This is a genomic window from Sinomonas gamaensis, from assembly GCF_005876955.1.
GTDB lineage: Bacteria > Actinomycetota > Actinomycetes > Actinomycetales > Micrococcaceae > Sinomonas > Sinomonas gamaensis.
The window spans coordinates 1-56,779 of the sequence record NZ_SSCL01000001.1 but is presented as its reverse complement, the minus strand read 5'-3'; the positions used below and the strand labels follow the sequence as shown (position 1 = coordinate 56,779).

At 66.9% G+C, this 56,779-nt stretch carries 54 protein-coding genes, 1 other RNA gene, 3 pseudogenes and 1 riboswitch (1 of these 59 cut by a window edge); of the genes and pseudogenes, 21 read left to right on the top strand and 37 right to left on the bottom strand.

Annotation, left to right across the window (positions count from 1 at the left end):
* The 5 genes from E5679_RS00280 to E5679_RS21525 all read left to right on the top strand — a co-directional run.
* Positions 1-2,666, top strand: the 3' portion of a protein-coding gene (locus E5679_RS00280) for a multifunctional oxoglutarate decarboxylase/oxoglutarate dehydrogenase thiamine pyrophosphate-binding subunit/dihydrolipoyllysine-residue succinyltransferase subunit (RefSeq protein WP_138413110.1). 1,195 nt of this gene lie to the left of the window's left edge; 2,666 of the gene's 3,861 nt are visible here — the last part of the coding sequence; its start codon lies beyond the left edge, outside the window; it ends in the stop codon at positions 2,664-2,666.
* Between the two features lie 190 nt (positions 2,667-2,856).
* On the top strand, positions 2,857-3,459 hold the full coding sequence (locus E5679_RS00275) for a GDSL-type esterase/lipase family protein (protein WP_171042216.1): 603 nt from the start codon (positions 2,857-2,859) through the stop codon (positions 3,457-3,459).
* 119 nt (positions 3,460-3,578) lie between these two features.
* Positions 3,579-4,427 carry a DUF4097 family beta strand repeat-containing protein gene (locus E5679_RS00270; RefSeq protein ID WP_138413108.1) on the top strand — a complete coding sequence of 283 codons (849 nt, stop codon included), beginning with the start codon at positions 3,579-3,581 and terminating at the stop codon, positions 4,425-4,427.
* On the top strand, positions 4,424-5,071 hold the full coding sequence (locus E5679_RS00265; protein WP_138413107.1) for a PadR family transcriptional regulator: 648 nt from the start codon (positions 4,424-4,426) through the stop codon (positions 5,069-5,071). Before E5679_RS00270 ends, E5679_RS00265 begins: the two co-directional genes overlap by 4 nt.
* Before the next feature lie 86 nt (positions 5,072-5,157).
* Positions 5,158-5,232 carry a 50S ribosomal protein bL37 gene (locus E5679_RS21525; RefSeq protein WP_420821030.1) on the top strand — a complete coding sequence of 25 codons (75 nt, stop codon included), beginning with the start codon at positions 5,158-5,160 and terminating at the stop codon, positions 5,230-5,232.
* A 125-nt stretch (positions 5,233-5,357) separates the two neighbouring features.
* Here the strand turns inward: E5679_RS21525 and rsrA are convergent, their stop codons facing one another.
* Positions 5,358-5,630, bottom strand: coding sequence for a mycothiol system anti-sigma-R factor (gene rsrA, locus E5679_RS00260; protein ID WP_138413106.1), 273 nt, complete (start codon positions 5,628-5,630; stop codon positions 5,358-5,360).
* On the bottom strand, positions 5,627-6,322 hold the full coding sequence (locus E5679_RS00255; RefSeq protein WP_249335861.1) for a sigma-70 family RNA polymerase sigma factor: 696 nt from the start codon (positions 6,320-6,322) through the stop codon (positions 5,627-5,629). The genes rsrA and E5679_RS00255 overlap by 4 nt, the downstream gene beginning before the upstream one ends.
* A 231-nt stretch (positions 6,323-6,553) precedes the next feature.
* On the opposite strand from E5679_RS00255, the pseudogene E5679_RS21120 reads away from it, so the two are divergent.
* The 8 genes and pseudogenes from E5679_RS21120 to E5679_RS00215 form a co-directional block, all read left to right on the top strand.
* Positions 6,554-7,123, top strand: a pseudogene (locus E5679_RS21120) (DoxX family protein); the annotation flags it as partial.
* Positions 7,124-7,260: 137 nt separating this feature from the next.
* Complete coding sequence (gene aroA, locus E5679_RS00245; RefSeq protein ID WP_138413103.1) at positions 7,261-8,619, top strand: 3-phosphoshikimate 1-carboxyvinyltransferase; 1,359 nt, start codon at positions 7,261-7,263, stop codon at positions 8,617-8,619.
* Positions 8,620-8,623: 4 nt separating this feature from the next.
* Positions 8,624-9,718 carry a ribosome small subunit-dependent GTPase A gene (rsgA, locus tag E5679_RS00240; RefSeq protein WP_138413102.1) on the top strand — a complete coding sequence of 365 codons (1,095 nt, stop codon included), beginning with the start codon at positions 8,624-8,626 and terminating at the stop codon, positions 9,716-9,718.
* A gap of 46 nt (positions 9,719-9,764) precedes the next feature.
* Positions 9,765-10,583 carry a histidinol-phosphatase gene (gene hisN / locus E5679_RS00235; RefSeq protein WP_138413101.1) on the top strand — a complete coding sequence of 273 codons (819 nt, stop codon included), beginning with the start codon at positions 9,765-9,767 and terminating at the stop codon, positions 10,581-10,583.
* 103 nt (positions 10,584-10,686) lie between these two features.
* Positions 10,687-10,800: riboswitch (SAM riboswitch) on the top strand.
* Positions 10,801-10,890: 90 nt separating this feature from the next.
* Complete coding sequence (locus E5679_RS00230) at positions 10,891-12,255, top strand: aminotransferase class V-fold PLP-dependent enzyme (protein ID WP_249335860.1); 1,365 nt, start codon at positions 10,891-10,893, stop codon at positions 12,253-12,255.
* A 29-nt stretch (positions 12,256-12,284) separates the two neighbouring features.
* Entirely contained in the window at positions 12,285-13,046 is a 762-nt protein-coding gene (locus tag E5679_RS00225) for a class I SAM-dependent methyltransferase (RefSeq protein WP_138413099.1), read from the top strand.
* A gap of 39 nt (positions 13,047-13,085) precedes the next feature.
* Positions 13,086-14,396: pseudogene (locus E5679_RS00220) on the top strand (Nramp family divalent metal transporter); the annotation flags it as partial.
* A gap of 15 nt (positions 14,397-14,411) precedes the next feature.
* Positions 14,412-15,122, top strand: a complete 711-nt coding sequence (locus E5679_RS00215; protein WP_138413097.1) for a metal-dependent transcriptional regulator — start codon at positions 14,412-14,414, stop codon at positions 15,120-15,122.
* 6 nt (positions 15,123-15,128) lie between these two features.
* On the opposite strand, the gene E5679_RS00210 is transcribed toward E5679_RS00215, so the two are convergent.
* Positions 15,129-16,532: an MFS transporter gene (locus E5679_RS00210; protein WP_212746889.1), complete on the bottom strand. Its 1,404-nt coding sequence runs from the start codon at positions 16,530-16,532 to the stop codon at positions 15,129-15,131.
* A 133-nt stretch (positions 16,533-16,665) separates the two neighbouring features.
* Between E5679_RS00210 and E5679_RS00205 the strand changes: the two genes are divergently transcribed.
* Positions 16,666-16,884, top strand: coding sequence for a hypothetical protein (locus tag E5679_RS00205; RefSeq protein WP_138413096.1), 219 nt, complete (start codon positions 16,666-16,668; stop codon positions 16,882-16,884).
* Positions 16,885-16,939: 55 nt separating this feature from the next.
* Here the strand turns inward: E5679_RS00205 and ssrA are convergent.
* The 14 genes and pseudogenes from ssrA to E5679_RS00135 all read right to left on the bottom strand — a co-directional run.
* Positions 16,940-17,308, bottom strand: a transfer-messenger RNA (tmRNA) gene (gene ssrA, locus E5679_RS00200).
* A 133-nt stretch (positions 17,309-17,441) separates the two neighbouring features.
* A complete protein-coding gene (locus E5679_RS00195; RefSeq protein WP_249335859.1) occupies positions 17,442-18,734 on the bottom strand; it encodes a glycoside hydrolase family 3 N-terminal domain-containing protein in 1,293 nt (430 codons plus the stop codon).
* Between the two features lie 16 nt (positions 18,735-18,750).
* The gene (smpB, locus tag E5679_RS00190) at positions 18,751-19,221 is read right to left on the bottom strand and encodes an SsrA-binding protein SmpB (protein ID WP_138413095.1); all 471 of its coding nucleotides are present in this window, start codon (positions 19,219-19,221) and stop codon (positions 18,751-18,753) included.
* Positions 19,222-19,309: 88 nt separating this feature from the next.
* Positions 19,310-20,743 carry a peptidoglycan DD-metalloendopeptidase family protein gene (locus E5679_RS00185; protein ID WP_138413094.1) on the bottom strand — a complete coding sequence of 478 codons (1,434 nt, stop codon included), beginning with the start codon at positions 20,741-20,743 and terminating at the stop codon, positions 19,310-19,312.
* A 1-nt stretch (position 20,744) separates the two neighbouring features.
* The gene (gene ftsX / locus E5679_RS00180) at positions 20,745-21,659 is read right to left on the bottom strand and encodes a permease-like cell division protein FtsX (RefSeq protein ID WP_138413093.1); all 915 of its coding nucleotides are present in this window, start codon (positions 21,657-21,659) and stop codon (positions 20,745-20,747) included.
* A complete protein-coding gene (gene ftsE, locus E5679_RS00175) occupies positions 21,659-22,435 on the bottom strand; it encodes a cell division ATP-binding protein FtsE (RefSeq protein ID WP_138413092.1) in 777 nt (258 codons plus the stop codon). The genes ftsX and ftsE overlap by 1 nt, the downstream gene beginning before the upstream one ends.
* Before the next feature lie 150 nt (positions 22,436-22,585).
* On the bottom strand, positions 22,586-23,704 hold the full coding sequence (gene prfB / locus E5679_RS00170; protein WP_138413091.1) for a peptide chain release factor 2: 1,119 nt from the start codon (positions 23,702-23,704) through the stop codon (positions 22,586-22,588).
* 24 nt (positions 23,705-23,728) lie between these two features.
* A complete protein-coding gene (locus tag E5679_RS00165; RefSeq protein WP_249335858.1) occupies positions 23,729-24,136 on the bottom strand; it encodes a pilus assembly protein TadG-related protein in 408 nt (135 codons plus the stop codon).
* Between the two features lie 55 nt (positions 24,137-24,191).
* On the bottom strand, positions 24,192-24,659 hold the full coding sequence (locus E5679_RS00160; RefSeq protein WP_138413089.1) for a hypothetical protein: 468 nt from the start codon (positions 24,657-24,659) through the stop codon (positions 24,192-24,194).
* Complete coding sequence (locus E5679_RS00155; protein WP_420821020.1) at positions 24,643-24,972, bottom strand: TadE/TadG family type IV pilus assembly protein; 330 nt, start codon at positions 24,970-24,972, stop codon at positions 24,643-24,645. The genes E5679_RS00160 and E5679_RS00155 overlap by 17 nt, the downstream gene beginning before the upstream one ends.
* 73 nt (positions 24,973-25,045) lie before the next feature.
* A complete protein-coding gene (locus E5679_RS00150) occupies positions 25,046-25,225 on the bottom strand; it encodes a hypothetical protein (RefSeq protein ID WP_338055879.1) in 180 nt (59 codons plus the stop codon).
* Positions 25,226-25,342: 117 nt separating this feature from the next.
* On the bottom strand, positions 25,343-25,852 hold the full coding sequence (locus tag E5679_RS21500) for a type II secretion system F family protein (protein ID WP_338055874.1): 510 nt from the start codon (positions 25,850-25,852) through the stop codon (positions 25,343-25,345).
* Between the two features lie 422 nt (positions 25,853-26,274).
* A complete protein-coding gene (locus E5679_RS00140) occupies positions 26,275-27,129 on the bottom strand; it encodes a type II secretion system F family protein (protein ID WP_138413086.1) in 855 nt (284 codons plus the stop codon).
* A pseudogene (locus E5679_RS00135) lies at positions 27,129-27,482 on the bottom strand (CpaF family protein); the annotation flags it as partial. The gene E5679_RS00140 and the pseudogene E5679_RS00135, both read right to left, overlap by 1 nt.
* A gap of 53 nt (positions 27,483-27,535) precedes the next feature.
* Between E5679_RS00135 and E5679_RS20695 the strand changes: the two are divergent.
* The 3 genes from E5679_RS20695 to E5679_RS00125 all read left to right on the top strand — a co-directional run bounded on the left by E5679_RS20695 (position 27,536) and on the right by E5679_RS00125 (position 30,436).
* Entirely contained in the window at positions 27,536-27,691 is a 156-nt protein-coding gene (locus E5679_RS20695; RefSeq protein WP_171042188.1) for a hypothetical protein, read from the top strand.
* Positions 27,688-29,091 (top strand): recombinase family protein, encoded by a 1,404-nt coding sequence (locus E5679_RS00130; protein ID WP_171042187.1) that lies wholly within the window; start codon positions 27,688-27,690, stop codon positions 29,089-29,091. Before E5679_RS20695 ends, E5679_RS00130 begins: the two co-directional genes overlap by 4 nt.
* A gap of 559 nt (positions 29,092-29,650) precedes the next feature.
* The gene (locus E5679_RS00125; RefSeq protein WP_138413084.1) at positions 29,651-30,436 is read left to right on the top strand and encodes a hypothetical protein; all 786 of its coding nucleotides are present in this window, start codon (positions 29,651-29,653) and stop codon (positions 30,434-30,436) included.
* Between the two features lie 177 nt (positions 30,437-30,613).
* On the opposite strand, the gene E5679_RS00120 is transcribed toward E5679_RS00125, so the two are convergent.
* The 5 genes from E5679_RS00120 to E5679_RS00100 form a co-directional block, all read right to left on the bottom strand.
* Positions 30,614-31,093, bottom strand: a complete 480-nt coding sequence (locus E5679_RS00120) for a hypothetical protein (RefSeq protein WP_138413083.1) — start codon at positions 31,091-31,093, stop codon at positions 30,614-30,616.
* Complete coding sequence (locus E5679_RS00115; protein WP_138413082.1) at positions 31,080-31,472, bottom strand: helix-turn-helix domain-containing protein; 393 nt, start codon at positions 31,470-31,472, stop codon at positions 31,080-31,082. The genes E5679_RS00120 and E5679_RS00115 overlap by 14 nt, the downstream gene beginning before the upstream one ends.
* Before the next feature lie 16 nt (positions 31,473-31,488).
* Positions 31,489-31,851, bottom strand: coding sequence for a hypothetical protein (locus E5679_RS00110; protein WP_138413081.1), 363 nt, complete (start codon positions 31,849-31,851; stop codon positions 31,489-31,491).
* 560 nt (positions 31,852-32,411) lie between these two features.
* Entirely contained in the window at positions 32,412-33,020 is a 609-nt protein-coding gene (locus tag E5679_RS00105; RefSeq protein ID WP_138413080.1) for a recombinase family protein, read from the bottom strand.
* Positions 33,021-33,165: 145 nt separating this feature from the next.
* On the bottom strand, positions 33,166-34,626 hold the full coding sequence (locus E5679_RS00100; RefSeq protein ID WP_138413079.1) for a pentapeptide repeat-containing protein: 1,461 nt from the start codon (positions 34,624-34,626) through the stop codon (positions 33,166-33,168).
* Positions 34,627-35,450: 824 nt separating this feature from the next.
* Between E5679_RS00100 and proS the strand changes: the two genes are divergently transcribed.
* Entirely contained in the window at positions 35,451-36,872 is a 1,422-nt protein-coding gene (gene proS / locus E5679_RS00095; RefSeq protein ID WP_138413078.1) for a proline--tRNA ligase, read from the top strand.
* A 91-nt stretch (positions 36,873-36,963) separates the two neighbouring features.
* Here proS and E5679_RS00090 read toward each other — a convergent pair whose 3' ends face one another.
* From E5679_RS00090 to E5679_RS00080, 3 genes are all read right to left on the bottom strand, one after another.
* Positions 36,964-38,067: a hypothetical protein gene (locus E5679_RS00090; RefSeq protein ID WP_138413077.1), complete on the bottom strand. Its 1,104-nt coding sequence runs from the start codon at positions 38,065-38,067 to the stop codon at positions 36,964-36,966.
* Between the two features lie 97 nt (positions 38,068-38,164).
* A complete protein-coding gene (locus tag E5679_RS00085; RefSeq protein WP_138413076.1) occupies positions 38,165-39,442 on the bottom strand; it encodes a Y-family DNA polymerase in 1,278 nt (425 codons plus the stop codon).
* Between the two features lie 509 nt (positions 39,443-39,951).
* Positions 39,952-41,370 carry an aldehyde dehydrogenase family protein gene (locus E5679_RS00080; RefSeq protein ID WP_171042186.1) on the bottom strand — a complete coding sequence of 473 codons (1,419 nt, stop codon included), beginning with the start codon at positions 41,368-41,370 and terminating at the stop codon, positions 39,952-39,954.
* Positions 41,371-41,438: 68 nt separating this feature from the next.
* On the opposite strand from E5679_RS00080, the gene hisC reads away from it, so the two are divergent.
* Together hisC and E5679_RS00070 are read left to right on the top strand one after the other, a co-directional pair.
* Entirely contained in the window at positions 41,439-42,575 is a 1,137-nt protein-coding gene (gene hisC / locus E5679_RS00075) for a histidinol-phosphate transaminase (protein WP_138413074.1), read from the top strand.
* Positions 42,576-42,746: 171 nt separating this feature from the next.
* Complete coding sequence (locus E5679_RS00070) at positions 42,747-43,445, top strand: GntR family transcriptional regulator (protein ID WP_138413073.1); 699 nt, start codon at positions 42,747-42,749, stop codon at positions 43,443-43,445.
* Between the two features lie 125 nt (positions 43,446-43,570).
* Here E5679_RS00070 and E5679_RS00065 read toward each other — a convergent pair whose 3' ends face one another.
* From E5679_RS00065 to E5679_RS00035, 7 genes are all read right to left on the bottom strand, one after another.
* Positions 43,571-44,419, bottom strand: coding sequence for a hypothetical protein (locus tag E5679_RS00065; RefSeq protein ID WP_138413072.1), 849 nt, complete (start codon positions 44,417-44,419; stop codon positions 43,571-43,573).
* A 5-nt stretch (positions 44,420-44,424) separates the two neighbouring features.
* The gene (locus tag E5679_RS00060) at positions 44,425-46,029 is read right to left on the bottom strand and encodes a thiamine pyrophosphate-dependent enzyme (protein ID WP_138413071.1); all 1,605 of its coding nucleotides are present in this window, start codon (positions 46,027-46,029) and stop codon (positions 44,425-44,427) included.
* Positions 46,030-46,033: 4 nt separating this feature from the next.
* Positions 46,034-46,939, bottom strand: coding sequence for an MBL fold metallo-hydrolase (locus E5679_RS00055; protein WP_138413070.1), 906 nt, complete (start codon positions 46,937-46,939; stop codon positions 46,034-46,036).
* Positions 46,932-47,714 carry an SDR family NAD(P)-dependent oxidoreductase gene (locus E5679_RS00050; RefSeq protein WP_138413069.1) on the bottom strand — a complete coding sequence of 261 codons (783 nt, stop codon included), beginning with the start codon at positions 47,712-47,714 and terminating at the stop codon, positions 46,932-46,934. Before E5679_RS00050 ends, E5679_RS00055 begins: the two co-directional genes overlap by 8 nt.
* A gap of 78 nt (positions 47,715-47,792) precedes the next feature.
* The gene (locus E5679_RS00045; RefSeq protein WP_171042185.1) at positions 47,793-49,136 is read right to left on the bottom strand and encodes an MFS transporter; all 1,344 of its coding nucleotides are present in this window, start codon (positions 49,134-49,136) and stop codon (positions 47,793-47,795) included.
* Between the two features lie 35 nt (positions 49,137-49,171).
* Positions 49,172-50,833: an FAD-dependent oxidoreductase gene (locus E5679_RS00040; RefSeq protein ID WP_171042184.1), complete on the bottom strand. Its 1,662-nt coding sequence runs from the start codon at positions 50,831-50,833 to the stop codon at positions 49,172-49,174.
* A 284-nt stretch (positions 50,834-51,117) separates the two neighbouring features.
* A complete protein-coding gene (locus E5679_RS00035; protein ID WP_138413066.1) occupies positions 51,118-52,035 on the bottom strand; it encodes a hypothetical protein in 918 nt (305 codons plus the stop codon).
* A 344-nt stretch (positions 52,036-52,379) separates the two neighbouring features.
* On the opposite strand from E5679_RS00035, the gene E5679_RS20690 reads away from it, so the two are divergent.
* Positions 52,380-52,520, top strand: coding sequence for a hypothetical protein (locus E5679_RS20690; protein ID WP_171042183.1), 141 nt, complete (start codon positions 52,380-52,382; stop codon positions 52,518-52,520).
* A 575-nt stretch (positions 52,521-53,095) separates the two neighbouring features.
* On the opposite strand, the gene E5679_RS00030 is transcribed toward E5679_RS20690, so the two are convergent.
* The 5 genes from E5679_RS00030 to E5679_RS00005 form a co-directional block, all read right to left on the bottom strand.
* Complete coding sequence (locus tag E5679_RS00030) at positions 53,096-53,596, bottom strand: hypothetical protein (protein ID WP_138413065.1); 501 nt, start codon at positions 53,594-53,596, stop codon at positions 53,096-53,098.
* Entirely contained in the window at positions 53,589-53,942 is a 354-nt protein-coding gene (locus E5679_RS00025; protein WP_138413064.1) for a helix-turn-helix domain-containing protein, read from the bottom strand. Before E5679_RS00025 ends, E5679_RS00030 begins: the two co-directional genes overlap by 8 nt.
* Positions 53,939-55,054 carry a tyrosine-type recombinase/integrase gene (locus E5679_RS00020; RefSeq protein ID WP_249335857.1) on the bottom strand — a complete coding sequence of 372 codons (1,116 nt, stop codon included), beginning with the start codon at positions 55,052-55,054 and terminating at the stop codon, positions 53,939-53,941. Before E5679_RS00020 ends, E5679_RS00025 begins: the two co-directional genes overlap by 4 nt.
* Positions 55,055-55,197: 143 nt before the next feature.
* Positions 55,198-55,656, bottom strand: a complete 459-nt coding sequence (locus E5679_RS00015; protein WP_138413062.1) for a LexA family protein — start codon at positions 55,654-55,656, stop codon at positions 55,198-55,200.
* Between the two features lie 530 nt (positions 55,657-56,186).
* Positions 56,187-56,444, bottom strand: a complete 258-nt coding sequence (locus E5679_RS00005; protein ID WP_138413060.1) for a hypothetical protein — start codon at positions 56,442-56,444, stop codon at positions 56,187-56,189.
* Positions 56,445-56,779: the final 335 nt, after the last annotated feature.

Sequence of the window (56,779 nt, the reverse complement as noted above, 5' to 3'; positions counted from 1 at the left end):
TCTTCGAGGCGCTGCGCATTCCGTACGAGCCGGTGCGCTGGAGCCCCGACCTGCAGATCAACCCCGAGGACACCATCAACAAGGTGGCCCGGATCCAGCAGCTCATCCACGCCTTCCGCGTGCGCGGACACCTCATGGCGGACACGAATCCGCTCGAGTATGTCCAGCGCAAGCACCCCGACCTCGATGTCCTGACCTACGGGCTGACCCTGTGGGACCTCGACCGCGAGTGGCCCACGGGCGGCTTCGGCGGCAAGCCGAAGATGAAGTTCCGCGACATCCTCGGGGTGCTGCGCGACGCGTACTGCCGCACCACGGGCACGGAGTACATGCATCTCCAGGAGCCGGCCGAGCGCAAGTGGTTCCAGGACGAGATCGAGCACCCGTACAAGAAGCCGAGCCGCGAGGAGCAGCTGCGCATCGTCTCACGCCTCAACGCGGCCGAGGCGTTCGAGACGTTCCTGCAGACCAAGTTCGTGGGCCAGAAGCGCTTCTCCCTCGAAGGCGGCGAGTCGCTCATCCCGATGCTCGACGCGATCCTCTCCGGCGCGGCCGAGGACGGGCTGGACGAGGTGGGCATCGGCATGGCCCACCGCGGGCGCCTCAATGTCCTCACGAACATCGCGGGCAAGACCTACGCCCAGGTGTTCCGCGAGTTCGAGGGCACCCAGGACCCCCGGAGCGTCCAGGGCTCGGGCGACGTGAAGTACCACCTCGGCACAGAGGGCACGTTCACGGCGGAGAACGGCAAGACGACCAAGGTCTACCTTGCCGCGAACCCCTCGCACCTCGAGGCGGTCGACCCGGTCCTCGAGGGCATCGTCCGCGCCAAGCAGGACCAGCTCGACGCCGGCGAGGCCTTCCCGGTCCTGCCGATCCTCGTCCACGGAGACGCCGCGTTCGCCGGCCAGGGCGTGGTCGCGGAGACGCTCAACCTCTCCCAGCTGCGCGGCTACCGCACGGGCGGCACGATCCACATCATCGTGAACAACCAGGTCGGCTTCACCACGTCGCCGTCCGCGTCGCGCTCGTCCGTGTACTCCACCGACGTGGCGAAGATGGTCCAAGCCCCGGTCTTCCACGTGAATGGCGATGACCCCGAGGCAGTTGTGCGCGTCGCGCAGCTCGCCTACCGGTTCCGTCAGCGGTTCCACAAGGACGTCATCATCGACCTCGTCTGCTACCGCCGCCGCGGGCACAACGAGGGCGACGACCCGTCGATGACCCAGCCGCTCATGTACAACCTCATCGAGGCGAAGCGCTCTGTCCGCAAGCTCTACACCGAGAGCCTGATCGGACGCGGCGACATCACGCAGGACGAGGCTGAGCAGCTGCTCCGCGACTACCAGGAGCGCCTCGAGCGCGTCTTCGCCGAAACCCATGCTGCGCAGACCTCTCCGATCCCGATCGTGACGAGCGACCTGAAGGCCGTCTCGGACCTCGAGCGCCCGATCTCGCAGCAGCAGGAGGACTCCTCCGGCGAGCGCCACCCCGAGTCCACGGCGATCAGCCGCGAGACACTCGCCCGCCTCGGCCAGGTGCACCTCGAGATCCCGGAGCCCTTCACGGTTCACCCCAAGCTCAAGCAGCTCCTCGAGCGCCGCGAGCAGATGTCCCGCGAAGGCGGAATCGACTGGGGCTTCGGCGAGCTTGCCGCGTTCGGCTCGCTCGTGATGGAGGGCGTTCCGGTCCGGCTCGCGGGCCAGGATTCGCGGCGCGGCACGTTCGTGCAGCGCCATGCGGTGTTCCACGACCGCGTCACGGGCGCCGAGTGGACTCCGCTGGCGAACCTGACGGACGGTCAGGCCAAGCTCTCGATCTACGACTCGTCGCTTTCGGAGTACGCTGCCCTCGGCTTCGAGTACGGCTACTCGGTCGAGCGCCCCGAGGCGCTCGTCCTGTGGGAGGCCCAGTTCGGCGACTTCGTCAACGGAGCCCAGACCGTCATCGACGAGTTCATCTCCTCGGCGGAACAGAAGTGGGGGCAGCGCTCCTCCGTCGTGATGCTCCTCCCGCACGGCTACGAAGGCCAGGGTCCGGATCACTCCTCGGCCCGTATCGAGCGCTTCCTCCAGCTCTGCGCGGAGGACAACATGATCGTCGCGCACCCGAGCACGCCGGCCTCGCACTTCCACCTCCTGCGCCGCCAGGCCTACAGCCGGCCGCGGAAGCCGCTCATCGTCTTCACGCCGAAGCAGCTCCTGCGCCTCAAGGCCGCCTCGTCCCAGGTCGAGGACTTCACGACGGGCAGCTTCCGACCGGTGATCGGCGAGCACGAGAACCTGGACCCGAACGGCGTGCAGCGTGTTCTGCTCGTGTCCGGCCGCCTGTACTACGACTTGCTCGCGGCGCGCACGAAGTCCAAGGACACCACGACCGCCATCGTGCGCATCGAGCAGCTCTACCCGCTCCCCCAGGCGGAGATCGCGGCCGAGCTCGCGAAGTACCCGAACGCCGAGGTCGTGTGGACCCAGGACGAGCCGAACAACCAGGGCGCGTGGACCTATCTCGCGCTCAACCTGGCACCGACGCTCGACCGCCCGCTCAATGTGGTCTCCCGCCCGGCCTCCGCGGCCACATCGGCTGGCTCCATGAAGCGGCACGCTGCCGAGGAGTCCACCCTCATCGAGGAGGCCTTCCGCTCGGGCGTCCCGGCTCACGCCTGATCCGGGGGACCCGGCTCCGGGACCACGGATTCGAAGTACGACGGCGGCCCCGCACCTTCCGCTGGGAGGTGCGGGGCCGCCGTCGTCGTCCTCCCGCACGCCTCCCCGGCGGGCCCCCGCCCGTTCGCTAGACTCGGGAGCCGAAGGAGTCGTGCGCGCACGGCGGAGGCGGCAGTTGGAGGAGCGCATGGTGCAGGAGAGGAAGATTCGCCTCGCGGCGATCGGGGACGAGCTGCTCGCGGGGAACGGGGACCCCCGCGCCCTGGGCTGGCTGGGACGGGTCCTCGCTCGCACGCCCCGCGAGGAGGTCACCCTCGAAAGCTATGTGCTGGCTGCTCCCCAGGAGGGCACCGAAACCCTCTCCGTCCGGTGGCTCGACGAGGCGCAGCGGCGCTTCGGGGATGGCTACGAGAATCGCCTCGTCATCGGGCTCTCCGGCCGGGACATCGAATTTGGCATCTCGCCTGCCAGGAGCCGGCTGAACGTTGCCAACATCCTCGACAGCGCGGCACAGAACAGCGCCGAAGTCTTCGTCGTCGGGCCCCCTCCGACCCTTGACCCGGTCCAGAACCGCCGGCTCGCCGAGCTGAACACCGCCTTCGCGGACGTCACCACGAGGCGCAAGCACTACTATGTGGACACCTTCTCCCCGCTCCTCAACCACGAGCAGTGGAGGGGCGATCTCGCGGCGAATGCCGGAGCTCCCGGACAGGCTGGGTACGGACTCATCGCCTGGCTCGTGCTGCACAGGGGCTGGTTCCCCTGGCTGCGCCTCCCCCAGCCCCAGCAGTAAGCACCCTCGGGCTCACGCCCGCCCCTTGCCACACCTGCCTTCGCGATATATCGTGTTCATCACATACGCGATATATCGCGATTGCCCCTCTTGGGGGGCAGAGCCCATCAGGAGGGGACATGGATACCGAAAGCTGGAGCATCACCGAACCGGGAACCATCACCGTGGAGGGGGTCACCTCGCTCCGCGCCGGAATCGTGGGAGGTCGCCTCGACGTGCTCGTCCACGAGGGGGACCAGGCGGTGATCGAGGTCAGCGAGGTGCGAGGCGACCCCTTGGCCGTGAGCCTCGAGAACGGCCGCCTCGAGGTACGCCACCAGCTTCAGGGGCTCGAGGGGTGGTTCAAGAACCTCATGGGGACGGTGTCCGGGACGAGCGACAACTACGCCGTCGTGTCGATTGCCATCCCCCACGGCATTCCCGTCGAGATCGGCACAGTGAGCGCCGATGGCCTCGCCTCAGGCACTTCCCCCCTCACCAAGCTCAACACTGTGTCGGGCTCGGTGCTCGGCGACGGCACGGAAGGCGAGCTCCACCTGAACACGGTGAGCGGCGACGTGATTGCGCGCGGCCACGAGGGGATCCTGACCGCCAAGACGGTCTCGGGAGAGGTCACCGCCTCGGGTCGGCTGAAGGACATCAGGGCCAAGTCTGTCTCCGGGGACCTCGTCTTCGACACTGAGGGGTACTGCGAGTCGCTCGGCGCGAGCACCGTGAGCGGCGATGTCACCATCCGGCTGCCGCGCGACATCGGAGTGGACCTTGCGGCGACCACCGTCTCCGGACGCGTGGCGGTGGACGAGACGCGTTTCTCGTCCGTCAAGGGACGCCTCGAGACGATCCTGGGACCCGACCTCAAGCTCATGCTGCTCCGCACCAACACGGTCTCGGGCAACGTCTCGGTGCTGCACGCGGGGGGCGAGCCGGCGACGGACACGAACGACGACGGAGAGCGGGCGGCCGAGTGACGCCCCCGGTCTTCCAGCACGGAGCACTCAGGCTGTACCTTCTGGCCCTCCTCGAGGACGGGCCGCGGCACGGCTACGAGCTCATCAAGTCGCTCAGCGACCGCTTCGGCGGGACCTACGCGCCGAGCCCCGGAACCATCTACCCCCGTCTGGCGAAGCTTCTCGAGGAAGGGCTCATCGCCGCGGAGTCAACTGGCCGCCGGAGCGTCTACAGGATCACCGAAGCCGGCCGGCGCGAACTCGACGCCAGGCGCGACGAACTGGCCGGCGTCGAGCGGGATATCTCAGCCTCGGTCAGGCGGCTCGCCGACTCGCTGCGCGAGGATCTCCGCACGAGCATGCGCGGTCTCCGCGCCGACCTCGCCGCGACTGCCGAGACCGCCCGACAGGCCGCGAGGACCGCCAGGCGAGAGGCGCCGAAGGCGGGCGCTCCGCGCATCCCCGCCTCGGAGCGCTTCAGCACCGAGAGCCAGGGGCGGCTCAAGGAGGCCGAAATGCTGGTGCAGGCGTTCCGCGACGACGTCCGGGTGGAACTGAGGACGCACTCTGCGAGGGAGCCGATCAGTGAGGTGACGCTCGAGACGCTCAGAACGGTCCTCGACCAGGCGCGCATTGCCGTCCGGAATTCGCTCGGCAGAAGCTAGCGATTTCGGTCCTCGGCCGATCCTGTGGGAAGATATGAGGCGGCCTTCTGGGCCATCGCCATGTCACTGAGTCGAAGGAGGCCACTATGAGCAAGCGTGCACGCAAGCGCCGTGACCGCAAGAAGGGCGGCGCCAACCACGGTCGGCGCCCGAACAGCTGAGTCGACTCCCGCGTCGCCTCGGCGCCACGCGCCCTCGCGGCGCCCACGGTGCAGGAAGGGCCCGGAGCAAAAATGCTCCGGGCCCTTCTGTCGTCCGACATCGGCGAAACGGGGGAATCCCCGACTCAGACCTCTGCAGCCTCTGCCGTCGATCGGAACGAGTGGATCTTTTCGAGGATGCTCGCCTTGAGGGCAGCGGGAGCCTGCTCCGCGCAGCTGCGCTTCATCGCGCTGCGGATCATGCACTCGAGGTTGTGCTCCTCCCGGCACTCGGTGCAGCCCTCGAGGTGCTCGCGGATCTCGGCGACATCCGCCGCCGGGAGCGCTCCGTCAAGATATTCGTAGAGTCGCTCGAGCCGCGATTCGTCGCAGTCCCCGAGTCCTTGGCAGTTGCTCATTGCTCCTTCTCCTGCTTGCTCGAATCCTGGCCAGATCCCGCGGCCGCGGCCACCCGTGCGCCGCCGAAGCCGCGTTCCGCCGCATAGTCCGCGAGGCGGTCGCGAAGCAGCTTCCGTCCGCGGTGCAGTCGGGACATCACGGTTCCGATCGGCGTGCCCATGATGTCCGAGATTTCCTTGTAGGCGAAGCCCTCGACGTCCGCGAAGTAGACCGCGAGACGGAATTCCTCGGGGATCGACTGCAGGGCTTCCTTCACGTCCGAGTCGGGCAGGTGGTCCAGCGCCTCGGCCTCAGCCGAACGGAGGCCCGTCGACGTGTGGGACTCTGCCCGCGCCAACTGCCAGTCCTCGACGCTGTCGGTCTGGGCCTGCTGGGGTTCGCGCTGGCGCTTCCGGTACAGGTTGATGTACGTGTTGGTGAGGATCCGATAGAGCCAGGCCTTGAGATTGGTCCCCGGCTTGTACTGGTGGAAGGCCGCGAAGGCCTTCGCGTACGCTTCCTGGACCAGGTCCTCCGCGTCCGCCGGGTTGCGCGCCATCCTCATGGCCGCCGAATACAGCTGGTCGACGTACTGCATCGCGTCGCGCTCAAAGCGCTCGCGCCGCTGCTCAGGGCTCTCCTCAGCCGGCGCAGAGGCTGCAGCAACTCCTGCCGCAGGCTCGTCGGGCTCGATAGAATCGACGGTGCTCATTGCGGACCAGTCTACTGGCGGGGCGGGACGCGGACTGTCAAGGACCAGCACGTACTCTCCTTCTCCAGTGGGGGCTCAACGACTGGGTGAACCGTCCGCGAAGGGAAAATATTCCCCGAAAGTGCAAGACTGGACCCGCTGGAACCCACCCAGGAGGCCTCGCGTCGGAGGCCGTGACGAACAAGAGCGCCAGATGGAACAGAAGAGCGCCACGTGGAACAGGAGCGTCATATGTCCGTAGTCCGATTCCTTGCTCGACCCCTGCTCGCTTCCTCGTTCATCATCGCCGGAGCGGACAAGCTGAAGAATGCCGATGAGACGGCCGAGCAGCTCTCACCGGTTCTGCGACGCGCCGCCGATGCGCTGCCCGTCCGGGTCGAAGAGAAGACCCTCGCCCGGGCGATCGGGGCCACGCAGTTGAGCGCGGGCGTCCTCTTCGCGTTCGGCAAGGCCCCTCGGCTCTCCGCCTCCGTCCTTGCCCTCACCAGCGCGCTCAACACTTTTGTCGAATGGCGCACCGCCGATATCGGCACCCCCGAGCTGCGCAGCGCTCGCCGCGCCGCTCTCCTGAAGAACGCCTCGCTCGCCGGGGGTGTCCTCCTTGCGTCCGTGGATACCGCGGGCCGCCCGAGCATGGCGTGGCGAGCACAGCATTTTGCCGCGGATGCGGCCAAGGCCACCCGCGGAGCCCGCGTGGATGCGGCGAAGGCCGCACAGTCAGTGCGCGCGGACGCTGCCCGGAGCGCCCAGACCGTCCGCACAGACGCAGCGAAGGCCGCCAGGCAGGCCGCCAAGAAGGCGCGCCGAGTCCGCGCCGACGCACTGAAGGCGGCGAGGGCTGCGAAGGTTGACGCGGTCAAGGCCGCGAGGAACGCCAAGGCCGAGGCCCTCAAGGCAGCCCATTCCGCGACGCACCAGCTCTCGGCGGGCGGGTTCGCGTGACGCCTTCGGAACCGTGGCCGGCACCCTTCGCCGCGGGACCGGTCGATGCAACGGTGACGGTCCCCGGGTCCAAGTCGCTCACGAATCGCTATCTCGTCCTCGCTGCCCTCGCCGAGGGCCCCAGCGTGCTGCGGGCGCCGCTCCACTCGCGGGACTCAGCGCTCATGGTGGCGGCGCTGCGCTCCCTCGGCGCCTCGGTCGATGAGGTTCCCGGCGACGGCGACTTCGGCCCCGACCTCCACGTCACGCCGATTCCCAGTATCGACAGCCCTGATTTGGGCGCGGTCACCGTCGACTGCGGGCTCGCCGGTACGGTCATGCGCTTCGTCCCGACCCTCGCTGCGCTCTGCCGGGGCGAGATCACGTTCGACGGCGACCCCCACGCGCGTCTGCGCCCCATGGGTCCCGTGATCGACGCTCTCGAGTCGCTCGGCGTCGCCCTCAGCGCGCCCGACGGCGGCACACCGGCCTCGCTTCCCTTCACCCTGCACGCGAGTGGCTCGGTCCGCGGCGGCCACGTCGTGGTTGACGCGAGCGGCTCCAGCCAATTCGTCTCGGCGCTCCTCCTGGCTGGCGCGCGCTTCGACGAGGGCCTCCATCTCGAGCACGTCGGCAAGCCGGTGCCGAGCTTGGACCACATCGCCATGACTGTGGCCGTCCTCCGCGACCTCGGCGTCGACGTGGACGACTCGGTGCCGAACCACTGGATCGTCAAACCGGGTCCCATCCGCGCCTTCGACGTGCGCATCGAACAAGATCTTTCCAACGCCGGACCGTTCCTGGCAGCGGCACTCGCCACCCGCGGGACCGTGCGGGTGCCGAACTGGCCGGAGCACACGACTCAGGTGGGCGACTCCTGGCGCCAGATCCTTCCGCGGCTCGGGGCGCACGTGACGCTCGACGGCGGCACCCTCACCGTCCGGGGCGGCGAGCGCATCACGGGCGCGGACCTTGCCGACACGAGCGAGCTGGCCCCCACCGTCGCGGCGCTGTGCGCCCTCGCCGACTCCCCGTCCCGCCTCACGGGCATCGCCCACCTCCGAGGCCACGAGACGGACCGGCTCGCTGCCCTGGTCGCGGAGATCACCCGGCTGGGCGGAGAGGCGGAGGAGACCGAGGACGGCCTGATCATCCGCCCGGCCCGCCTCCATGGAGGCGTGGTGCGCAGCTATGCGGACCACCGGATGGCCACCGCCGGTGCCATCTGGGGTCTCGCGGTCGAAGGCGTCGCGGTGGACGACATCGGGACGACGTCGAAGACCATGCCCGAATTCCCCCAGATGTGGGCTCGGATGCTCGCGCAGGGATCTGACGGGCGCCGTGCATCCCAGGTTGCGGCGGGCGGGGCACAGTAGCTCCATGACCCCTCGGGAATGGGACGAAAGCGACGTCCGCATCCGGCCCAACAAGCGGGGGAGCCGTCCCCGGACGAAGGACCGCCCCAAGCACGACGACGCCGTCGAGGGACGGATCGTCACGGTCGACCGGGGCAGGTACACGGCGGTGGTCGCGGAGGACACCCCGCGCGAGCGGATCGTGATCGCTGCCCGAGCGCGCGAGCTGCGCCGGACCGCCGTCGTCCCCGGTGACTTCGTAGGGCTCGTGGGCGACGTGAGCGGCCGACCGGACACCCTCGCCAGGCTCGTCCGGATCAACGAGCGTCGCACCGTGCTGCGACGCAGCGCGGACGACGACGATCCGGTGGAGCGCGTCGTCGTCGCCAACGCTGACCAGCTCGTGATCGTCGTCGCCGCAGCAAACCCCGAGCCGCGGACCGGCTTCATCGACCGTGCGCTCGTCGCCGCATACGACGCGGGCATCGAGCCGCTCCTCCTGGTGACCAAGGCAGACCTGCGCGATCCCGCCGCCCTCTTGGCGACGTACGAGCTGCTGCCGCTCACCGTCGTCGTGAGCCGTTCTGCCGAGGTGCAGGCCGACGCAACCGAGGACCGTGACAGCGTTCGCCTCGACGATGAGGCGGTCGCGCAGCTGAGGGAAGAGCTCGACGGGAAGGTGACCGTGCTCCTTGGCCACTCCGGCGTCGGCAAGTCGACCATGGTCAACGCGCTCACGGGGGCGGACCGTGCGACCGGCGGCGTCAACGCGGTCACCGGCCGCGGACGCCACACCTCGTCGTCGGCTCTCGCGCTGCGACTCGAGGGCGCGCCGCCGGGCAGCTGGATCATCGACACCCCGGGAATCCGCTCCTTCGGTCTTGCGCACGTCGACCCCGACCGGATCCTCCATGCCTTCCCCGACCTCGAGCCCGGGACCGAGGATTGCCCCCGCGGCTGCCGGCATGACGCCGTGGCGGTGGACTGCGGTCTCGACACGTGGGTCGCGAACGGAGAAGCCGGACCGCACGGCCCCGCGCGCCTCACATCGCTGCGCCGTCTGCTCGGGGCAAGTCCGCGCGAGGACGTCGCGGACGCCAAGGAGCTCGGCACGCTCTGACCCCAGTTCACGCCCCGTGCTTCCGCGAAGCGATAGCGTGGACTCCATGACCCTCGCCGCCGAGAGCTACACCGACGACCTCCGCTTGGCCCACGTCCTCGCGGACTCCGTCGACGCTCTGACCATGGACCGGTTCAAGGCCCTCGATCTGCGCGTCGAGACCAAGCCCGATCTCACCCCCGTGACCGACGCAGACCGCGCTGCCGAGGAAGCGATCCGCGCCCAGCTCTCGCGCTCGCGCGCCCGGGATGCCGTGATCGGGGAAGAGTTCGGGACCACCGGCCACGGATCGCGGCGGTGGATCATCGATCCCATCGACGGCACGAAGAACTTCGTGCGCGGTGTGCCGGTGTGGGCCACCCTCATCGCCTTGGCCGACGGCGACGACATCGTGGTCGGGGTGGTGAGCGCACCCGCCCTCGGGCGCCGCTGGTGGGCGGCGAAAGGTGCGGGCGCCTACACGGGGCGCTCGCTGGCCGCCGCGACGCGCCTGAAGGTGTCGAACGTCTCGCGCATCGAAGACGCCTCCCTCTCCTACTCGAGCCTCTCGGGGTGGCGGGAACGCGGGAGCCTCGGCGACTTCCTGAGCCTGACCGAAGACGTCTGGCGGACTCGCGCGTACGGCGACTTCTGGTCGTACTGCCTCGTTGCGGAAGGAGCGGTGGACATCGCCACGGAGCCCGAGCTCGCGCTGTACGACATGGCGGCGCTCGTGCCGATTGTGACCGAGGCGGGCGGCAGATTCACCTCGCTCGACGGCGCAGACGGCCCCTGGGGCGGGAACGCGCTCGCCACGAACGGCATCCTGCATTCAGACGCCCTCAAGCGGCTCAACCCGGAGCACGACGACCTGCTCACCTCGTGAGGTGGAACTCGTGCCGCCTTAATTGACTCGTGCCGTCTTAATGGGCGGTAACACGAGTTGTCGGGCTGGAGAGTCTCGGCCCCCTCGCCTAATCTCTTCCTCAGGTCACGAGTGCCAGCGCGAAGCCCCGGCTTGCTGGCCGGCAACCCTCCTCACGCGGCGGGGTGCCCCGGGTGACGACCAGGCCGGTCCGGAGCGGATTCGGCAAGCGCGGCCCCCGCGAGGCGGGGCCCCGACCCCGAGGTGCACTGTGAGCACACCCGTCGTCGTTTCCCCATCCCCTGCACAGACCACCGAGGCTCTCGGCGTGACTCCGCCCGAGCTCGGCCGTCCCCTCGCCGACGTCGTCGGCGGGGAGCTGATCACCCCGCTGGCCACCGGCGGCGAAACGCGGTACGTCAACCTCGACTATGCGGCGTCCGCGCCGGCCCTTGCCGAGGTGGCTGCGTACCTCAACGAGGTCCTCCCCTATTACGCGAGCGTCCATCGCGGCGCGGGCTACGCCTCGCAGGTCAGCACGTCCCTGTACGAGAACGCCCGGGGCATCGTGCGCGATTTCGTCGGGGCGCGGGCCGATGACGAGGTCATCTTCACGCGCAACACCACCGATTCGCTGAATCTCCTCGCGGGCTGCCTTCCGGCCTCCGGCGACGTGCTGTATCTGGACATCGAGCACCACGCCAACCTGCTCCCCTGGCAGTCGCGGCCACACCGCAGCGTCGTTGCGGCGCGGACCCTCTCCGAAACGCTCGAGCGCGTGCGGGCGTGGCTCAAGGCCGGGGAGATCAGCCTGCTGGCGGTTACGGGGGCGTCGAACATCACCGGCGAGATCCTTCCCCTCGCCGAGCTTTCGAGCCTCGCCCATGAGCACGGGGCCCGCATCGCGGTCGACGCCGCCCAGCTCGCGCCGCATCGGCGCATCGACGTGGCCGGCACGGGGATCGATTATCTGGCGTTCTCGGGGCACAAGCTCTACGCGCCGTTCGGCGCTGGGGTGCTGGTGGGCCGGCGGGATTGGCTCGACGAGGGCCGGCCGTACCTCGCGGGCGGAGGCGCTGTACGCGAAGTACGCCTCGATTCTGTGGCCTGGGCCGACGGACCCGCCCGACACGAGGCCGGATCGCCCAACGTCCTGGGCGCGGCAACGATTGCGAAGGCCGCAGAGGTGCTCGGCGGGATCGACGAATCCACATGGCACGCGCACGAGCAGGGGCTCCGCGCCGCCCTCGTGAGCGGGCTGTCGGAGATCGAGGGCGTCACCGTGCACCGGCTCTTCGAGGATTCGGACCCTGGGACGAGCAGGGCTTCGCGAGGTGCGGTGGGTATCGTCAACTTCTCGGTCCCCGGGCACGACGCGGGCCTGGCCGCCGCCTACCTTTCCGCCGAGCACGGCATCGGCCTCCGTGATGGCCGCTTCTGCGCCCACCCGGCGCTTCGACGACTCGGGCTGCCGTCAGGCTCCCTGCGCGCCAGCTTCGGGCTCGGTTCCCGGCTCGAGGACATCGAGCGGCTCGTGCATGCCGTGCGGGAGCTTGTCGAGCGCGGGCTGCGCCTCGATTACGCGGTCGACACCGGCCGATGGGTTCCGTCGCACGACAGCCGGCCCTTCCCCGCCTGGGCGCCGAACACTCCGGGCACTGCAGGGGCGGCTCCCTGCAGCGTCGACGAGTAAGGCGGCTGTCTGGGGATAGATTCCTAGGCATGGCACGTGGCGGACCGAAATTCGACGAACGACGACGGCGGGAGCTCGCCGACGCCTTTCTCGCCGGCGGCGAGCACTACGAGAGGGTGCGGCCGGGCTATCCGGACGATGCAGTCGATTGGCTTGTCCCCGATGAGGCGAGGACCGCCGTCGACCTCGGGGCTGGAACTGGCAAGCTCACGGCCCTGCTCGCCGCCCGTGGACTGACGCTGACGGCCGTCGACCCCAGCCCAGGGATGCTTGCCGAGCTGCGACGCCTGCACCCGGGCATCGCTACCGTAGTCGCCCCCGCCGAATCCACCGGGCTGCCGTCCGCGTCGGCCGATCTCGTGGTGGCCGCACAGGCCTGGCACTGGTTCGATCCGCTGGCTGCCACGCGGGAGGCCGTGCGGCTGCTCGCCCCCGGCGGCCGCGTCGCTCTCGTGTGGAACCAGCTGGACACCTCAGTCCCGTGGGTTCACCGGCTGACCCGCATCATGCACGCTGGCGACGTCCACAAACCCGACTTCCATCCCCCGTCGGGCCCTGAGCTGACGGACTGGGAGGCGGCCTCCTTCCCCTGGGAGGATCCGATCACTCCCCAGGGCATCGTCGAGCTGGCCAAGTCGCGCAGCTACTATCTGCGCGCTTCCGAGAAGCACCGCGCGAAGGTCGAGGCGAATCTCGCGTGGTATCTCTACGAACACCTCGGTCACACGGAGGAGGAAATCCTGCTGCTCCCCTACCGAACCCAGGCGTGGCGGGCGGTTCCGCGTGCGTAGCACCTTGCCCCTTCTCTCGTCCGCCCGTAGGATTTAGGCGTACCGAAACTCGAGGATGAGGAGCGGCGAGAGGGAGAGCAGATGAGCAGGACGATCCGGTCCACCACCGTGCCGCGCCAACGCCGAGCCCTGCGCAACGTGCTCGGGCTGCTCGGGCCCGCCTTCGTCGCCTGCATCGCGTATGTGGACCCGGGCAACGTTGCCGCCAACATCACCGCCGGTGCACGCTACAGCTATCTCCTCGTCTGGGTCATCATCCTTGCCAATGCGATGGCCATGCTCGTCCAGTACCAGTCCGCAAAACTCGGCATCGTCACGGGCCGCACCCTCCCCGAGCTCCTCGGCGAGCGGCTGCGCCCGGGGGCACGGCGGCTCTACTGGCTCCAAGCTGAGACGGTCGCCCTTGCCACCGATCTGGCGGAGGTCGTCGGTGGTGCGATCGCCCTCCACCTCCTGTTCCGAATCCCGCTTCCGCTCGGCGCCTTCATCGTGGGCGCGGTCTCCATGGCCATCCTGTCCATCCAGAACCACCGCACCCAGCAGCGGTTCGAGCTGGCCATCATCGGCCTCCTCGCCGTCATCACCATCGGATTCCTCACGGGGCTCTTCGTGAGCCCGCCCTCGCCGTCGGGCCTGCTCGCCGGGGTCGTCCCCCACTTCGAGGGGCCGGACACAGTTCTCCTCGCGGCCTCGATGCTCGGTGCGACCGTGATGCCGCACGCCATCTACGTGCACTCCGCGCTCTCCCGGGACCGCCATCGCTCCAACCCCCATACCAAGGTGCCGGCCTCCGCCATCGCCCGCCTCCTGCACGGAACACGACTCGACGTCGTCGTCGCCCTCGGGATCGCCGGCGTGGTCAACATGGGCATGCTGCTCCTTGCCGCCTCCACGCTCGGCGGCAAGGACGGCACCGACACGATCGAGGGGGCCCACGCCGCCATCGAAGGTGCCTTGGGACCGCTCATCGGAACCGTGTTCGCCGTCGGGCTGCTCGCGAGCGGCCTCGCCTCGAGCGCCGTCGGCTCATACGCCGGTGCGACGATCATGGAGGGGCTCCTGCACCGCCGCATCCCGCTCATCCTGCGCCGCGGCATCACCCTGGTGCCGGCGATCGTGCTCTTGGCGCTCGGCCTCGACCCGACGATGTCCCTCGTCATCAGCCAGGTCGTCCTCTCGTTCGGCATCCCCTTCGCGCTCATCCCCCTCATCCGGCTGACCTCGGACAGGAAGCTGACCGGCGAGTTCCGGACCTCGCGGGGCGTCGCGGTCGCCGCCTGGGTCAGTGCTGGCCTCGTGATCTCCCTCAACCTCGTGCTCGTCTGGCTCACGGTTGTGTCCAACGCCTGACGGTAGGCTGGAACGGTGAAGAGCCAGCCGTCATCCTCCATCGAGGACTACGTGAAGGTCATCTACTCCTTCACGGAGTGGCAGGACAAGCCCATCACCTCCTCCCAGCTCGCCGCGCGCCTCGGCGTTGCGAACTCATCAGTCTCCGAGATGGTGCGCAAGCTCAAGGATCAGGGTCTCGTGGACCATCGGCCCTACGGAGCGGTGCGGCTGACGGCGGACGGCGAACGCCTGGCGCTCACGATGGTCCGCCGGCACCGTCTCCTCGAAACGTTCCTCGTTCAAGAGCTCGGCTACAGCTGGGACGAGGTCCACGACGAAGCCGAGCAGCTCGAGCACGCCGTCTCCGACACATTCGTGGAGCGGCTCGCGGAGAAGCTCGGCCACCCCGACCGCGATCCCCATGGTGATCCGATCCCGAGTCCAACCGGTCGCGTGGAGCGTCCGTCGGCCCTGCCGCTGGGCGACCTCGACCCCGGCCACGAAGGCCGCATCACCCGCATCAGCGACGACGATCCCGAGATGCTCCGCTATCTCGCCCGGGAGCGCATCGTCCTCGACACGGCCGTGCACGTCGTCCGCCGGAAGCCGTTCGGGGGCCCGCTTGTCGTGAGGATCGGGGCCGGGAACGGCGCACACGAATTCGACGTGCCGGATTCGATCGCGTCGTCATTGTGGGTGCACAGCGATTCTTCGCACGAGGGCTGCACGCTCGAGCGCGCCTAACGCCTCCTAGCGTTCAGGGTCCAGCCCTGAGGGCTCCCGCTCTGGATTCCGGATCGCCGCGCCGGAGGTGAGGGCACTCGCTGCCAGAAGCGCTGCCGAGGCGATCAGCCCGCGGTGGAAGCCGACGTCGTCGAGCACTCCGCCCATGATGCTCCCTGCAGCCGCCACACACAGGAGGGAAGCGATCCTGGCCACGGCGTTGTTGACCGCCGACCCGATTCCCGATTGAGCCACCGGGACCGCCCCCAAGACGGCCGACGTAAGGGGCGCGACCATGACTGCGAGCCCGAGCCCGAAGAGAACCACCGGCGCGAACACGTCCCGCCAGTACTGGAGGGGCGGAGTCTCCGAGGCCAGCCACGCGCACGCTGCCGCCCCGACTGCCGGTCCGAGCGCCATGGGCACCCGCGGACCGATCCTCGACCCGATCCGCGCCGCCGACGGCGAGAGCGCGAGGAGGCACACGGTCGCGGGCAGCAAGCCGAGTCCGGCTTGGAACGCGGTGAGCCCCATCCTCTGCTGGAGGTACAGCCCCAGGAGGAAGAAGGACAGGCCCATGCCGCCGTAAGCCCACGCCGTCGCGAGGTTCCCTGCCACGAAATTTCGCTCGCGGAAGAGCGTCAGCGGCAGCATGGCGTGGGGTATGGCCCGCTCGCGGATGAGGAAGGCCGCCGTCGCCACGACCCCGATGACGAGGCACACCAGAACGAGAGGGCTCCCCCATCCCCTGGCCCCCTGCTCGATGAGGCCAAAGACGAGGCCCCCCAGACCCGCCACCCCCAGCACTGCACCAGCGGTGTCGAGGGGGCCCGAGCGGCCTTCCGGAGGCGGGGCTGCTCGGCGAAGCCGCACCAGCGGGCGCCACATGAGCGCGGCAGGCACCAGGTTGACGAGGAAGACCAGGCGCCAAGTCCCCAAGTCGACGGCGGCGCCGCCGAGGAACGGAGCGGCAACCGAGGCCGCGGCCGTCCACGCCGTCCATTGACCGATCATCCGTGCCCGAACGGCTCCGGACGCCGACTCCATGATGAGGGCGAGGGCGCTCGGCGTCACGACGGCGGCCGCAACCCCTTGCAGCAGGCGCGCGACGATGAGGACCCATCCCGACCACGCCGCGCCACACAGGACGGACATGGCCGTGAACGCGAGGACCCCGGCCTCAAGCGTCCGGGCCCGGCCATATCTGTCGGCAAGGCTGCCCGCCGCGAGGATCAGCGACCCGAGAGTCAGCAGATAGCCGTCGATGACCCACTGCTGGAACGAGAGCCCTCCACCGAGCTCACGGGCCATGGCAGGAAGGGCAAGGCTCACGGCCGTCGAATCGATGATCGCCAGGCAGCTTGAGGACACTGCAACGAACAGGACGCGGCGCTGTCCCTCAGCAAGGGGATCTCGCCGCGCCGAACTCACGCGACGAGCATAAGGGGCGCTGCCCTGGGGAGGGACCTCGCGGGCGCCGGATTGGGGCCGACGATTCAAGATGGCATCGCCCGGGTAGTCCTCAGCGGGGCAGGGTATTCCTTGCCGAACGAGGAGGCGGGCAGTGAAGTCGTCCGGAGGGGCCTTCGTGACCCCCGTGTACAACGCGGAGGGCCGCGCGTATCTGAGCCTGTGCGACGTCCATCGGGACGGTCGCGTGTTCAGCGACAAGGAGCAGGCCCGGCGCTGCGCCGAGGAGCACAACGAAGCCCACCATGAGGGTCGGGCCCCACGGTTCCGGTGGTTCAACTTCAGGGACGTCAGCGGGGAACAGCTCGCCTGACACCTTCGATACAGCAAAAAAGCACCCCCGGTCCGAGGACCGAGGGTGCTTTTTTGGGTGGAGATGGCGGGAATTGAACCCGCGTCCGATGCGGTTTTGTCAGGGCTTCTCCGGGCGCAGTATGCGTCGGGATTTCTCGGCCCCAGCCATCATGCATACAAGTGGCTGACCCGGGCCCAGTCATCTAAATGTCCCAGCAGCCCCGATGACGAGGACTGCCAGCAGTGGCTATCTAATCGACGCCAGGATCCGGGACGATAGCATTCCCGGGCTGACGGACTCGTTCGCTACTTAGGCAGCGAGAGCGAAGTCAGTGCGCTTAGAGTTGGCACTTATTGTTTTGCAGAGAGCGTTGACGAGATGACTCTGCATCCTCGGCCCGCTTCACCTGTCTCGACCAACACCGTCGAAACCGATCATCCCCTTATTCGGTTGTCAAACCAGCGTGGCCACCCACGCCGCCTTTCGAACCCCGGCGTACCTCGCGGCCACCGGAACATTCAGTATAGCGCGTCTCCCCCGCCTCGTATTCCCGCTCTGGGACTGCGGGTCAGCTCTCAGTGAGAGAGGAGTCCAGCGCGGTCCTTCGCCTCGAGGACGGCGAGAGCCGCGTAGTCCACCACCCTCGCGAACCCCGGGTCCGACCGAGCCTGGTCCAGGATTCCCTGCCAGAGCCGAGGTGCAAGGGCCTCGTCGGTGCACAGGACCATGGTTCCGCCGGCAGCGAGGAAGTTCACCCCGCGCGATTCTGGGCGGAAGCCCCCGACCTGCGCAGCATCGCAGATGTCATCGGACACGACGATGCCGCCGAACCCGAGGTCCTTGCGCAGGAGGTCGATCACTGCCGGCGAGAAGACCGCGTAGTGTTCGGCGTCGATTGCCGGATAGAGGGCATTCGAGAGCATGACCCAGCCCACCCCGCTTCGGATGGCATCAGCAAACGGTGCGAGGTATGGGTCCGTGCGGGAGGTCTGTGCGTCCGTGACGTTGGTGGCGGTGTCGGTGTTGGCCGTCACGCGCCCCAGCCCTGGAAAGTGCTTCGGAACCGCAGCGACGCCGGCCTGGGCCATGCCTCGCGCGAACGCGCCGCCGTGCGAGGACACGGTCCCCGGATCGAAACCGTACTCGCGCTCGTACTTCCCGATGGGGATGTTCTGCGGCGCGAAAGCCGCGGAAGGCACAGTGTCCATGACGGGCGCGAAATTCACGTTGACGCCTACCGCCGCCAGTTCCCGGCCCCATTCCGTCGCAGCTGACCTGAGCGCGTCCGGGTCCATGCCGCCCTGCGCGAGCGCGGAGGGGATGGGCGAGAAGCCGGGACCCCGAAGGATCTGCACCTGGCCTCCCTCCTGATCGGTCGCCACAAAGGGCGCGACCGTCGTCGGCCCCGGCTGCGTCGCCTCGGCGCGGAGCGCCCCGACCACGTCGCCCACCGCGCCCGCTCCCGCCGTCGTCCTTCCTTTCAGGAAGACGTTGCCGATGCGGTTGGACCGCAGGTCTGCGAGCGCTGCGGGATCGGCTCCCGCGACCGGCGAGCTGACCATCATCACCTGGCCCACCCGCTGCTCGAGGCTCAGCCCCGCGAGGGCCTGCTGGGCTCGGCTCGGTGGGGGCGGCGGAAGCGGCGAGGCCGTCGGGGCAGATGGAGTCGGGGTGGCTGACGTGCTGGGAGTCGCTGAGGGAGTTGGCGTGGGAGCTTCGGCTGCTGTGGAGGACGGCGACGTCACCGGACGAGCCTGCGCGGCGAGCGCCGACACCATCCGGGGGACGACGACGGCGATCACGCCGACCACGACGAGGACAATCCCCACTATCAGGACCGTCTTCGCCCTTCGCGATGTCGCTGCCACGGTCCCCTCCCGGTGCTCAGCGTCGGTTGCGCGCCCGCATCGCTCTCAGGGCCTCACGGGTGTCCTGCTTCTCCCGCAGAGCCTGACGCTTGTCGTATTCCCGCTTGCCTCGGGCCAAGGCAATCTCCACCTTGGCGCGCCCCTCGTTGAAGTACACCTGAAGCGGAACGACCGTGAGGCCCTGCTCCCGCGTCTTCTGCTCGATCTTCGCGAGCTCCTCGCGGTGCAGCAGGAGCTTCCGACGCCGGCGCGCGGAATGGTTCGTCCAGCTGCCCTGGCTGTACTCGGGGATGTTGACCGCCTCGAGCCACAGCTCGCCGTTGGAGAACGTGCAGAAGCCGTCCGCGAGCGAGATATGGCCCTCGCGCAACGACTTCACCTCGGTTCCCATGAGGACGAGGCCAGCCTCCCACGTGTCGAGGATGTGATAGTCGTGCCGAGCCCTGCGGTTCGTCGCAACAGCCTTCCGGCCGCTCTCTTTGGGCACGCCTGTCCCCTCCTCACTCGTTTCGCTGGATCACCGGGTATCTGCCGTCGATCGCTCCGACGACCCCAGAATTCTACCCCAGACGACGCTACAGGACGCTGAGGGGGTCCACCGCAGAGCCGTTGAGCCAAGTTTCGAAGTGGGCGTGGCAGCCGGTCGAATTGCCGGTGTTGCCGGAATAGGCGATGAGCTGTCCCTGGCTCACCCGCTGACCGGGCGACACCGCGACGCTGGAGTTGTGGTAGTACACCGTGGTCATGGAATTGCCCTGGATGACCCCGTGCGAGATCATCACGGTCCAGCCCCCACCGCCCGTCGTCCAGCCGCCAACCGTGACGGTTCCCGCCGCCGCCGCATACACCGGCGTACCGCAGCCGACTCCGAAGTCGATGCCCGTGTGCATGTAGCCGCCGGTGCCGTAGAAGTCGATGGTGCCCGGCGGCGTCGCCCTCCAGCCGAAGCCGGAAGTGATGGGTGGAGGACCGGCAAACGGGTACTTCAGCCCGAAGGCCGACGGGGATCCGACTTGGACGGCTTGATCGCGCACGTTCTGCGCGGCCGCGTCGGCGGATGCCTGATTCTGCCCTGCCCTCAGGGCCGCCGCGCGGGCTTCCGCTGCCCGCTGCTCAGCCTGGCGGCGCTGCTCCGCTTCCCAGGCCTCGCGAAGCCGTCGGTCGCGGTCGGCAATCTGGGCCGCAACCTGATCCTGCTGGGCCTTCACGTTCGCGATCTGCTGCTGGATGGCCGGGCGCTGCGCCTCAAGCTCCTGGTTCAGACGGTCGGTGTCCGCCACGAGCTTGTCTACCGTCGCCTTCTTGGCGGCCGCATCGTCCCGTGCGGCCTGTTCGCGCGCCAAGGCCTGATCAGCCTGGGCCTTGAGGTCGCGGATCTCCGCTTCGACGGCCTCGAGCCGCGCTTCCGAGTTCACGTTGGCCGCGGTCTGCTGCGACAGGCGCTCAAGCGCCGCGTTCTGGCTCCGCAGCGCCTGATCGGCCAGATCGATGCTGCCCGTGAGGCTGCCCCCGCCCGCGTCGCCGAAGATCAGGCTGAGGTTGGACGGCACCCCACCGGACTTGTAGGCCTGTGTGGCGATCTGGCCGATGAGCTTCTTCGTATCCTGGGTCTTGCCTTGGTCGTCGGCGATCTGCTGGGTGATCTTGGCCTTGTTCTGCTGTGCCGCATCCACGCGGACGGCGAGGGCCTCGACCTCCTTGGTCGCCGACGCCACGCGGCCCTGCGCGTCGACAAGCGCCTGCTGCGCGCCGGGAAGCTGTGCGCGATAGTTGGCAAGATCAGCGGCCGACTGCGAGATGCGGCCATCCAGGAACTCGAGCGAGGACTGGACTTGCTGCGCCTGCTGCTGGAGTTGCGCCTTCTGGTCGTCGAGGTCGTCCGCGCGTGCGGGACCCGAGGCGGCAACACCGAGAGCAAGGACGACGACGGCGGCCGCCGCCGGGACGCGCAACGTCGCCGCTCGCTTCGCAGCGGGACGTCGATGGGGTGCCGATTCAAGAGGAGCCATGTCAGACCTTCAGGTAGCGACGGAGAGTCAACATGGACGCGGAGCCCGCGAGCACGACCCCCAGACCGATGAGCAGGGGCGAGAGCATCAGGGCCTGTGCGGGCGAGATGAACGCCGTGTCCGGGTACTGCTTGGCCAAGACGTCGCCGAGGAAGAACTTGGCGACCGCCCAGAGAGTCGCCGAGGCAAGCACCGCTCCGATGACAGCAGCGATCACGCCCTCGAGAACGAAGGGCAGCTGGATGACCAGCTTCGATGCACCGACAAGCCGCATGATGCCCGTCTCCCTCCGCCTGCTGAACGCCGAGAGTCTGATGGTGGTACCGATCAGCAGGATCGCGCAGACGATCATGACGCCGGCGATCACGATCGCCACCAGCGATGCGCCGTTCATCACCGAGAACAAGCGCTCGAGGAGCTGGCGTTGATCGATCACGGTCTCCACGCCGGGACGAGACGAGAAGGTCTCACTGATGATCTGGTACTTCTCGGGGTCCTTGAGATTGATGCGGAAGGACGCCGGAAGCTGGTCGGGTGTCACGGAATCCACGATCGGCGAATTCGCGAACTGCTCCTTGAAGTGCTGATACGCCTCGTTCTGGGACTCGTAGTGGTAATCGTTGACGTACTGCGCCACGGCGGGCGAATCGAGGAGGGCCTGGATCGCCTTCTGCTGGTCCGGGGTGACCGGGCCGCTCGCGCAGCCTGCCGCCGTCGACCCCTGCCCGCAGAGGAAGATCGCAACCTGGACGCGGTCGTACCAGTAGCCCTTCATCTGATTGATCTGAAGCTGCAGCATGCCAGCAGCCCCGACGAAGGTCAGCGAGACGAAGGTGACCAGAATGACGGAAACGACCATCGCGAGGTTGCGGCGGAGCCCGCCTGCGATCTCGCCGAGAACGAACGCGGCGCGCATCAGATCTCCTCCTCGCTGGCCCCTGCGGGGGACCCAACCGCCTCGCGCGAGGGCGCCGGTTGGCCGAGGTGCGACGGACGGACGGCGGGCATCATCGATGTGTAGAGGGCCTTCGCCTCGTCCCGGACGATCTTGCCCGAGCCAAGCTCGATCACCCGCTTGCGCATCGAGTTCACGATGTCATCATCGTGGGTGGCCATGACCACCGTGGTTCCGTTTTGGTTGATCTTGTCGAGAACCTGCATGATCCCTTGCGACGTCGTCGGGTCGAGGTTTCCCGTGGGCTCGTCTGCGAGCAGGATCCCTGGGCGATTCACGACGGCGCGGGCGATCGCCACGCGCTGCTGCTCGCCACCCGAGAGCTCGTGAGGCATGCGGTGCCCCATCCCTTCCAGACCCACCGTCTTGAGGACCTCCGGCACGGTCTCCCGGATGACGCTCCGGTTCTTTCCGATGACCTGCATCGCGAAGGCGACGTTGGCGAAGACTGTCTTCTGTGGGAGCAGGCGGAAGTCCTGGAAGACGACGCCGATCCCCCGGCGTAGCCTCGGCACGCGCCAGCTCGAGAGCTTTGCGACGTTCTGGCCAGCCACGAAGACGCTCCCCGAGGTCGCCCGATCCTCTCGCAGCACGAGGCGCAGGAATGTGGATTTACCCGAGCCCGAGGGCCCGACGAGGAACGCGAATTCGCCGCGCTGAATCTCGATCGAGACACTGTCCAGCGCGGGCCTGGCCTTCTTGTCGTAGACCATCGTGACGTTGTCGAAGCGGATCATGGCACTTCCGGCCCGGCGGCACGCAGCGCATCCACCACCCGGCGCACGGGCGAGGCTCGGGGACGGAAAGCGCCGGCTGATCGACTATAAGCACGGATGTGGGATTCCGCGGGGGCCCTTGGCGGCGTGTCGCCGTCCTGCCCAGGACAGCTAGCTTTCGGCGCCCTGCCGCTGTCCTGCGCGCCAGCGGATCCCGGCGTCGATGAAGTCATCGATGTCGCCGTCGAGCACCGCCGCAGGATTGCCGACCTCGTGCTCCGTGCGAAGGTCCTTGACCATCTGGTAAGGGTTCAGGACATACGAGCGCATCTGATCGCCCCACGACGCTTTGACGTCACCCGCGAGGGCCTTCTTCTCTGCGTCCTCCTGCTCCTTCTTGAGCAGGAGGAGACGCGACTGGAGGACGCGCATGGCGGCAGCGCGGTTCTGGATCTGAGACTTCTCGTTCTGCATCGAGACGACGATGCCGGTCGGAAGGTGGGTGATCCGGACCGCGGAGTCGGTCGTGTTCACCGACTGGCCGCCCGGGCCCGAGGAACGGAAGACGTCGATGCGGATCTCGTTGTCCGGGATCTCGATGGAGTCGGTCTGCTCGATGACGGGGATGACCTCGACCGCCGCGAACGACGTCTGGCGGCGGCCCTGATTGTCGAACGGGCTGATGCGGACCAGACGGTGGGTTCCGGCTTCCACGGACAGCGTTCCGTACGCGAAAGGTGCATTCACTTCGAAGGTTGCAGACTTGATCCCGGCCTCTTCAGCGTACGAGGTGTCCATGACCTTCGTGGAGTAGCCGTGCCGCTCGGCCCACCGGAGGTACATGCGCATGAGCATCTCCGCGAAGTCTGCGGCGTCGACTCCGCCGGCGCCGGCGCGGATGGTCACGACCGCCTCACGCTCGTCGTACTCGCCATTGAGCAGGGTCACGACCTCGAGGTCCTCGAGGGACTTGCTGATTGATTCGAGCTCCTTGACCGCCTCGCCGAGGGAATCCGCGTCGCCCTCTTCCTGCGCCAGCTCGACGAGTACTTCGAGGTCGTCGATGCGGCTGCCGAGCCTCTCGACGCGCTCGAGCTCGGACTGGCGATGCGAGAGCCGCGACGTCACCTGTTGGGCCTTGGCGGGATCGTCCCACAAGTCGGGGGCGCCCGCAGCCTCACTGAGCTCGGCGATCTCCGCGCGCAGCGCGTCGACGTCGGTCACCTGCTCGATAGACGAGTGCGTGGCCCGGAGGGCGCGGATTTCTGCGGGAAAATCGATCTCAGCCATAACTATCCAAGGTTACGCCATGGGTCACCGCGTGAGCCGCGCCCGTGCAATGGACGTGGCCTCTATGCCGATCCCCTCAGGGACGACGATGCCGACAAGGGGCGGATGTGCCACGGCCACGAGGGTCACCCTGGCACTCCGGCCGTCCTCGGAACCAGTCTCTCCGGAAACCGTGAAGCCATCGAAGCGGCCGGCGGCATTGACGCGATCGAGGTAGGCCCGGACCGAGGCCGTGATCTTCTCGGTCGTCAGACTCGCAGTTGGCGGGGAAGGTCCCTGAGTCGCATCGCCCAGCGTGAAGGCGTCGGCAGCTGCTTGGGCTGCCCCGTCGGCCAGACTCAAGAGTTTCTTGTGCTCCATGTACACAGCAGATACGCCGATGACCACCGAGGCAATGAGGAGACAGAGAACCGTGTATCCGAGGACGAGCACGAGGACCGCGCCGTCCTCGCGCCTTCCATCCCCTGATCTCCTCGGCCAGCAAGGCTCATCGAAACCTCCCTGCAAACTGCGTAGAACTGGAAACCGCACGACCCGCCGAGAGCTCTCCTGCTCCGAACGATGGCGCCAAGGGCAACGGCACCTCCATCTCCACGGTCACCGTCACAGCGGTGCCTGCTTCCAGGCAATGGGAGCGATCGCACGCGATCGACACCGTGACTGCGCCCGGCTGGACCCCGAAATCGGCCGCCGCGACCCGTCCAGCCGCTTGCGCCGCCCGCTGCGCGGATTGAAGGTCCGGCGAACTGACGAAGGCCTTCGCCGCGTGATCCGCCGCCCCCACCGCGGCGAACGAGGCGGCTTGGAGCATGCCGACCGTCACGACGAAATACACCACAGGGACCAACAGGACCAGGCCGAGCATGACGAACTCGACGACGGCGCTCCCGGACTCGTCGGGGTCGCCCCGAGGGAAGAGATTCCCAGAAAGACGCTTTCTAGTGAAGCGGAGCATGGCCTGCCACCTCCAACACCCGGGCCGGCCCGAGGAGCCCCAACAACGGCAAGGGGGCTTTGATCCGCACCTCAAGGACCCGGAGGCCCTCGAGTTCGGCATTCCCTACCACGATGTCGGACGCATACGCCTTTCCCACCGTCGTCGCCACCAGCTGCGCAGCCCTTTCCCGAGCATCACTGGCGGTGCGGTCCGCGAGCGAACCGTAGCGGGCTGCGGAGGCTGCTGCGTCGATGAGCGTGTTCCGTACGTGCAGGACGAGCGTGAGCTGGGCTATCGCAAGCACGAGCATCGTCAGCAGGCCTCCGACCATGACGAATTCAGCCGGGGCCGAACCCCGCTGACCGAAGTCTCGCTGTCCTCCCCGCCGTAGCCCGGGCATTGAGCTACTTGCTGACCTTGCTCATGGCCTGTTGGAACAGGCCCTCCAGGGCAGGGGCGGCTATGGCGAGCAGCCCCATGACCAGCACAGCACTCATCAAGGTGATCATCACCCAACCGGGCACGTCACCGCGCTCGGACCCTACGCTGTCGCTTGACGCTTGGCGAGAGGCTTTGGGCCACAAGGGCCGCGCGGTAAGCCACACGCCGATTCTCGTCATCGTGGTCATTGGTTCGTTCCCTTCTGTTTCTGGTGATACGGAGTTGTTTCTGAAAGAACGAAGGCTGGCTCAAGAAGCACCTCAAAACGTCAAGGTGACGGCGGCAACGGCCGGGTACACCGCGAACACGATGGTGAGCGGGAGGATCCCGAAGACAAGGGGGACCATCATGCCGATTTCCTTGCGCCCCGCGGCCTCCATGAGCTCGCGCTTCGCGAGATCTCGCACGTCTTGGGCTTGGGCACGCAGGACCTCGGCCAGAGGTGTTCCCCGCTCGATGGCGACGACGAGTCCGTCGACAAACCTCGAAATCGGTGTAAGCCCAATGCGCTCGTCCATCAGCTGGAGCGCCCTGGCGAGCGCCACCCCCGATCGAATATCAGCCAGAACGAGGGCAAACTCCGCAGCCAGCGCGCCTTTGGAAAGGCTCGCCGTCCGTTCCAAAGACCCGCTCGCCGATTCCCCCGCGCTCACGGCAAGGGCCATCATGTCGGCGATTGATGGGAACTCCGCGAGAATTCGCTGCCGTCGCCGTCGTATCGCGGCGACGAGGAGCATCTCTCTCCCCACGAACACGACTGCCGTTGACAAGACGACCAGGCTCGCCGATCCCCAAGGACTCAGTCTCCCTGAGGCGCTGAGGCTCACTCCGGCGACCGTGGCAGTGGCAAATCCAACAGCTGACCAGATGAGCTGCTCTGAACGAAACTCGAGAGGGCCCTTGCGCGAACCCGCATTGGCCAGTCTCTTGGCCAAAGCCACGTGACTGAGCCCGGGCAGCCTGCGCATCGCATCGTGCAGCAAGGGAAGCAAGATCCACTCGAGCGGCCCGAGCGGCGTGAGGGTTTGGCGTTCGGGTCGCAGTAATCGAGACGATGCATCGACCGCGCGAAGCTGGGGAGCCACCCTGTCAGCAAACGAGGGGAGACGCATCGGCGGAATGCGCACCATGATGATCCAGAGCCCCAGCCCGAGAATCGCTCCGCAGGCGAAGGCCGCGGAAGTCCCCGCGCTCACGCGAGTACCCGTTCTTCCCGGGGAAGGGATCCGACTCGGAGCATCAGCCGGTAGCACGCGACCGACACCACCAGCCCTCCTCCGAGAACGGTGAGTCCGATGGGTTGCGCGTAGGCCGCCATGGCTTCCGGACGGCCCGTGAGCAGGAGGAGCACTGCCCAGGGCGCGGCTACGGCCAGACGGGCTCCGTTGATGGTCCACGATTGGCGTGCCTCGAGCTCACTTCGCGTCCGACCGCTCTCCCGCAGGAACTCCGCCAGCGTGCCGAGGAGCCGCCCAAGATCAGACCCTCCTACTTGCCTCGCCAGGCGCAGCGATTCGACAATCCGATCACCTATAGGGTCGCTCAGGCGTGCCTTGAGCCGGTCGAGCGAGCTGTCGAAGTTTCCGCCAGAGCGGTAGTCGGCCGCAAAGTCCACGAATACTGGCCGCAACGGCTCTGGCCCCTTGTGCCCCAGCTGGATGAGCGCCTCCGCCAACGGAAGACCGGCCCTGATGGCGGACCGGAGATGGTCCACGGCGTCGGGCCATAGCTCGCGGTGAAGCGCCAGACGCCTCCTCGCCTGCCACGTAAGGAGCGTCACCGGCAGCCACGACGCGAACAGGCCGAAGCACACTGCCACTGGCCACGCCGTCGTTGTTGCGAAGAACGCGAGCGCCACCACTAGGCCGAGCGCAGCAGACGAGAGCCAGAAACTGATGGGTGAGACCCTCTCGACCCCGGCACTCGCCAGAAGCTCCACAAGTCTGCTTGCCCTTTGAGACCGAGGCGGGCTCGGCTGCCTCTCCCAGAAGGCCAACCAGATGAGGAATAGTCCGAGACCGGCCAGGAGACCAAGGATCGCAGACATCAGGCGGCGTCCCAGAAGGCGGCGTCGACGCCAGCCATAGCGAATCTCTCCGGCCGAGGCAGGCTGACCGTCCGCAGCTCCAGACCCCCGCCCCCGAGCGCAAACACGGACGACGACTCGATGACCCCGCTCTCGACGCGCGAGCCGAGTGCCAGGATCTCTTCGACTCTGCGCCGCCCGTCGCGAGCCCGACCGCAGTGAACGACCAGATCGATGCAGGCCGCAACTGTGGGAACGACGAAGTCGCTGGAAATGTTCTGGCCCGCGAGCAGCGGAAGCGTGCAGAGCTTTGTGACGGCGTCCCTCGCCGAATTCGCGTGGATCGTGCACATGCCCGGGAGCCCGGAGTTGAGCCATGGACCATGCAAGTCACCGCCGTCGACTGCGCCTCTGCATAGACGTATGCGTGAAAGAGGAAATCGAAACAATCTCGCTCATCGGAACCGAGATCGAGGAGTACGCCAGCATGCTGGCCGATTCGGCACCCGCGATCGGGAGCGGCCAGGCAAAGCTCATCGCCTCGCTGTTCGCCCGACGCTGGGACCAGCAGGAGGCCGCGTGAAGATCGCGGCGGTGTACGTCCGGATCTCTGACGACAAGGCAGGGGAAGGCCTTGGCGTCCAACGCCAGGAAACCGACTGCCGGAAGCTGGCGAAGGAACTCGGCTTCAAGCACGTGGTCGTGTTCACCGACAACGACATAAGCGCCTACTCGGGACGCCGTCGCCCCGCCTACGAGGAGATGCTTGCGCAGATCAGCTCGGGTGTGATCTGTGCCGTTATCTCGTGGCACGGGGATCGCCTGCACCGCTCCCCGATCGAGCTCGAAGCCTACATCGACCTCGTCGAGAAGCACGAGGTGAGCACCCACCTGGTAACGGGAGGCCGAGTCGACCTCAGTACCCCGACCGGAAGGCTGATGGCCCGCATGGTGGGGAATTATTCGCGCTTTGAATCTGAGCACAAAGCCGAACGCGTAGCGCGCGCCCACCGGCAGGCTGCTGAGCAGGGCAAATGGCGAGGCGGAACACGTCCTTTCGGCTACCAGGAGGGCGGCCAGGCTGCACACCCTGAGGAGGCCGAACTGATCGTCCGCGCCTACCAGGATGTCCTGGAGGGCTTGTCTCTCAGTGAGCTCTGCCGAAACTGGAACGCAAGAGGGATCGTCACCACCACTGGCAGAAAATGGGGCATTCAGTCCCTCAAACAGCTCCTCCTCCGCGAACGCAACTACGGAGCTTCCGTCTACAGGGGCCAAGTCGTCGGCGAGGGCAACTGGCAGCCCATCGTCGAAGAAGCAGTCTTCAAACAGGCATGGCTCCTGCTCACGGACCCCTCTCGTCGCCGGAGCTACAGCACCCGCAGCCGATGGCTCCTTGCTGGCGTCGCCTTGTGCGGAGTCTGCGAATCGGAAGGGCAGTCGTCGACTGTCCGCTCCGCCACGGCGACCAGTCCAGGCAGATCATGGAAGATCTACAGATGCAAGACCGGCACGCACCTCGCACGGAGCGCTGAACCGACCGACAAGCTGGTCCAGGAAAGCATCTTGGCCTACTTGGCCCGTCGAGACAACCAAGAGACCCTCGCGGATAGCCTCCCCCGACCCGAGGGCGCCTCAGCCGCAGCGAGGCGCGAATCCGACCTCCAGCGGAGATTACAGGAAGCCAGAAAACTGTATAAGGACGACATCATCTCCGCGGACGACCTCAGAACAGTAAAGGCGCAGGTGGACCAGGAGCTTGCGGCCCTGAGTCTCACCAAGGCCCCAGACCGGACACGTCCCATCGTAGGTAAGCTGAGCGGCGCGAAGGACATCAGGGCCGCTTGGGAAAAGTTGGCGGTCGACGAACGAAAGATGGTGGTGCAGTCGCTCATGACCGTGACCATCCTGCCCGTCCCGTCAACCATGCAGCGCCGGTTCCAAAAAGAGCTGATCCGAATCGACTGGAAGACGCCGAACTGAGCAAGCCGGTCCCTACGAGCATCTTGAGCGCACATCGGACTGAGTCTCACTGCCCTCATCCACAGGGCGGTCCTGCAATTGACTCACACATTCGAACCGGCGACCCTCTGTTTACGGCGGCGAGTGCCCGTGACATCCCTTGTAACCCCAGAAGGCCTCTCTGACCTGCGAAAACAGGCCGACGATGCCGCTAAGCATACCCACGGTGTCCCCCAAGGTCCCCCAAAAGTGGGTAGTTAAGTGGGTAGCATCTGGAAGCGCATTGGCACCCGTGGACGCGCAAATAGATCAAGCACCGAACGAGGCCCAGGATGACGCTTGGCTCGGGAATGCCGCCGGTCGTTGTGTGGGTGGCTTAGCTGTCGCAGTTGTTGTCGGCTCACCGTACATTTCACCGTGCGGGGTAGACCCACCTCGGGCTGAGCCCAGACTCTCGGGGGCTAACCCCACTCCCGAAAGCTGCACGTCCCTCTACCGGCGATCCAGATCCAGCGGCCGGCGCCAAGCAGACTGACGTGATTTGCTGCCGGAACCTGTCAAAATCGGCTTGAATGGCCAGATGACCACGAGTATCTGGCGGAGCCTGGTCGTCGAGACTCAGTTCGCCACGGAGCTTGCTCTGACCGGGCTTCGGAGACTGTGTTCCGTTCCCACCGGCCCCGCAACGGGCATCGGCAGCACCGACCACGACTACTCACTTCACGTTGGGATGTATTCGTACTCTTCCGGGTTGGAGCGCCTATGCAAGCTGGCGATTTCTTGCCACGGGTACGTGACCACGGGAGAGTTCACCAACGTCCGCCCCTACTTACACAAGATTGGGAAGCTGCTAAACGCCGTTGAGGTGTTGGCTCCCGTAGGCCCTGGCCTATCGAAGCGCGAGGGGCGATACCTCGTTCGGCCGGTGGATAGGCTCGACCCAGATCTCACGGACACAATCGAGCGGTTCGCCAGCGGGGCCGGACGGTACGAACACCTTGACTCGTTACGGGACAAAGATGCCGAGGTCAGCACCCACAAGGAGTGGTCCGCTCTTGCTGCGAAGGCCCCGGTCTCCGCCGAAGTGCGCAAGCTGGTTTCGCTGAAGTACGCAGCTACCACATCGCCGGAATCACGGACGAGGAAGTCGTCCTCGAGGAGCTGCAAGCGGTGTATGAACGGATCAACGAACGCGAGGCAGAAGAGGAGGATGGCAAGCCCTTCGAATGAGACCAGAACCGGTTCACTGTGCCCCCTCGTACCCCTCAAAGGTTGGCAGCTTGGTCATGGCGGCATCACTGAGCGGACGTTAGGGCGCGGCTCAGAACCCGTCCGGGACTTGGCCAGCGGACCCAGAGTCCTTTAGAAGGGGGCTTGCTGACACCGAAGAATGATGGCCGGTGCGCCGGCCGGCTGGAGTGGCGGTCTGGAAGACGACCTCGTCTGGCGTCCGAACCACCTGAGGCGGATTCTCCCTAGAGATCCGCCCGCCGTCGGGCTGGCGATCCGCGTCGACTCCAGCGCGTCGTCGATTGTGACCCGCCTACCCGGCAGCGCTCCTATCAGCGGTGGCCGAGATGCCAGCATGGAATTCCAGCTCACCGCGCTGGATGATCGGCATCAGCAGAGGAGCGTCGAAGGTGCGCTGTGTGAGGTCCGCAATCCCCTGGCGGGTGAACGGAAGCACATGCATGAGCGCAACTCCGTTGATGAATTCCGTCAGCGCGTCGCTTGACGATGCCTGCAGGACGTGTCCCGGGTGCTCGTACTCTGCTCGTACGCCACAGGCGATCTCTCCGATCGGGGTCTTGATCGTCGTCTCCAGGAGAACGCGGAATCCTGCGTCGTCTTCCCTAGTGTGGACATTGAGCGCGTACTCCGGTTCGATCTCGAAGTCTTGTTCCGGATCCACGTCAGGGTCGAGCCAGCGTTCGGCGTATAGCTTGAAGAACGTGATCGCGGTGAGCGACGTCGCATCGATCAGTTCGTGGACGTCCGCTATGACCTTGTCAGGCGAGGACATACTCGGCTTTCGTCGAGCCGCTCGACCAGGACCATTCGACAGGGGTACGGCGCTCCCATCTGGTGCTGCCGGGCGCGACGATTGCCGTAAATGCCTCGTCGCCGACAGCACAGCATGCGTCCTCGACTTCGTGTCGGATGCTGGCCCCGACCGCGAGGGCGTATCTCCGGATGGTGCTCAGAGTCGGGTTCGCGTCGTACCGCTCGAATGACGCCACGGTCGGCTGGCTTACGCCCATGCGCTCGGCAACCGTCTCCTGCGTGAGGTGATGCCTCTTGCGCTGTGCGATCAGTGCTTTTAGCAGGTCGTCGTGAGATTGGATGAGGGAGTCTGCGAGCGACTCAAGGTGCGCAACATCCACGTTATCCGCCCCGTTCATAGATTGAAGTCTATAATCAAGTTGCCTCTCCGGCAATTCCCCATTTCGAGTCTCGACCCTGTCGATACCATCCGATAGCCGTCGCGATCTCCTCGTTCTGCGCGGCGTTCACATCTGTTGCGGTCAGGTCCTTCTCGTGGGCGTGATGCCCAATGAAGTGCCCCGGCGCTTCCTCAGGCTCCGAGTGGTACATCCGGACAGCGACTTTGCCGAAGCGCTGCGTCCCGTCCTCCAGCCGGTCTGTGACGTTGATGTCCTGCCAGCGGATCTCGTACAGCGGCGGCGGATTGGCCACGTCAACTGGTTTGACCTCGTCGACCGGAACGAGCTCACCCTTGGAGGCGTGGACAATCCGGTGGCGGAACTCTCTCTTGACCATGGTTCCGGACCATGGGTTCCATACTCGGCCCGGGGGCGTCACTTTCGCCATTAAGACTTCAACCGCGGCATCGATGTTGTCCTCGTGCGGCTCGCATGGCGGGAACCCGAACCAGCGGAATGTCAGCGGCTTCGCGGAACTGCATCGCGAAGGACCGTCAAAGCGAGCCATGAAGCCGATCCTAGCGAGATGGTTCGAGTTTCTTCAGCAGCGAGATGCTCCGGGCGACGCAGGGGCCTAGGGACGTTGAGGGAATTCGACAAGAACTCTCCTCAGCCCTAGAGCCAGGGCCGGCTGACCGACCGCGACGTGAGTGACGACCTTGGCGACCGGCGGCCGGACGAGACCGATCGCTATTTGCCGAATCAGCCTCACCCCCTGGTCGCTCAGGCACTCCTTACGACTCGCTCCACCGCTTGCGCTGGGCCGGATCACGAAGCCCCAGATCGGGCTGGGGATTTCAACCCTTCTGCCATCACCAGATCCTTCTTCTCGATCTGCAGCAAAACGGCCATCGTCGGCCCTGCTCCTCCACAGGATGAGCACTCCGGAGGGGGCGCTTAGAGTGAGAGAGTCTCCCTGGCAGATGCCGCGGCGGCGAGGGACCGATACAGCGTGGTGCGATCGACGCCGAGCCGTCGGGCGACCTCGGCCTTGGGGACGCCGGCGGCAATCTGCATAGTGGCCTGGGTTATCTGTTCGGGCCTGAGAGCCCGGGCACGGCCTTTGTAGACGCCACGAGCCCTTGCCGCCTTGATCCCATCCGCCTGACGCTCGCGGATGATAGCCCGCTCGAGCTCCGCGACGGCGCCGAGCATCGACAGCTGGAACTGGGCGTACTTGTCGCTCTCGCCGGGCTCGAAGGTGAGCCGCTCCTTGACGAAGCGCACAGCCACGCCCTTGCCTACTAGCTCGTCCACGAGCTGCCTGAGGTCCGTGAGGGAACGCGCCAAGCGGTCCATGGAAGCAACGACCACGGTATCGCCCGACCGGACGTAGGCAATCATCTCCGCGAGGATCGCACGGCCCTCCCTGTTCCCTCCCGAGACCTTCTCCTCGAACGAGCGGTGCACCTCGCCGACGAGCTCGACCTGACGGGCGAGGTTCTGATCCTCGGATGAGACCCGCAGGTAGGCGACGGTCTGACCGCTCTTTGAGTGTGGCAGCATGTCTAGACCCTATTACAGATATGTAGCAAAAACTAGAAACCGACCCTTGTGCAACGTGAAAGCGCGGGGTCGCCCCGCGTGGCGATGGGGTACACCCCAAAACCACGAAAGGCTCGTGACTTCGACCTGCTGATGGGGCGTGGTGTTAGAGCGCCGTCGCAGCATGACCATCGGTGCCTTCAAGATCCACTACAGGTGGCCAGGCCTCGGGAAGAACGTAGGACGGTTTCACTGCGTCGTCATCTTCGTCCCAGTCGAAGCTCGGGGCAGGATCCCAATGCCTCGGGGCAGTGAAGTCGACGATCCCAGGGCCGAAGTTCGCGTCGCGAAAAGACACGGCGCTGACAAACTTTGTGCCTCTGAAAACAAGCGTTCCGCCTTCTTCGCTGCAAAGTTTTGCCTCCTTGAAGGTCGTCGATCCTGCGGAGAAGGTGGTACCGCCGAAGGTGGCCTCCCTCCCGGAAAAGGTCGTGCGGACAAAGCTGGTCAGGTCCGCAGAGAAGGTCGCTTCGGCAAACCGAGTCATCCCTGCCGAGAAGGTCGCGTCGTCGAATGCGGTCAGCTTCCCGGAGAAGGTCGCGCCCTGGAATGCGGCAATCCCCCCGGAGAAGGCCGCACGGTAGAACACTGTTCTGTCCGCGGAGAAGGTCGCAGCTCCAAACATGGCCCACACCCCGGAGAAGGATGCGCCACCGAATACAGTCATCTTCCCGGAGAAGGTCGCGTTGTCGAACCGAACCTCCCGCCCTGAGAAGGTTGCCTCGACGAAGCTGGTCGTATCAGCGGAGAAGGTAGCGCCGACGAACGATGTCGCCTCCCCGGAGAGGTTCGCGTGGTCGAACGATGTCACCTCCCCCAAGAAGGTTGTGCCATCGAACGAGATCCTCTTCCCGGAGAAATCGCAGTTGCTGAACCTTGGATCCTGCAATAGAGCGCCACTGAAGTCTAGGTCACATGCCGACCAGGACACGGCCGCCTCCGGCCTAAGGTGTGAAGCCAAGATCCGGATTATGGTCTGTCGCACCTCCTTGTCATGGAGTCGGTACCTCAGGGTGGTTTCCTCCTCTGGACGACCGGCGTTCGGGGCCTTTTTGAGCACGCGCTGGGTGAGCCCCGATGCGTCGTCTTCAGGAGCGTAGGGCAGGCGGAGGTACGCACAGAGGACGTTGACGCACTGCTGCCGCTGCGTCGGCGTACCTTCATCGGCGACGCCTGCCATTGCGTACGCGCCGGCGAGCCGGACGGCGGAATCGTCGCTCCCGAGTTGGGCAGCGGCGGCGCCGAATCGCTCGACGAAGAGGCTCCCCTCGATGACCTTCTGACGCCGATAGGCGACCACGAGCGCCACCACACCACCGACCCCCCCGGCGATCCATAGCGCGTACTGGATGGCATACTGCGGATCCAGCTTTTTCGAGACGTCAACAGGAGCGAGCACGCGGATCAGGATGTAGGCAAGTGCTGCGACAACCAGTGACAGCAACACCGTCGTGAGGACTGCGGTAAAGAGCGAGATCTCTTGCGAGCTCCTCGAAAACGACAGGCTCCTTATCGCGCCAATTTGTGGCCGCAGTGCCTTCTTCAACCTCTTCTCGGATCTCCCCATACTTGCACCCTAGCTCTGCACGAGAGGTCCGAACTCCCGATCCATGGGACCTGCTGCTGCTGCTTGCCTGCCTGCTGCCTGAAGCTGCTGGCTGCCACTCACTCACCTGCTGCAGAAGAAGAAGAAGAAGATGAAGAACAAAGCTGGCCTCCGTTCTTCGCCCCGTAATCCTTAACGCTCAGGAGGGGACCCTCCGCCGAAGACCCGGACGGTGAACAGCCAGCGCGCTCCAGCGCCAACAGTGGGCCGCCTAGCTACGCTAAAGAGGCCGCGCGCTTCCGATCGCAAACGCGGGTGTTACATTCGGAACGCCCCCCACAGCCGTTGCACGACCCGAGTCCCCCGGAGTCAGAAGCCAGAATCCCTCCACGAGATAGGGAAGCAGACAGATACGAAAGATAGCCAGACATGTGACGAGAAGCGTGCCGCAGGGCTATGTTCGGGCCCACCTCTTTTCATAAAACGGTAGGTCTCTCCTACTACGGCAATTTGATTCTGATAATGGCAAATGCGAGGTTTGAGGCAGCGTGGCAACCGTCGGGCGGGCTTCGCGAAGCCCCGCCGTGGGTCCTCATCAAACGACCGTTTGTTGAGAGAAGCCTAGAAGCGTCAAACATCTCTGGAATGGCTCCCTGGGGCTGGCAGCTGCTCCGCGTGCTGGGTAAACGCACCTCCGGCTGGGCCCAGGGGGGCGGGTAAGGCTGAACTCTGCCAGCCACTCTTGACGGGCCCCCTTAGCGAACGCTTTAGCTGCCAGCTCTAGAGGCGCACCCCTTGACGGTCCGTGAGGGCTTCGGCGTTCAGTTTCCTCATATCGTGGTGCCGTGGCTCAAAACGGCGGCTCCGGCGTCCTCGCGTCCTGGAGCGATGACTTCCCCCGCTGGTATCAGGACGTGCTCGAGAAGGCGCAGCTTGCCGAGAACGGGCCGGTGCGCGGCACCATGGTGATCCGGCCGTACGCGTATGCGATGTGGGAGCGGATGCAGGCCGATGTGGATGCCCGGATCAAGGCCACGGGCGCCGAGAACGTGTACCTGCCGCTATTCGTCCCGCAGTCGTACCTCGAGCGGGAGGCCGAGCACGTCGAGGGCTTCAGCCCCGAGCTCGCCGTCGTCACGCACGCCGGGGGCAAGGACCTCGCTGAGCCTGTCGTGGTGCGTCCGACGAGCGAGACCGTGTTCGGGGAGCTGATGTCCAGGTGGGTGCAGTCGCACCGCGACCTGCCGATGCTGCTAAACCAGTGGTCAAACGTGGTGCGCTGGGAGCTGCGCCCGCGCCTGTTCCTGCGCACGACCGAGTTCCTGTGGCAGGAGGGGCACACGGCCCACGCGAGTGCCGAGGACGCGGCGGCCTACGCGCGGCGGATTCACCTCGAGGTGTACCGCGACTTCCTGCAGGACACGCTCGCGATCCCCGTGCTCGTCGGGGTGAAGAGCCCGCGTGAGCGCTTCGCCGGGGCGGTGAACACGATGACCTGCGAGGCGATGATGGGCGACGGCAAGGCGCTGCAGATGGCCACCAGCCACGAGCTGGGCCAGAACTTCGCCCGCGCGTTCGACATCGGCTACACGGATGCCTCCGGCGCCGTCCAGACTTGCTGGACCACGTCGTGGGGCTCGAGCACCCGCATGCTGGGCGGCCTGATCATGTCGCACGGGGACCAGGGCGGCCTGCGCGTGCCGCCGCGCATTGCACCGATCCAGGCCGTGGTGGTCGCCGTCAGGGACGACGCGCGCACGGTGGCTGCTGCCTCTGCGGTCGCCGGCGAACTGGCGGATGCCGGAGTCCGTGTTCGCCTCGACGCGCGCAGCACGCCCGGCTTTGGCCGTCGGATCGTTGAGTGGGAGCTCAAGGGTGTGCCCCTGCGCGTCGAGGTCGGGCCCCGGGACCTCGAGGCCCGGCAGGCCACGATCGCCCGCCGAGACCTGCCCGGCAAGACGACTCTCCCGCTCGACCAGGTCAGCGCCGCAGTACCGGCCTTGCTCGACGCGATGCAGGCGGAGCTGTACGAGCAGGCGAGGCGGCGGCTGGCCGAAAACACGGCCGACGTCGACACCGTCTCCGACGCGATCGCCGCGGCGTCCACGGGCTTCGCAAGGATCCCTTACGCGGCGCTCGGCGAGAGCGGCGAGGACGAGCTGGCGGCGAATGCCATCACGGTCCGCTGCCTGCAGACCCCGCAAGGTGACCTGCCGGCCGGTGGCACCAGCGAGGATCTGTACGCGATCGTCGCCCGCAGCTACTAAGCGTCCTCGCCTCGGTGTTGCGGAGTCGCCCGAACCTCCGGGGGTTCAGGACGGGCACCTGACGCGACCCATTGCACGAGGCATCCGCCATTCAGGCTTCCTCGAAGAGTAGGTCTCTGTTCGCCTCTCGCAGCGCGCGTAGGTCTTCGGCGTCGATGTTCCCTGCCAGCCACTCCTGGCAGGTGTCGAGGGTGACCAGCCGGCGGCCCGCTTCGAGCGGCGTGATGTGCCACCGATCTGAGGGCTGGAGGTCCGGGTGGTCGGGGCCGAGGACTTGGGCGGCGAAGATCCCGGGGATGGAATTCCTGATGAAGCCGTGGTTCGCGGCCATATAGAGCGAGTCGGGAACGGGCATCAGATGCTGGGGCATCGCGCCGCTGGGCGTGATCGGCCCCCACCCGCCCCCGGAGATCTCGGCGTAGTCGTAGAGCGGGGCCAGTTCTGCCAGGAGCCGGAAGAGCTCGTCTGCCGGTTCATCATCGGTGCGGCCTTTGATCTCGGTTCCGACGAGCACCCAGCCCTCCATGCTGAAATGCGCGTACCAGTCACCGCCGTCGGCAGTCTCGAAGAGAAGATCGGCCCAGCCGATGTCCTCGCAGCAGCGGGTGATGATGTCGGTGACCTGATGGGGCTCGCACTCGGTCATCGAGAGGATGACCCCGGCGAGGATGGTCCCGCTGGCGTGGGCGGTGGCCCAGGCGGCCAGGGCTTCCACGATCTGCCTGAACACTGGGCTGTTCACATCCCAGCGGTCGGTGTTCTTCCTCAGCGGCCGGAAATTTAGCCCTACGTCCCGATGGTCGATCGCGGCCTCGACCGAGCTGATCGCTGCAGAGTAGCCACGGCGGCCATCGTTCGGGCGCCGCCCCGGTTGGTCGTCCCGCGCCGTGATCGTGCCCGTGAACCCCAGAGGAGCGATGGACTCTGCGATGGCCTCGGCGATCTCGAGCGCGTTCTTGTAGCCCAGTACCGGGGTCATGAAGATCCCGATCCCGTTGCGCACCCCGACGGCGTGGAACCGCTGGTCGGTGTGGTCCGGGACGCGGATATGGCCTATCGCCCTGTCGATGTCCTCTGCCGTCACGTGGGCCGAACGGTAGTCCGGCACGCAGAAGAACCCCAGCGTCGTCCAAGCTTGCGAGACGACCTTCTTGATCTTCTTCTCATCGATGACGATCCCCCCAGGAACGCTCACGTGAGAACCCCCTTGACGCTCATGGTCGAACACTATGTCCTCAATGCAGGTGAGCTGACACGTTGGGAGGCCTTCTCGTTCTAAGATCAGCTCCGGTTCAGCGGGCTTTGACGGTGGCGAGTTCGTCCCAGTGGGTGGTGGCACGTGGTGAGAGCATGTCTCGTTTCATGCGCCATTGGGGGCCGGGGCGGAGTCCGGCGTGGCCGAGGCCCAGGTACTCCTTGCCGACCTTCTGGTGGACCTGGTCGAGGAGGGTGGCGATGCCCTGTTCCTCGTGCCGGTAGCGGAAGGGCTCCAGGGCCTGCTGCCCGGTGGCTGGGCGGAGGTCGGTGAGCATGATTCCCGCCCGGGCGTACCGGGTTCCCTCCTCCAGCTCGGGGAGGAGGCGCTGGGCGGCCTTGGCGAGCACGACCGGGTCGGTGGTGGGGGCCGGCAGGGGCACGAAGACGGTCGGGAACGAGCGCTCCTGGGCGTAGTGGCTGGTGCCGGCGAAGGCGGTCAGGAGCTTGGCGGCCTGGTGGTGGCGCTCGAGGCGGGCGGCGCTCTGCTGGGCGTAGACGGTCAGGACCTGGCGCATCTCTGCCCGGGTGGTGACGGGGGTGGAGAACGAGCGGGAGACGATCAGCTGCTCCTTGCCCTGGCGGGCCTCCTCGAAGGGGATGCAGGCGGTTCCCTGCAGCTCGAGGACGGTGCGCATGACCACGACGTTGAACCTGTCCCGGATCATCACGGGGTCGGCGGCCGCCAGGTCTGCGATCGAGAAGATCCCCAGGGCGGCGAGGCGCTTCTCGAGGCGGCCGGCGATGCCCCAGACCTCCGAGACGGGGAGGCGAGAAAGCAGCTTCGCCCGCCACTGCGGGTGGGTGCCCTCCCAGACGCAGACGCCGCCGAAGGCCGGGATCTTCTTCGCGGTCTTGTTCGCGAGCTTGGCGAGGGTCTTCGTGGGTGCGATGCCGACACAGACCGGGACGCCGACGAACCGGCGGAGGGCGGTGCGGATCTCCCGTCCGAGGGCGGTGAGGTCGCCGGCGGCAGCCCGGGGGCCCAGGCCCAGGAAGGCCTCGTCGATGGAGTAGACCTCCAGCCAGGGCCCGAACCGGGCGATGACCTCCATGACGCGGCGGCTGAGGTCCCCGTACAGCTCGTAGTTCGACGAGCGGGCGATCAGACCGGTATGCGGGGCCAGCGGTGCGAGCTTGAACCAGGGCTCCCCCACCTCCACCCCGAGTGCCTTGGCCTCCTTCGAGGCGGTGACGACGCAGCCGTCGTTGTTCGACAGGACGACCAGGGGCCTTCCCTCCAGAGAGGGGTCGAAGACCCGCTCGAAGGAGGCGTATGCCGAGTTCACGTCCACGTGGGCGACGAGCTCGTGCATGGGTTCAGCCGGCACGGCGGCCGTCCCGTGTCGGTAGGTTGCGATATTCGTTCTTGCGGAGTTCCCCCGCCTCCGCGGGCACCGGATGCCAGGTCACAGCACAGTTGTAGACCCTGTGGCCGACAAGCTTGAAGGGGTGAAGGCTCCGCGATTTGGCGCTCAGGAGTCATCAGGACGCGCAGCAGCTGCAGATCCCTTCTAGGGAACCTGGAGTTCGAAATCGGCGGACTGCTAAGTGTCGCTGTTCTGGGATCGCGAGGCGATTTCTACCTCTGGGCGAGGTCTCTGGGGTCTGCGAGTGGCGCGGGGACCCAGCGCACGGGGGTTTCTCCGTCGACGGGCATGATGTTGCCCTCTTGGATGAAGCGTGCGAGGAAGGGTCGTCCGGCCGGGGACCACCAGCCGCTCACAGGGCAGTGTTCTCCTGTCCTTGGAGCCCGGCCGGAGGGCGTCTCCTCCGCGCGTCGGCTTCTGATGAGCTGTCTGCTCTTCATCAGACGTCTCCTGTGTCAGAAGTGGATCGACTGGGTGGTGAGGAATTCCTGGATTCCGTGTGCTCCCCGTTCACGGCCGAAGCCCGACTTCCGGAACCCGCCGAAGGGAGCGTCGGGGTGGGTGGGCGCGCCGTTGATAGAGACGCTGCCAGTCCGAATGAGCTCGGCGGCCTTCCGCGCTTCATCTGGGTCAGCTGCCCATACGGCGCCGCTGAGCCCGTACGGAGAGTTGTTGGCGATGCGGATAGCGGCATCAATATCCGCGTACGGGACGACGGCGAGGACTGGACCGAATACTTCTTCCTGGGCCAGCTCGTCGTCGGGGGCCGTCAGGTAGGCCTCGGCCGGGACGTAGTAGCCATCGGCGTTCGCTTGCACGGGGCCTGCAGCCAGCAGCTCCGCCCCTGCGACCCGTGCCGCGGCTGTGAGGCCGAGGACCTTGTCTCGCTGGTCCGATGTTGCGAGCGGGCCGAGCACGCTTCCTGGATCGGCTGGGTCGCCCACCCTGAAGGAGGCCACCTGGGATTCGAGGACCGACTGGACTTCGGCGAGGCTGTCCTCGGGGACGAGCAGCCGTGTGAGGGCGGCGCAGGTCTGGCCGGAGTTCTGGAAGCCCTTATCCAGGGTCTTCGAGACTGCTTGGGCAAGGGGGGCTCCGGGAAGGACGAGGCTGGCTGATTTGCCCCCCAGCTCGAGCGAGACCTGCTTGACGTATTGGCCGGCGATGCCCGCGATCCGTGCCCCGGCTCTGGTGGAGCCGGTGAAGGAGACGAAATCGACCGCTGGGTGGGTGATGAGCGCCTCGCCCGTGCTTGGCCCGTCGCCGAAGACAACGTTGAAGACCCCCGGGGGAAGTCCTGCGGACGCCGCCGCGTCGGCGAGGATGGCCACACAGGTAGGGGCGACCTCGCTGGGCTTGAGGACCACCGTGCACCCGGCCATGAGAGCGGCTGCGACCTTCGTCGCCACCTGGTAGAGAGGGTAGTTCCAGGGGGTGATGCAGGCTGCGACCCCTTTCGGGACGAGCCGGACGAGGCTGTTGTCCAGGCGCTCCTCGGCGAACAGGCGCGGACCCGTCGAGGAGGCGGAGGAGAACGCGTGGACTGCAGGCTTGACCTGCATCTGGACGCACTTGTGCCGCGGCGTGCCGACTTCGGCGGTGATGGCGTCGGCGAGCTGCTCGGCGCGGGCTTGCAGCTCCTCGGCGATCCGCCGGATCACCTGCGCCCGGTCCGCTGCCGGTGTCCCGCTCCAGCTCGGGAGGGCGGCCGCCGCCTCGGTGCAGGCGAAGTGGACGTCGGCCTCGCTGGCAGAGGCGAGCTCGCGGGACACGCTCCCGTCGGCGGGGTTGTGCACGGGAATAGTGACGTCGCCAGTGGCCGGCACCCATCGTCCCCCGATGAAGGCGTTGTCCAGGTCAGCTGTTTCGTGCATTGTCCTTCTCCACATCCTCACGTAAGATCGTATAGGAAAGTCTATAGGGAATTGGAGGGTTCGGGAAGATGGAATCTGCAGCTATTCAGGGCGGAGTGGCCCCGCGGATCCGTGCGGCGGTGGACGGCCTGCCCCCGTACAGCGCGGGACGGAGTGTCCGTGATGCCGCGGCCGATGGCGGAGAGGTGCGCGAGCTCCTCGGACTTGCAGCCAATGAAGGCCCGTACGGGCCGTTCCCGTCCGCGATCGCTGCCGCGCAGGGGCAGCTCGAGCGCGCCAACCTGTACCCGGAGTCGGGGTTCCGAAGCCTGAGGGTGGCCCTGGCGACACGGCTCGGGGTGGACGTCGAGTCGGTAGCGGTGGGGGCCGGGGGCATCGGCCTGATCCATCACCTCTCGGTTGCGCTCTTGGATGAGGGCGACAACATAGTGCTGTGCACTCCGACGTTCCACGCCTATGCTCTGGACGCCCGCAAGCAGGGAGCGACGGCGTTCTCGGCACCGGTTCGGGCGGACGGCAGCTATGACCTCGGGGCGATGCTCGCCCTGATCGATGACCGCACCCGGATCGTCTACGTCTGCAATCCGAACAATCCCACCGGAGCGATCGTCCACCGGGAAGAGCTCCTCGAGTTCGTCGGCTCGGTGCCCGAAGAGGTCACCATCGTCGTCGACGAGGCCTACTTCGAGTACGCACGCTTCGCCTCCTACCCGGACACGATCCTGGATCCCGCCTTCCGGCGCAGGAATCTGGTCACCCTGCGCACCTTCTCGAAGGCCTATGGGCTCGCGGGGCTCCGGGTGGCCTACCTGGTCGGCTCGAAGGACATCGTCGCGGCCGTCCAGAAGGTGCAGAGCAACTACGAGGTCTCCAGCGTCGCCCAGTCCGCTGCGCTGGCGAGCTTGGGGGACGACGTCGAGCTCGCCAGACGGGTGCGCCTGAACTCCGAGGGCCGTGAAGAGCTGCGCTCTGGCCTATCCCGGCTGGGATTCGAACCGTACGAGTCCCACGCAAACTTCGTCTATGTGCGCGTCGGGGACGCGAGGGCGTTCGCCAAGTCCTTGGAGGCAGAGGGCGTCATCGTGCGTCCGGGCAACGCGATGGGCGATCCGTACAGCGTTCGCATCACGGTAGGCACCCCCGCTCAGGTCAAGGCGACGGTTGCAGCGCTTGAGCGGGTGGCATCTGCCCAGCACACGGGGTGACCGATACCGCCCGTACGGCGTCTCCGTGCCGAGTCGTGCCCACTCCGAGTCTGGGGCGCCAACGGCGGACAAATCCAATAGGATTGGCTATACGGATCATCTCCATGCGGCCTTCCCTCCGGGATCTCCGGGGAGGGCCGCAAGTATTGTCCGGGGTAGAAAGGGTGGAAGATGACCGAGGCGGCAGTGGGCCAGTCGAAGGTGGAGTACGCCCACGAGATCCTGCGGGAGCGCATCGTGAACTCGGTGTACGCGGCGGGGCAGAGGCTGGTCATTGATTCCCTTGCGAAGGACATCGGTGTCAGCCAGGCCCCGATCCGGGAGGCGCTGCGCCGGCTCGAGGCCGAAGGCCTGATCGAGTACGGGGCGCATTCGGGGCCCGCCATCGTCCAGCTGGAAAAGGACGACTGGTTCAATCTCATGGAGATGAAGGCCGTCAACGAGGCCTATGCCACCCGAGCGGCGGGACCGGCGATGACGGCCGAGGACTTCGCGCAGCTCCGTTCGATCAACGCCCGGATGCTCACCGCGCTTGAGGAGTACGACTTCGAGGGCTGGTCCGCTCTCAACCGCCAGTTCCACTCGGTCATCTACGGCAGGTGCCCGAACCGCCGCCTCATCGAGGAGCTCCAGCGGCTCTCGCAGTGGACCGACACCGTCAGCAGCCTGGTCTTCTCCCGGGAGCGGGGCATCATCATCCAGACCCTGGGCTTCTCTGCCGGTCGGGAGACCATCGACTCCCACGAGCGGATCGTGGAGGCGCTGGAGCAGGGGCGCTTCGACGCATCTCTCGAGGAGATCAGCCGCGACCACACCCTGGTCCTGGTCCGACGCGTGCAGGAGAAGCTGGCCGCCCGAAGCGTTGCCTGACCCGTCTTGTCCGCCTCCTCCCGACGCTGATCCCACGTCCTGCGCGGTTGTACACCAAGGGCGCCGGTGCGAGGGTTTCCCTCGCACCGGCGCCCATTGCGTTCTCGGATGGACCGGGCATTCGGTCAGGTTCTGAACCAGTTTTCGACCCGGTTCCGCAGCTCTGTCTCGTCCATGGCGTCGGCGACTCCCAGGCTGGCTTCGACCTCCTGCTCGTCGGCCCAGAGCCTTTCCGAGTCTTCGGCTAGGTCGTAGACGGAGCCCGAGACCTGGATGAGGGCGTCCGGGCGCACGACGGTGGTGTGCCTGTGCCGCAGGACGCGGCGCATCAGGCCCGCATAGAGGTCCGGGTCGTAGCCCTGCTCGTCCCCGGCCTCTATGCCGAGCTCGTGCGCTGGGCCTCGGAGTGAGCGGGTCAGCTCGTCCAGGAGGTCCGGGGAAGCGTTGTTCTGCTCGTACCCCCCGGCCCGTGGGCGGTCCTCCATGTCCGCCGCCCGCTGCTGCTTCAGGGCCAGCTGCAGGTCCTTCTCCGGCGCGACCACCACGAAGGCTGTCTCTGGCGCGCTGAGGTGTGGCTCGGCCTCGTCGTCCACGGCATGGGCAAGCTCGGAGAAGCGCCCGCCGATGTGCGGCGCCTCCACAATGAGGAGCGCCTCGTCGCCGGCGTGCGCCGCGAACCAGGCAGCGACGGCACCGCGCACCCATGAGCCCATGGCGACCCGGACCCCTTCGTGGGTCACGCCGTCGACCTCAGGGTAGCGGGAGCGGGTGCGCGGATGGCCCTCCCACGACTCCCGGCACACGTCCCACTGCAGGAGGGTGCTCTTGCGGGAGGCCTCGCGTGCGGCGGCGGCGAGTTCCCTGACCAGCAGGCTCTTCCCAGTCCCCGGGAGCCCGACCACGACGACGCATCTGAGGCCGTCGAGACTGGCCCACAGCTGCTCGAGGAAGGGGGCCGGGGCGTTGGCAGACACCCCGATCACCGGAACCTGTCCACACTGATCATGTCGCCCACGACGACTTCGACGACGGCCGGCAGCCCGGACTCGAAGGCCTCCTCGAGGCGGGGTGCGAGCTCCTCCGGGGATGAGGCACGGCCGTAGTGCGCTCCGAACGAGGTGACGAAGCGTTCGAAGTCCGGATTCTGGAGGTCGGTGGCGATGACCTTTCCGCCGTAGAGGTCGCGCTGCATCTGCTGAACGTTGCCGTACTGGCTGTTGTTGAACAGCACGGTGACCAGGCCGATGCCGTGCTGGACTGCAGTGGCGAGCTCGGTTGCGGCGAACATGAATCCGCCGTCGCCGGTGACCGACAGCACCCGGGTGTCCGGCTTGGCGACCTTCGCACCGAGGGCGGTGGGGAATCCGTAGCCCAGGGTCCCCATGTATCCGGTGGAGAGGAACGTGCGGGGCCTGTGCACGGGCAGCAGGATCCGGCTCGCGAAGCCGATCTGGGTGAGCTCGTCGACGAAGATGCCGTCCTCTCCGAGGGCCTCCCGGATGACTGCGAGGTACCGGATCTGCTGGTCCAGGACCGAGCTGCGCTCCTTCCAGTCCGCGTGGATGGCAGGCATGACCTCGGCGAGGTCTTCGCCGCGGATGCCCTTCTTCTCCAGCTCGGCGATGAACAGGGGGAGGTGGGACTCGAGCCGGCCAGTGATCGCGACCTCGGGCTGGCCGTACCTGCCGTGCACGGTGTTGTCCACGTCGATGCGGATCAGGCTGCGGCCGCCTTTCCCCCACCCCTGCAGCGCGGAGCGGGCGCTGGCGCCCAGGGCGATGATGACGTCCGTCTCGTCCCACAGCGGTCTGGCCTCCGGGAGGAAGCAGCTGAGGGGGTGGCGGCTGTCGACGATGCCGCGTCCGGTGCGGTACCCGACGACGGGGGCCTGGAGGAGCTCGGCGAGGCGGGTGACCTCCTCCGGGACGTCTTGGGCGCCGTTCGCGACGAAGATCATCGGACGGCGTGCCCCGGCCAGGACGGACACGGCGCGGTCGATGCCCTCGGCATCGACGGGTTCTTCCTCCGGTTCCGACACAGGGGCCTGGGCGGGGATGGGCGCGCGCTGCTGGAGCACATCCATGGGGACTTCGAGCGCTGCGGGTCGGGGGCGTCCGGTATTCATCGCGCGCACGGCGGCGGCGATCTTGGCGCCTGCCTCGGCGGGATGGGTGATGCGGTCGTAGTGCTTGGTGAGGGATCGGAGCGTCCCGGGCTGGTCGGGGACCTCGTGGAGCGTTCCCATCTCGCGGCCGATCATCTTCTGAGGGATCTGCCCTGTGAGGAAGAGCATCTTCGCGTTGAGGCCGTAGGCGGTGGCCAGGGCGGCTCCTGCGTTGAGCGCTCCGGGGCCGGGGACGACGTTGCACACGCTGGGCTTCCCGGTCGCGAGGGTATGGCCGAGTGCCATGTAGCCAGCGCCCTGCTCGTGACGGGTGTGGATGACGCGGAAGCGGTCGCGCGCGTCGTAGAAGGCGTTGTAGAGCCAGTCGTTCTGGACCCCGGGGAGCCCGAATACCGTGGTAAGGCCGTGGGTCTTGAGCGCCTCGACGACGGCTTCTCCACCGGTGCTGTAGGTGGTCATGGGATTAGATGTCTCCTCTGATTGGAAGGGGGACTCTGAGCAGGTCGCTTCCGACCCACGCTGGGCCGGAGAAGGAAGCAGTGGCTTCGTCGAGGATCTCCTCGTCCGCGACGGGACCGAAGGCACCGACCGGGCTGAGCAGGAGGGCTCCCACGCCTGCTGCGCTCGCTATCCAGGCGGCGCCCGCAGGGTCGCTGTGGACGGCGCGCATGCGGGCCAGCACCTGCGCGGCGCGGGCGGCCGGAAGGAAGTCTGCCGCGTTGGCCAGATACGTGGTCTCGTGGACGAGCAGGTCGGCGTCCTGCGCGAGGGCCGCCAGCGCGGTGCTCGGGCGGGTATCGCCCGAGAAGCAGATGCTCGCGCCCCCCTGGTCGATCCGGTACGCGAAGGCGCGCAGGGGCGGATGCTCGACCAGGGCAGCGGTGATCCTTGCCCCAGAGTGCTCAAGGGCGGAGTCGCAGTCGATCTCGGTGATCTGGACAAACTCGCGCAGATGGGGCCTTCCCTCGTCCTGCATCCGGGACTCGATGTCGGTGGCGAAGGCCTCGTAGTGCAGGTCGAAGATGCGCCGCAGCGGGGGCGGGCCGATAACGGCGACGGGGTCCTCGAGCTGGGACCAGGCCAGATGCACCAGCGTGGCCACATCGGCGACGTGATCGATGTGGTGATGGGAAATCAGGATCCGCCGGAGCCTGCCCAGATCCAGGCCAGCCGCCACATACTGTCCGGCCACGCCATTGCCGCAGTCCACGAGCGTCACCTCCCCGTCGATCACGAGTGCGTGGGAGACGGGCCGTCGGGCGGCCTTGGGCGTGGGCCCTCCGGCCGAGCCGAGAACCACGACCTCCGGGGCGCTCCTGCCGGGCCCCGCAGGGGATTCGGCCAGCTCGGGTGCGTACGCCCTAGGCAATCCAGCCCCCGTCCATCAGCAGGGACGCGCCGCTGGTGTAGGAGGACTCGTCGCTGGCCAGGAACAACACTGCTTGGGCGACCTCGTCGTAGGTGCCTTCGCGCCCCATCGGCACCAGCTGGCTTGCCTTGGCCGAGCGCGCGCGCAGCTGCTCCTCGGGGACGCCCGCCCGGCGGTCGCTGGTCATGGCCTCCAGGAATCCCGGGCAGATCGCATTGGTCCTGATCCCGTCGCCGGAGAAGTCCCGGGCGAGTGCCCGGGTGAGTGCGATGACCGCGGCCTTGGAGATGCCGTAGGCGGCCTCCTGGGAGGAGGCCTTCATGCCGGCCGAGGACGCGGTGTTCACGATGGCCCCACCGCCGTTCGCCTTCATAACGGGGATTGTTTCCCGGACGAAGAGGAAGAAGCTCTTGAGGTTGACGCCGAAGATGCTGTCCCACTGCTCCTCCGTCGTCTCCACCAGCGAGCGGGCAGTGAGCGGGTCGATGCCGGCGTTGTTGAACAGGACGTCAATCCTGCCGAAGGCCTCGACCGCAGCGGAGACGGCTCGTTGCGCCGTCTCCGCCTTGGAGACGTCCCCCTCGATGCCGATGACCTTCGTGCCTGCCGAGGAGATCACGGCGACGGCTGAATCAAGGGCATCGGCGGCCCAGTCCACCAGGACGAGGTGGGCTCCTTCGCCCGCGAAGCGGCGGGCTGTGGCAAGTCCCAGGCCGGAGGCAGCTCCGGTGATGAGGACGACGCGGTCGGAGAAACGGGCTTCACGGGGGTTCATTGCTGTATCTCTCTTGTCTTCGGTGCGGCAGGGCCGACGCCTTCGGCGCTCCTCCCCTGCCCGGGTGGTCGCCTGCAGCTAGACCCCGGGGGCGGTTGCCGTGCTGGAGGCCGAGGAGGCAGGCTCTGCGTCGATCATGTCCTTCTTGAAAGTCTCGGGGAGGCGGAACATGGCGAACAGCCCGAGCACGCCGATGACGATCAAGTAGTAGGCCGGCATCAGCTTCACCGCCGTGGCCGCGACCAGCGCGGCGGCCACATACGGGGCCGAGCCTCCGAAGACCGCGTACGCGATGTTGTAGCCGAGCGACGCCCCCGAGTAGCGGACGCGGGCTGGGAACAGCTCGGCCTGGGCCACCACCACCCCCACGGAGATCGCCGTGCCGGGAATGATGGCAATCACCTGTCCGACGATCGCCCCGGCGATGGTGCCCGTGCCTATGAGCAGGAAGGCCGGCACGGCGACGATCACGAGGGCAATCGTGCCCCAGATCAGCAGGGGCCTACGACCGATCCGGTCACTGAGCACCGCGTACGCCGGGACCAGGGCTGCGGCGAAGAGCAGGGTGACTGAGGTGGAGAGCAGCGCGGTGCTGGCGTCCAGGCCAATCGTGGAGATGAGATAGGTGGCGGCATAGGTCTTCGCCACGTAGGAGGCGACGGCTTCGACCGACACGATGGCGATCAGGAGGAAGAGCGCCCCCTTGTGGAAGCCGAACAGCTCCCGCACGGGAACCCTCTTGTGGGCTGTTTCCTCCTTGGCCAGGACTGCCTTGAACGCCGGGGTCTCCTCGACCCTGAAGCGCAGGTACAGGCCTGCGGCGGCCAGCGGCAGGGAGAGCAGGAACGGGATGCGCCATCCCCAGGCCGTCATCTGCTGGGCCCCCAGCACGCCGCTGAGGAATGCGACCAGCGTGGAGGCGGCCACGAAGGCCACAATGCCGATCGCCTGGATGCTCGACGTCCACAGCCCGCGTCGCTTCGGCGGCGCCGACTCGGCGAGGAAGGCCGCTGCCCCGGACGTCTCGCCTCCGGCGGAAATGCCCTGGAGCAGGCGCAGGACGATCAGCAGGAGGGGGGCGCCGATGCCGATGCTGGCATAGCTCGGAAGGATGCCGATGGCTGTGGTGGCGCCGCCCATGATCAGGATGGTCATCGACAGGATGGCCCGTCGCCCGAGGCGGTCGCCGAGGTGCCCGAAGATGACCGCTCCGAGCGGGCGTGCGAGGAAGGCGACGCCGAAGACTGCCAGCGCCGAGAGCGTCGAAGCGACCGGGTCGTTGCCGGGGAAGAAGACCTTGCCGAGAATCGTAGCGAGGTATCCGTAGACGCCGAACTCGAACCATTCGACGGCGTGGCCGAAGCATGCGGCGACGATGATCCGCGGCTTGGGGCGGGGTACGGCGAGGGAGGGAGTGGCCACGGGGGGCCTCCTTTCGGGGGTGGGGATGCAGCCCGTCAGTGCGGGGCGGTTGCCAGGGGGTTGGCGCCTAGCCGGTTCGTGGTGTGAGTGCCGTGCAGGTTCTTCGCGAGGGACCAGGCCTCAGTGAGTGCAGGGCCGAGGGATGCACCGGATCCGGCGTAGCCCGGGCCCATCAGTGCGGCGGCGGCCTCGCCGACGGCGAAGAGGCCTTCTACTGGTTCGCCGTCCATGCCGAGCACGCGTGAGCGGCTATCGACAGCGAGCCCTCCTTTAGTCCCGTTCGCTCCAATGCGGATCGGGACGGCGAAGAAGGGCGGTTCGGTCAGCGGAGCCAGACAGGGGTTGGGCCTGTGCTCGGCGTCGCCGTTGTATCGGTCATGCGGGTTGTTCCCTCTGCCGAATTCTGGATCGATGCCTGCCGCGGCGGCACCGTTGAAGGACGACACCGTCGCTGAGAGCCCGACCGGATCTATCCCGGCCCTGGCGGCGAGTGAGCCGAGGTCTGGGGCTTCCAGCATCCATTCCGGCCGCTGGTCAGGCCGGGCTCCCACGACAGCTGTGGTGGTCTTGAACCGGTTGTCGAAGACCAGCCATGCCTTCTCGTTGGGGAAGGTGTGGGACTGGGGATCGAAGGCCAGGAAGGCCTTTCCGAGGTCGTTGTACGAGCTCGCCTCGTCCACGAACCGGTGTCCGGAGGCATTGACGAGGATGGATCCCGGATAGGCCAGCTCCCGTACGACGTTGCGGTTGAACGGCTCCCCGTCGATGGTCTCGCCCGGGATGGCGACCGCAGGGGTCCACCATGCCTCGGACATGCCGTGGAGCCGCCCGCCGAGCGCCAGGCCGAGACGGAGCGAGTCCCCTCGCGAACCGGGCCCGCACGTGGCCACAATGTCGACAAGGGGCAGGAAATCACGGCGCAGGTCATCGTTGCGCGCGAAGCCGCCAGCCGCGATGACAAGGTGGGAGGCAGCGAGGACTTCCTGACCGTCGTGGCTCTCGATGGTGAGGACGAAGCCGCCGTGCTCCGACCGGACGGCGGAGACGACCTTGGCTGCGACCTCCAGGCGGACGCCCCGACGGAGCGCGGCCCGGACGAGCCCTGCCACGAGACCGGCGCCCTGGGTCCGCACATCCGATGCCTCCCGCCGCAGTACCTCTTCTGCCGCCACCCCGGACGTGGACTCGGGGCCGGTGATCCGGCGCCGGACAGGTGAGACGCGGATCCGCTCGCGCCAAGACTGGATCTCGGCCGTCGGCACTGGAAGCGGCTCGAGAGACCTTCCGATAGCGGCGCCCTCCCAGTCGGGGTGGTAGTCGCCGCGCTCGATGCTCACCAAAGGAATGTCCAACTCGCCCTCGAGGTAGTCCACGAACTTCGGCCCATCCTCAATGAATGACGCGAGGCGTTCGTTCGACGTAGAGCCGCAGGCGACACGCCGCAGATACGCCATAGCGCGCCCCGCAGAGTCCTCCCTGCCCGCGCGGGCCATGGGCGCATTGCAGGGCACCCACAGCTGCCCTCCGGACAGTGCGGTCGTGCCTCCCAGCTGCTCCGAGCCCTCTAACACGACGACAGAGAGCCCAAGGTCTGATGCTGCGCAGGCGGCAACCAGACCAGCGCCTCCGGAGCCGACCACTGCGACCTCGAAAGACTGCTCGGGAGCCTCGTCCCCAGTGCTTGTGCTACTGCCCACGCTCGCTCTCCTCTCGGTTCTCGCTGTGATCTCCATCATACTATTGGAAATCCTATAGGAGATCCTGCAGGAAGAAAACACCTCGGCAGATTTTCTTGACACGCCTCCAGACGAGGGTGGGAAGGCACCCCTGCTATTACTGCGGCCTTGTCGTGGGTTCCGCATCTGAGCCGTCGAGGCTCCCCATCTCTGCTGGAGCGAGCAGTGACTGCCTCTGGAGCGAACGCGAAATTGACCCGACTCGGTCTCGGGCGCCTCGCCAATTCGGAGGTCGGATGGCTATGTCAGGCTGGCGGCGCACCATCGGGCGCAAGGAGCAAACCGGCGTACCGGGAATTGCTCGCCGCCGTGGCGTTGGACCACCGAACGGCGGTGCCGATGTGGATCCCGGTCAGGTCTGCGAGCACCACTGCTGGGAGTTGCTGGGCCAGCGAGGTGAGCGCTCCGGTACGAGCTGAAGCGACGAAGACTCCGATGGCGGCCAGACGCCGAATGAGCGAGGCCGATGTCAGGGGTGCTCCTGGCCGAGCGCCGGGATACAGCCATTCCCAGTCCTCAACCGGTCCTAGCATCCTTCGCGCGCTGCGATCGGAGCAGCCCTCTGCAGCCAGGCCGGCGAGCGTTGGAGGCAGTTGAAGGGGCGCCTTGCCGAATCGGATTGTTGCCGCTCCGTCGCTGTGCTCGACGTCGGCGAGTCGGATGCGGCTTATGCGCAGGGGTCTGATCCCGAACAGGAGCACCAGTGCGGCGGCGAGCTTTGTCCCCGGCAGAATGGTGCCGTCGTCTAGGACGGCCGCCAGTTTCAGACCTCGCTGTTCGTCATGGATCCCACCGACTATGAGGTAGTGGCGGGGAGGGCGGGCCACTGCCAGCTGCCGGGATCGGTGGTTTGCGCGCGCCCAGTCGAGGAACTTCGCAACGAGGTGCGGCTGTCTGCCGGTCATGGCCCACGTGTCGATGTCCGCTTGGTCGAGGTCGGCCAGGGTCTTGCCGCGGTGTCTGGCCCAGACGAGGAGTTTGACCACGGTCCTCAGCTCTGCGCGGCGGCTGGATGCCAGGGAGTGGTGGAGGGGCTCGCCCCTGTCTCTCAGGTTGCGAAGGTGCTGCCATCTGGCGAACTGGACGAATGCCCTCCGCTCTTGGGTGTCCTTGATGTCCTCCCCTGCAACTTCTATCCAGGCCTCGAATCGTGCGAGGTGCATGTCGCGGGCCGGCAGGAGCCCGTGCTCGACGAGCAGCGCCCTGACCGCCCGGGTCGTCTGGCGGGGCCGAGTGTGTCGATCGATTCGTGGGTCGGCATTTCGGGGGCGGCCAGAACCCTTCTGAGGACGGCGACTGAGCGTTTACGGTTGAACGCGTTCAGGATCGTCCCGGGATTGCCGGAGCAGAGGACGGCGAGCATCTTCCTGGCGCCCTCGCTGCGCTCGAGCAAGTCGGGCGGGAACAGGGAGGCTAGCTTCTCGTCGGCGGTGCACGCGTCGCAGAGCCCGCTCGAACAGAGTTTGGCGTGCTGGGCGCACCGGCTGCAGTCCCGAAAGCTCGATGGATGCCGCGGGTAGCAGTAGTCGCACAGGGGTTCGCCGTCGGCGCGGCCGACGACAACCCGCTCGCGACCGCACTGGCTGCACGGCTCTTGGCCCCGGTTGCAGCTCTTGCAGATCGGTGCGCCCTGCTCGTCGCGGGTTGACACGATGCGCTCGTTCAAGCAGAGGGAGCAGGCCTCCCTTGCTCGGCGGCAGTTCTCGCACACGGCCTTGGATGTCCCGGCGAACCGGCAGGGGCCATCCCGCCCGCATTTGGTGCAAGTGCCGATGTTCTCGCGGGTCCGGCAGGGCGCGCATACCGGGCCGTTGGGCCCCCGGAAGGCGATGGGACGGAGGGTGCCGCACCGGATGCATTGGGCTTGCGCTTCGTCGAGCGTCTTTGCGCAGCTTTGGCACAGTCCGGTGCCGTCGGACGTCCGGCTCGCCATGGGAGCGGTGCGGCCGCAGCCTCCGCATTCGCTGACGCGGAGTGTGTCATAGCACCGTGCACAGCAGCGCAAACCCTCGTGGACATTCGCCAGCTTGCGGTCCTGCCCGCAATGGCCGCATACGAGTGGTGCAAGGTCGGGGATGATGGCGCGCAGGGCCGCATAGAGGGTAGCGAAGAGAGCCGAGCCGGAGGCTGGCTCCTCGAACCAGTCTGCGCCGTTCTCTACAAAGTCGAGCGCGAAGCGGAGCCGGCGTCCGGGCGTCGCCGCGAGGCCCCGGAAGGCCTGGGCTAGGGCGGCGGGATCGAGGTGCGGAGCGCGAGGCCGGCGGCGTCGAGGAACATCGCCTCGGCGTCGTCGTACATGTCCCGCCAGCAGGCGCCGCAGTAGTCGGCGTCGCCGAAGGCGGAGCCGAGCCGGCGCTCTCGACCGCAGCGATGGCAGGTGATGGTTCTCTTGCGCGCCCGCCCGTAGCAGGTCGAGCAGATTGGCCGTCCGTCGAGGTGCTCGGGAAGGAGGCGTTCGGCACCACATCTGGGGCAGCGCGGGAGCCGGAGCGTGGTGGCGCCCGCGTCGATCAGGGCCTCGATGATGCGCTGGAGCACCCTCGGCATGGAGTCGGCACCCGAGACCAGGACTCCGGGATCGTCTCGGAGATGCCCGAGAAGCCGCACCCGGTGCGCGTGTTTGGAGGCCTTCGCGGCGACGACTGCCTCGATGCGCACTGCCGAGACGCCCCTTTCGACGCTGCCGATCAGCTCCACGACGGCCGCCGTGACCCCCTCAGTCATCGCCGGCTGGAAGGATCCTGGCCCTCTTCGGCCGCAGCCCCGATGCGCGAAGGGTTCCGCTCGAAGGCTCCGGCGCGCCGGCGTCAGTGCCGGTCGTCCGCGCGGAACCGGCGCCGAGGTCGACGGAGCGGACGAGGTCGTCTGCGCTGCAGCCGAAGATGTCCATCAGGGCCGCGAGGACGTTCAGGTTCAGCCGTTCGGGCTTCTCTGCGGCGAGACGGTAGACCTGGCTGGCGGAGAGGTGGATCCCGCGAGCCTCGAGCTCGGGGATGAGCTTGGTGGTGGAGAACATCCCGGCCTCGGCCATCACCTGCCGGAGCCTCCACTCGTATCCGATGACCTTCATTGCACGTCTCCTCTGCTGCTGGGCAGCATCACCTTGCTGATGGCATCTTTGAGCATCCTGTTCTTGAAGTCCGTGCTGACCGCCGTGTAGGCGGCGGTCGTGGACTGAAAGGCGTGGCCGACCTGCTGCTGGACGAACACGGGGTCCACCCCATTCTCGATCAGATGCGTGACGTAGCTGAGGCGCAGACAGTGGGGCGTGAGGTCAGGGTCGAGGCCGGCTTCGTCCCGGTAGTAGGCAAAGCGATCGGGGATCTCCTTGGTTCCCAGCCGGGTCCCGCGCTCGGTCAACCAGAGAGCACTGGACTTGGCCTTCACGGCCATGGGACGGACATTCTCGATGTAGTCCTGAATCGCCTCCACCGCCCAGTCGTGCATTGAGACGACTGAGCGTCGCTTGGGCGCCCCGCCCGCAGAGGACTTTCCGTGCCTCACGTGCAGCATCCCGTAGCCGCCGAACTGTGGCGCGTGCGGGTTCCGATAGAAGTCAGTGATGTCCAGCTTCGCCGCCTCGTTGTCGCGCAGCCCCCACGCATACATGACCTTCAGCAGCGTCGCGTCACGGTAGGCGGTCAGCGCCCCTTTTCGTCCGGAGTCCAGCCTGGCTTCGACCTCCGAGTCCGCCCGGTCGAGCAATGCTTGCACCTCATTGCGTGACAAAGGCCGCCGCCCAGGGCGGCCCTCACAGTCCTGAAGGTGCTTGAGGGTGTTCTCCTCGTGGCAGATCTGAGTCGGGTGATCCCCGAACCGCCGCTCGCACTCTTGGACCCACCCATAGTGTTCGGAGCAGAGGTAGGCGCAGAACGATCGGACGGCGTACTGGTACGAGCGGATAGTGGTCGGTGCGAGTGCTCGCGCACTGACAAGATCGGTCATCCACTCGTCGAACATTTGGGCGCTCCAGCGCCATGGGAATTCGTTGGTGAGCTCCTGGAACCGCCGGACGATCGCCGCAGTCTTCTCGACCGACGCTCGCTTGAGGCCCCGTCCGCCTATCCGCTGCGCCTTCCATCCCTCAACCATTGCCTCGAAGACCGCCTCGTCTTCTCGCAGGAAGGAGACATCGGGGGCGAGCACGAGCGATACCGAGCCCTGAGGGACTCCCTTGGCCACATTCACCCCAATCATCAGAAGGCCGAATCATGCATCTGATGCGAATCTTACCCGCTAACGACCATGGATCGGGCAGGACAAAAGGATCGCGGGTTAGTCTCCTGACAGCACTTCCTGCCTGGCAGCCGCCAGGAATCCTGCATCTAATGCAACTTCCGACCGAAGAGATGCCTTATCCCATAGGTCGCGACCCCCCAGACCAGGAACTCGGTCAATTCGGGGACGACGATGTCGGGGTACCTGGAGTTCTCCGCGTGCAGGACAACGCCGCGGGCAGTGAGCCAGAGCCGCTTGACGGTCAGCTCGCCGTCGAGCACGGCCACGACCACGTCCCCGTGCCGGGGCTCGAGCGATCGGTCGACGATCAGCTCATCGCCGTCGCAGATCCCGGCCCCCTCCATCGAGTCCCCCACGACCCGGACGATGAAGGTGGCCGCCCTGTCCTTGATGAGCTGCTCGGTCAGGTCGATCGGGCCGTCGTAGTAGTCCTGGGCCGGGGACGGGAACCCCGCGGGGACGGCCTGCGGCGCGACGGGCAGGAGCAGGGGCCGGGCATCGACCCGCAGCGGGTTCAACCCAGACGCCACAGTCCGCACCTCCATTGAATCGAACGCCAGTATGGAAGGGATATGAACTGCTCATACACCTGTTCCCAACATGGTAAGTCCGACCCCGACAAGAGAGACCTCCCCCAGCAGCTCCCCACCTTTGCGAACGCGTCCCCTGCTCCGAGTGCTGTGGAGCAAGGACGGGAACACGTAGGCTGCGGGCAGGGAGGGTGTCGAGATGTCGATCTTCAGAAGCAAGAAGCGTCAACCGAGGCGTTCGCCCAGATCCGATGTGCGCCTCGACCTGGGCGGGGGCTCGCTCGTCGGCAAGGACTTCAAGCTGAGTGTTGAAGAGGCTGATGAGGCGATGGAAACGCTGATTAGGAGGATCCCCGGCTTACTCCCGGAAGACAGCGGGCTTGGGGTGCCAACGTGCACGACCACCCCTCCAGAGTCACCGGGCGGACAGAGCGCACCGTCGTCTGACTAGTGCTCCCGGGGCATATGAGCGGATCGAAGCCCTAGGCGAGAGGTGCGACCAGGCGAAAGAAGCGCTCGAGGCGCAGGTCCCCGAGGGCTGGCAGCTACTCCGAATCCTCACCGAGCGCTGACGATGGTGCACCGCTAATTTCGGGAAGGTTTTCGCGGGCGGCACGGGCCGCGGCGACCGTCTTCACGGCCCTGGCCAGGAGCGCCTCGATAGCCCGGCCAGCCTGCTCCTCGTTCAGGCTGAGGTCGTTGCTAACGAGTGAGCCGCCACCGGCGTTGATCCGCATCCCCGAATAGCTGGGGCGGAACGATCGGCCCCGCTCGGTGCCGGCCTGGCCTTTCTCATTTCGCATCTACGACCTCCCCTCAGGCAAAGCGTGCTGCTCGGCGCGGAAGGGTCATTGTGTCTCGGGCGACCTACTATCTCGACATGCGGTCGATCACCGAGAGCGAACTCCACGGCCAGACTGCCCGGCTGATTCGGGCTGTCCGGTCTGGAGAGAGTTTCCTGGTCACCAGTGATGGGGTGGGCGTTGCCGTGCTGGGGCCCGTGCCGGGAACCGCGAAGAGAGGGCTGCCACTGGGCAGAGCGGCCCGGCGGCGCATACGGTACACAGCTCAGCACCGCGTCACTGGCCCCATCCCGACCGAACGGATCCTCGGGGAGCTTCGCGAGGAGCGATGAGAC

What these genes read in the sequence shown, in the direction of transcription:
- E5679_RS00270 (WP_138413108.1), top strand. Translation starts at nt 3,579, where the DNA reads ATGGATACCGAAAGCTGGAGCATCACCGAACCGGGAACCATCACCGTG.
- rsrA (WP_138413106.1), bottom strand. Translation starts at nt 5,630, where the DNA reads ATGAGCAACTGCCAAGGACTCGGGGACTGCGACGAATCGCGGCTCGAG.
- E5679_RS00255 (WP_249335861.1), bottom strand. Translation starts at nt 6,322, where the DNA reads ATGAGCACCGTCGATTCTATCGAGCCCGACGAGCCTGCGGCAGGAGTT.
- rsgA (WP_138413102.1), top strand. Translation starts at nt 8,624, where the DNA reads ATGACCCCTCGGGAATGGGACGAAAGCGACGTCCGCATCCGGCCCAAC.
- hisN (WP_138413101.1), top strand. Translation starts at nt 9,765, where the DNA reads ATGACCCTCGCCGCCGAGAGCTACACCGACGACCTCCGCTTGGCCCAC.
- E5679_RS00225 (WP_138413099.1), top strand. Translation starts at nt 12,285, where the DNA reads ATGGCACGTGGCGGACCGAAATTCGACGAACGACGACGGCGGGAGCTC.
- E5679_RS00185 (WP_138413094.1), bottom strand. Translation starts at nt 20,743, where the DNA reads ATGGCTCCTCTTGAATCGGCACCCCATCGACGTCCCGCTGCGAAGCGA.
- ftsX (WP_138413093.1), bottom strand. Translation starts at nt 21,659, where the DNA reads ATGCGCGCCGCGTTCGTTCTCGGCGAGATCGCAGGCGGGCTCCGCCGC.
- ftsE (WP_138413092.1), bottom strand. Translation starts at nt 22,435, where the DNA reads ATGATCCGCTTCGACAACGTCACGATGGTCTACGACAAGAAGGCCAGG.
- prfB (WP_138413091.1), bottom strand. Translation starts at nt 23,704, where the DNA reads ATGGCTGAGATCGATTTTCCCGCAGAAATCCGCGCCCTCCGGGCCACG.
- E5679_RS00160 (WP_138413089.1), bottom strand. Translation starts at nt 24,659, where the DNA reads ATGCTCCGCTTCACTAGAAAGCGTCTTTCTGGGAATCTCTTCCCTCGG.
- E5679_RS00155 (WP_420821020.1), bottom strand. Translation starts at nt 24,972, where the DNA reads ATGGTCGGAGGCCTGCTGACGATGCTCGTGCTTGCGATAGCCCAGCTC.
- E5679_RS00140 (WP_138413086.1), bottom strand. Translation starts at nt 27,129, where the DNA reads ATGTCTGCGATCCTTGGTCTCCTGGCCGGTCTCGGACTATTCCTCATC.
- E5679_RS00125 (WP_138413084.1), top strand. Translation starts at nt 29,651, where the DNA reads ATGACCACGAGTATCTGGCGGAGCCTGGTCGTCGAGACTCAGTTCGCC.
- E5679_RS00120 (WP_138413083.1), bottom strand. Translation starts at nt 31,093, where the DNA reads ATGTCCTCGCCTGACAAGGTCATAGCGGACGTCCACGAACTGATCGAT.
- E5679_RS00115 (WP_138413082.1), bottom strand. Translation starts at nt 31,472, where the DNA reads ATGAACGGGGCGGATAACGTGGATGTTGCGCACCTTGAGTCGCTCGCA.
- E5679_RS00110 (WP_138413081.1), bottom strand. Translation starts at nt 31,851, where the DNA reads ATGGTCAAGAGAGAGTTCCGCCACCGGATTGTCCACGCCTCCAAGGGT.
- E5679_RS00105 (WP_138413080.1), bottom strand. Translation starts at nt 33,020, where the DNA reads ATGCTGCCACACTCAAAGAGCGGTCAGACCGTCGCCTACCTGCGGGTC.
- E5679_RS00100 (WP_138413079.1), bottom strand. Translation starts at nt 34,626, where the DNA reads ATGGGGAGATCCGAGAAGAGGTTGAAGAAGGCACTGCGGCCACAAATT.
- E5679_RS00085 (WP_138413076.1), bottom strand. Translation starts at nt 39,442, where the DNA reads ATGCACGAGCTCGTCGCCCACGTGGACGTGAACTCGGCATACGCCTCC.
- E5679_RS00080 (WP_171042186.1), bottom strand. Translation starts at nt 41,370, where the DNA reads ATGCACGAAACAGCTGACCTGGACAACGCCTTCATCGGGGGACGATGG.
- hisC (WP_138413074.1), top strand. Translation starts at nt 41,439, where the DNA reads ATGGAATCTGCAGCTATTCAGGGCGGAGTGGCCCCGCGGATCCGTGCG.
- E5679_RS00070 (WP_138413073.1), top strand. Translation starts at nt 42,747, where the DNA reads ATGACCGAGGCGGCAGTGGGCCAGTCGAAGGTGGAGTACGCCCACGAG.
- E5679_RS00060 (WP_138413071.1), bottom strand. Translation starts at nt 46,029, where the DNA reads ATGACCACCTACAGCACCGGTGGAGAAGCCGTCGTCGAGGCGCTCAAG.
- E5679_RS00050 (WP_138413069.1), bottom strand. Translation starts at nt 47,714, where the DNA reads ATGAACCCCCGTGAAGCCCGTTTCTCCGACCGCGTCGTCCTCATCACC.
- E5679_RS00035 (WP_138413066.1), bottom strand. Translation starts at nt 52,035, where the DNA reads ATGCACCTCGCACGATTCGAGGCCTGGATAGAAGTTGCAGGGGAGGAC.
- E5679_RS20690 (WP_171042183.1), top strand. Translation starts at nt 52,380, where the DNA reads ATGCCGCGGGTAGCAGTAGTCGCACAGGGGTTCGCCGTCGGCGCGGCC.
- E5679_RS00030 (WP_138413065.1), bottom strand. Translation starts at nt 53,596, where the DNA reads ATGACTGAGGGGGTCACGGCGGCCGTCGTGGAGCTGATCGGCAGCGTC.
- E5679_RS00025 (WP_138413064.1), bottom strand. Translation starts at nt 53,942, where the DNA reads ATGAAGGTCATCGGATACGAGTGGAGGCTCCGGCAGGTGATGGCCGAG.
- E5679_RS00015 (WP_138413062.1), bottom strand. Translation starts at nt 55,656, where the DNA reads ATGGAGGTGCGGACTGTGGCGTCTGGGTTGAACCCGCTGCGGGTCGAT.
- E5679_RS00005 (WP_138413060.1), bottom strand. Translation starts at nt 56,444, where the DNA reads ATGCGAAATGAGAAAGGCCAGGCCGGCACCGAGCGGGGCCGATCGTTC.